This window comes from Flavobacterium bomense (assembly GCF_003970355.1).
The window spans coordinates 1-57,671 of the sequence record NZ_RYDJ01000017.1 but is presented as its reverse complement, the minus strand read 5'-3'; the positions used below and the strand labels follow the sequence as shown (position 1 = coordinate 57,671).

Genomic DNA, 57,671 nt, shown 5'->3' with positions numbered 1-57,671 from the left:
TGGCCTAAAATTCCTGATGTAGTTGTTTTACCATGTGTTCCGGCAACCGCAAAACAAAAGGTGTCTTTTGTAATTAACCCTAAAACTTCGGCTCTTTTTTTGATTTGGTAATTTCTTTCTACAAAAAAATTCCACTCAGAATGCGTCTTAGGAACAGCCGGAGTAATAATTACCAGTGTATTGTCTAGATAAAAATCTTTTGGAATCAAATCAATACTGTCTTCGAAATGAATTGAAATTCCACTTTCAATTAACTCCGTAGTAAGAATAGAAGGCGTTTTATCATAACCCGAAACTTGCTTTCCCAAATTGCGAAAATAACGAGCCAGATTACTCATCCCGATTCCTCCAATCCCTATAAAATAGACGTTATGTATTTGATTTAAGTTCATTTTTTTATGTCTTAAAGTCTTAAAGCCTTAAAGTTTTAAAGTCATTTGACTTTATGCCTTTCGGATTTGGACTAATTTAATTATTTCATCTACAATTTGTTTTGTTGCTTCTGGCAGAGCCAACTGTTTTATGTTTTCACTAAGTTCTTTCTGTTTTTCCGGATCATTGACCAAGGACTCAAAAACAACACTAAATTGTGTGTCCAGTTGATTTTCTTTAAGCAGAATTGCTCCATTTTTATCTACTACAGCTTGCGCATTTTTAGTTTGATGGTCCTCTGCAACATTAGGCGAAGGGATAAAAATCACCGGTTTACCAACAATGCATAATTCCGAAACAGAAGATGCTCCTGCCCGGGAAATCACAAAATCTGCTGCTGCATATACTAAATCCATCCGGTCAATAAAAGAATGAATTTGTATGTTTTCATTTTCTTGACAATATTTATACTCCTCAAAATACAATTTCCCACATTGCCAGATCACTTGTACATTATGGGCTGAAAAAGTTAGAATTTCTTTAGCAATCAACTGATTTACTCTTCTTGCACCTAGACTTCCTCCTAATACCAAAAGCGTTTTTTTATTGGGATCTAAATCAAAATAGCGAACTGCCTCCGCTCTTTTACTGTCAATATCAATTAAATCCTGACGCACAGGATTTCCAGTCAAAATCATTTTTTCTTTCGGAAAAAATCGCTGTAAATTCTCGTAAGCCACACAAATCTTGTTGGCTCTTTTGCTTAACAATTTATTGGTAATTCCTGGAAAGGAATTTTGTTCCTGAATCAGTGTTGGAATTCCGCAAAGCGCTGCTATCTGTAACAACGGTCCACTGGCAAAACCACCTGTTCCTATTACTACATCTGGTTTAAATTGTTTGATTATAGTACGTGATTTCAATAAACTACTAATCAGTTTTATCGGAAAAAGAGTGTTATCAAAGGTGAATCGCCTTTGTAATCCTGCAATCCATAACCCTATTATTTTGTAGCCTGCCTGAGGTACTTTTTGCATTTCCATTTTATCTTTGGCCCCTACAAAAAGGAAATCAGCGTCCGGAAAACGAGTTTTCAATTCATTAGCAATAGCAATTGCCGGATAGATATGCCCACCCGTTCCACCTCCACTTAATATGAATTTATACTGTTCCATTTTCAATCAATTACTGCGTTATTGTGTTTTTATAAAACAACTTATTTATTTAAAACTGCCTGCAATGGATTTTTCGCTTTATCTTCAATAGAATAGGATTCCTCAACCACTGTTTCTTCTTCTAGTTCCCTATCGATTAATTTCTGAAGTGCTTCTTCCCTTTTGGCTGCTTCTTTCAATTCTTGTACGATCTCTTCTTCTTTTTTGGTCACACTAATAATGATTCCAAGGGCAAAACACGTCATCCAGATAGAACTTCCTCCGCTGCTAATCAAGGGTAATGTTTGTCCAGTGACCGGCAATAATTCTACAGCAACAGCCATGTTGACCATGGCCTGGAATATCATTGGAAAACCCAAACCTATGACGACTAATTTCCCAAAGAGCGTGGTGGCTTTGTGTGAGGCAATAACAAATCGGAACAACAACAATAAGTATAGTGTAAGCACGCCTAAACCTCCAATGAGCCCATATTCTTCTACAATAATTGCAAAAATAAAATCAGAAGAAGATTGTGGCAAAAAGTTCTTTTGAATGCTTTTCCCCGGACCTAATCCGTATATTTTTCCGGATGCAATTGCAATTTTCGCTTTTTCAATTTGGTAATCGTCTTCCTCTGGTTTATCTGTGGTAAAACTTTCAATTCTGTTTCCCCAAGTTCCTACCCTACTAAAAAATTTCGAATCAGGGAACGCTTTTGAAAGCAGAATAAAAAAGGCCAGAAATACAATTCCTGAACCCAGAATGACTGCAATGTATTTGATAGGATATTTTCCAATAAAAACCAACATCAATACCATCGAAAAAATCAATGCCGTTGTTGAGAAATTAGCTGGCAAAATAAACATTAAGGTAATGAATACCGGCGTCCAAAGCTCCCAAATAGAAGACTTAAAAGTAATAGGGACTTCTCTGGTTTTAGACAAGTACCGCGCTACAAAAATAAACAACACTATTGATGCCAATGTTGACGTTTGGAACGTGACCCCAATAAACGGAACCTGAATCCATCGACTGGCATTAGCGCCGGCAATAACTGTTCCTTTGATCAAGGTGTAGGCCAATAAAACCCAAACAACGGGCAATCCTACTTTAGAAATAGCCCGAAAATAATGATACGGTACTTTATGAACCCAGTAAATAATTAAAAAACCAATACAAATATGAGCCAAATGTTTGACTAAATAGCCCAATGTATTTCCGGTTCCCCGACCAAGATAGGCCAAGTTACTACTCGCACTAAAAACAGGCATAAAGGAAAACAAAGCCAATAAAGCCACGAATGACCAAATTACTCTATCTCCTTTCAAATTGTTTATTAGTTGCTTCATTTTTGGTTTTGGCTTTTTTTGGTTTTGGATTTTGGCGCTAAAACCTAGCACCTAGAACCTAAAACCTTTTTTCTATAAATTTCTAACGGCTAGTTTAAACTGATTTCCTCTGTCCTCATAATTTTCAAATAAATCAAAACTGGCACATGCCGGGGACAATAACACTACGTCTCCTTTTTCTGATACTCGTTGTGCCATTCTCACCGCATCATCCATACTGGACACTTCAATCATCATGTCAACCACATTCCCAAAAACATCAATTATCTTTTTATTATCCACACCAAGGCAGATAATCGCTTTAACTTTTTCACGCACTAAGGACATCAATTCATTGTAATCATTTCCTTTATCAACCCCGCCCACAATCCATACCGTAGGAGCATTCATACTGTCTAATGCAAAAAAAGTAGCGTTCACATTCGTTGCTTTAGAATCATTAATATACTGCACGTTTTGGATTTTAAAAACTTTTTCTAAACGGTGTTCTACTCCTTGAAAATTAGAAAGACTCTCCCGAATTGTAGCTTTTCTTATTTGCATTAATTTTGCCACAGAAGTTGCTGCCATTGCGTTTTTCATGTTATGTTTCCCTTCTAAAGCAATGTGTTCGGTGTCCATTGTAAACTCTTCCTGATTAATCTTTATTTCCATTTTGTTGTTTTGTATATAAGCTCCTTCGTTGAATGTTTTAGTCAATGAAAAAGGAATTAATTTCGCCTTTGTTGTGTGTGTTTTGAACCATTCATTGATGGCTTCGTCATCCGCATCATAAATGAGGTAATCCTCCTGAGTCTGATTCATCGTAATCCTGAATTTTGCGTCAATATAATTTTCATATTTATAATTATATCGATCCAGATGATCCGGGCTTATATTGGTAATTATGGCAATATGCGGTTTGAAATTTTCAATCCCGTCCAGCTGAAAACTACTCAATTCAAGCACATACAAATCATATTTATTATCAGCAACTTGCCAGGCAAAACTCTTTCCTATATTGCCCCCCAATCCTACATTTAGCCCTGCTGCTTTTAGCAAATGATGTGTCAGCATTGTAGTGGTGGTCTTTCCGTTACTCCCAGTTATCCCTATAATGGTAGCCTCAGTGTAAGGAGCAGCAAACTCAATTTCAGAAATTACCGAGATTCCTTTCTCCTTTAATTTTTTTACAATTGGAGAATTATCCGAAATTCCGGGACTTTTCATCACCACATCAGCATTCAAAATCAATTCTTCCGTATGCAGCTGCTCTTCCCAGGTTATTTCATTAATAAGAAGAACCTCTTTGTAATTCTCTTTTATCTTTCCAAAATCAGACACAAAAACATCATATCCTTTTTTCTTACCCAGAATAGCAGTGCCAACACCGCTTTCGCCTCCACCTAAAATTACTAGCCTCATGTTATCTTAATTTTAAAGTAACGATTGACAAAATGGCCAGCATGATGGCAACAATCCAAAACCGGGTCACAATTTTACTTTCGTGATAGCCCTTTTTCTGATAATGGTGATGCAAAGGCGACATTAAAAATATTCTTCGGCCTTCGCCAAAGCGTTTCTTGGTATACTTGAAATAACTGACCTGAAGAATCACAGATAAATTTTCGACAAGAAAAATTCCGCACAATAAAGGAATCAGCATTTCTTTACGGACTGCAATTGCCAGAACTGCAATAATTCCGCCTATTGTTAAACTTCCTGTATCACCCATAAAAACAGATGCCGGATACGAATTGTACCAAAGAAACCCGATTAACGATCCAACAAAAGCCGCAATAAAGACTGTCATTTCCCCTGAATTAGGGATATACATGATGTTCAGATAATTAGAGAAAATAATGTTTCCCGAAACAAACGTAAATATTCCCAGTGCTAATACTGAAATCGCGGATGTTCCTGCTGCCAAACCATCTATTCCATCAGTCAAATTAGCTCCATTAGAAACAGCGGTGATAATAAAAATAACAACCGGAATAAAAATCAACCAAGCCCATTTTTCATATCCTTCCCCAGTCCATGCTAATAGTTCCGCATAATCGAATTCATTATTTTTAAAAAAAGGAATCGTTGTTGCAGTTGATTTTTCTTCGAGCGGCGCTTGAAAAACTACATTTTCAGTAGAAGCCTTGAAAACATTGGCTTTACCAATATCCGTTCTCACTGTAACCCCGGCATGAAAATACAAGACGGTTCCCACAATGAGACCTAAACCCACTTGACCAACAACCTTAAATATTCCTTTTAATCCTTGTTTGTCTCTTTTAAAAATTTTAATATAATCATCTATAAAACCAATAGTCCCCATCCAAAGCGTGGTAACAATCAATAACACAATGTAGATATTATGCAATTTTGCAAATAATAATACCGGTACCAGCGTAGCAAAAATAATGATTAATCCACCCATGGTCGGCGTCCCCGCTTTTTCGTTCTGACCAGCTAAACCAAGCTCTCGCACGGTTTCACCCACTTGCTGTCTTTGCAAAAAGCGAATTATAATTTTTCCGTAAATTGTTGATAACAACAACGAAAGCATCAATGCTAATGCAGATCTAAAAGTGATGTACTGAAAAACACCGGTTCCCGGAACGTCAAGTGTTTTGTCTAAATATTCAAATAAATAGTATAGCATATCTCTTTGTTTATTTGGTTTATCTTTTTTTGGTTATTTGGTTAATCGGTTATTTGGATATTCCCATAAACAAATAAACAGTTACTCCGGTTAAACTTTTATTTTCCCAGTTGGCCTAGTGTTTTTTTAACTATTTCCATGTCATCAAAATCAAGGCGAATTCCATTTATTTCCTGATACGTCTCATGCCCTTTTCCAGCAATTAAAATAATATCGTTGGGCTGTGCCAATTGACATGCGGTTTTTATGGCTTGCTTTCTATCGGTTATTGACAGCACTTTTTTATAGTTTTGAGCGGCTACACCGTGTTCCATTTCGGTGATAATCACTTCCGGATTTTCATTTCTTGGATTATCCGAAGTGAAAATTGCTGTATCACTCCATTCAGCGGCAATTCCGGCCATAATAGGGCGCTTGCTTTTGTCTCTATTACCACCGCACCCCACAACGGTGATCAACTGTTCATTTTTGGTGCGAATGTCATTGATGGTTTTTAGTACATTTTCTAAAGCATCCGGCGTATGGGCATAATCTACAATAGCGGTAATATTTGAAGCAGAAACAATAAATTGGAAACGTCCCGAAACACTTTCTAAATCCGACAATAAACGAAGTACTTCCAGACTTTCCATTCCTAATTCGACTGCCGCTCCATAAATAGCTACTAAATTATACGCATTAAATGTTCCTATCAGCTTAACCCAAACTTCATTTCCGTTTATTTTCAACAACAAACCGGACAATTGATTTTCCAGGATTTGCGCTTTATAATCCGCATACGATTTTAAGGCATACGTACATTTTTTGGCTGTTGTATTTTGTAACATTACTTGCCCATTTTTATCATCAATATTCGATAATGCGAAGGCAGTTTTAGGCAAATTATCAAAGAAGGCCTTTTTTACATCTCTATATTCTGCAAACGTTGGATGATAATCCAAATGATCATGAGACAAATTAGTAAAAATACCCCCTACAAAATGCAAGGCTTCGGTTCTTTTTTGGTGAATACCATGAGAACTGACTTCCATAAAACAATAGTCGACTCCATTTTTGACCATTTCATTCAAATAGTAATTTATAGTAATCGAATCCGGAGTCGTGTGTGTGGCTTTATATTCAATATCATCAACTAAAATTTTAACTGTTGAGAGCAATCCCACTTTAAACCCTGCCTTTTTAAACAATTGATACAACAAAGAAGCAATTGTGGTTTTCCCGTTTGTTCCTGTAATTCCAACCAATTTCAGGTTCTTAGAAGGATCCCCAAAATAATTAGAGGCCATAAATGCCAAGGCTGAATTCGTATCTTTTACCTGAACGTACGTAATTCCTTTTTCAATAATTTCCGGAAATGTGTCACAAATCACCGCAACTGCTCCTAATGCGATTGCTTTTCCTATAAAATCATGACCGTCTGATATTGACCCACGAATTGCTACAAAAACATCGTTAGACTCAATTTTTCTAGAATCGAAATCTATTTTGCTTACAGCAATATCCGTCGAACCCATTACGGCTTCAATGGCTACTTTGTATAATATGTCTTTTAGTATACTCATGATAATTCCAATAGTATCGTTGTGTTTTTTAGAATATTTTGACCTGCTTCAAGCGACTGTTTTTTCACTTTTCCAACTCCTACGACCTTTACTTTGACTCCCAAATTTCCTAATAAAGCAACAGCATCCATTCCTGGCATTCCTTTTACATTGGGTATAAACTGTTGTTTGTTCTGAGATTTCACAAAATAAGAATCATAATTATTTTCTTGTTTTGGTATCTTTCTATCTAAATTTTTAATTTCATTTGTCGAAGGGGCATCGGTAAATATTTTTTGTGCGATTCTCTTAAAAACGGGCCCAGCCACATCCGCACCGTAATAATTATTTAGCGCTGTACTTGGTTTATGCACCACAACTATACAAGAATACATTGGTTTGTCTGCCGGGAAGTAGCCCACAAAAGACGACGCATAATATTTTCCAGTTCCTCCAGCCTTTCCGTAATTCACCGCCGCTGTTCCTGTTTTTCCTGCCATCGAAAAATCTTTTGAATATAATTTAGAAGCCGTTCCTTTTTTGACAACATTTGCCAGAACTGCCCTTAATTTGGAAATAGTTTGTGGGGAACAAATTCTTGGATTCAAAACTTCTTTCTCATATTTTTTGATGGTTCTGTTCCATTCTTTTATTTCAGAAACAAATTGAGGCTTTACCATTTCCCCATCATTGGCAACCGCATTATAAAATGCCAGTGTCTGCATGGGAGTTATGTGGACTCCATATCCAAAAGCCATCCAAGGAAGCGAAATGTTTGACCAGTTTTTATCGCCTGGCTGAGGGATATAAGGCACGCCCTCCCCTTTGATGGAGAGTCCTAAAGTTTTGTTTAATCCAAAATCATTAAGATGATTGACAAATTGCGACGGGTTATTTTTGTACGCTTCATACACCGCCTGAACCATGATGGTATTAGACGAAAGTTCAAAACCTCTTGCTAAAGAAATTTTTCCATAACCGCCTTTGTGGGAATCACGCACTTTTTTACCTGAATATACAACGACGCCTCCTTTGCTATCATAAACAGAACTGGTATCCGCTTTTTTATCTTCCAGAAGTGCCATCAAATCCGCTAATTTATAGGTAGAACCCGGTTCATGAGACTCCGCTACTGCGTAATTAGTGGTTTCGTAGTACGTTCCGTCTTTTGCTCTTCCTAAATTAGAAATTGCTTTCACATGACCCGTTTTAGTTTCCATAACCACTACAGAACCATGATCTGCCTGATACAATTCCAACTGTTTAAGCAAAGCATGATGTGCGATATCCTGAATATAAACATCAATTGTTGATATAACATCATAGCCGTCCTGAGGGTCTACTTCATTAACATCACGTATGGGTTTCCACTGTCCCTTGGCTATTTTCTGTTTTAATATTTTACCGTCTTTACCATTTAGATAGTTCCTAAAAGCCCATTCGATTCCTTTTCCATCCAGCGATTGCCCGTTTGATGTTCGCTCATACCCTACAGTACGTTCTGCAATTTTTCCAATAGGATGCTCTCTTATGGTTTCCTGTTCTACAATAATTCCTCCTTTATAAGCACCAAGATTAAATAAAGGAAACCCTTTGATTCTAACATATTCTGTATAACTTAAATCTCGGGCCACTAAATAATATCTGTTTTTATTGCCCCGGGCTTTTCTTAATTCATTTTCAAAATAATTTGCTGATTTCCCTAACAATAGAGCCAAAGAGTCTGATAATGGTTTCACATTCTTCTCAAATAATTCTGTTTTTGAAGCAAGTGCATCAAAGCGTATTTCATAATTTGGAATTGATGTAGCCAAAAGACTTCCATCAGCAGAATAAATATTCCCCTTATTGGCCGGAATAATAAAATTTTTAACGGTTCTTTGTTTGGCTAATTTTCTATAATAATCACCCTCTACCCATTGAATATTTGTTAATTTTACGGCTATCGCGATCGCCATCAGGAAAATTCCAAATGCGACCAGATAAATTCTGTAGGATATGTATTTATCTTCTACTGCCATAATTTTTTAAAGAAGCTTTTATCTTCTTCTTTTTTAACTTTTATTTTAATTGGCGGAACTGTTGAAGGAAAGATTTCTTTTTCTATCATTTTTTCAGAAACCGTTGATTCCATTTTTAATTTCATTAACTCAGACCGCCGATCTACAAATTCGGAACGCAACTCTTTAACCCGTCCGGTGAGCTCCGTAATTTTAAATACTTTTTGCTCAAATCGCTGAGTATTTGCAATCATAACAATAGCTAACAAAAGGATAAAAACAATGAACCGCCAGTTTTTGACAGCATCATCATCAATAAGAAACTTCGCTTTCAATATGCTATACACTCCGTTTTTCATTTGTCCTCTCCCCGACCCCCTCCAAAGGAGAGGGAGCCGAGATATTAAAAGTTAATATTTATTTTTCCTGTTTGGCTCCTCCCTTTTGGGGAGGCCGGGTGGGGATTATATTTTTTCAGCAATTCTTAATTTTGCGCTTCGCGCTCTGTTATTTGCTTTTATTTCTTCGGCATTCGGAACTGTTAGTTTACCAATGGTTTTAAAAGGAACAGAAAAGTTACCAAAAAAATCTCTTTCCGGCTCTCCTTCGAACATTCCGTTTTTGATAAATCTTTTTACCAATCTGTCTTCTAAGGAATGATAGGATATTACACTTAATCTCCCTGCTGGATTTAATATTTCCAGAGATTGCTCTAAAAACTCTTTCAAAACATCCATTTCCTGATTTACCTCAATTCGAATGGCCTGATATATTTGGGCTAATATTTTATTTCGAACTCTTTCCGGTAAATATCGCGCCAAAACGGCTTTCAACTCATCTGTTGTTTTGATTGGTTGCAGCTCTCTTGCCTCTACAATTGTTCTTGCCAAAACAGGAGCATTTTTCAATTCGCCATAATCCAAAAACACTCTTTTTAGATTTGCTTCATCATATTCATTGACCACTTTATAGGCATTCAAATCATTTTTTTGACTCATTCGCATATCCAGATCGGCATCAAAACGAGTCGAAAACCCTCTTTCCGGAACATCAAACTGATGCGATGAAACACCTAAATCTGCTAAGATACCATCCACACTTTTCACACCGTAAAAACGCAAGAACCGCTTTACAAAACGAAAATTCTCGTTAATCAGCGTAAATCTTTCGTCCGGCAAAGCATTTGCTAATGCATCTTCGTCCTGATCAAAAGCAAACAACTTTCCATCCGGCCCTAGCCTTTTCAAAATTTCTTTTGAATGACCGCCACCCCCAAAAGTGACATCAACATAAATGCCATCTGGCTTAATATTTAAACCATCTACTGATGCCTGAAGCAAAACCGGATTATGATATTCCATCGTCGTTGTCATTTATATTTCCCATTACTTCCTCTGCTAAATCTGCAAAATCAACATCTTCCCCATTTATTGATTTTTCATACCATTCTTTATCCCAAATTTCCACAATGTTTACGGCTGACGAAAACACTACCTCTTTTGTAATACTGGCAAAAACTACTAAATCTTTAGGTACCAATAATCGTCCTAATGCATCGATCTCAACCACTTTTACGCCTGCAGTAAACCTGCGGATGAAGTCATTGTTTTTCTTTACAAATCGATTGAGTTTATTGATTTTTTGCATCATTACATTCCACTCCTCCATGGGATATAACTCCAGACAGGGCTGAAAAACGGAACGCTTCAAAACAAATCCGTTTTGAAGTGAAGGTGCCAATTGCTTTTTCAAAGGCGCCGGCAACAGCACCCTTCCTTTAGCATCAACTTTACATTCATATGTTCCAATAATTGTATCCAAGAAAAAATATTAAATGATGTTGAGCAAAAATATAAAAAATATTACCACTATCTACCACTATACCCCACTTTGTTAATAAGTTTAACCACTTTCAAACAAAAACCCTTACTTTTTGGACAATCAGGCCATTAACCCATTCTGCTTAATTTGTAAGAAAGAGATCGTTATAGAAAAAAGACTGCCAAAACCAATGAAATTTAATTTTTTTGATGTAAAAATAAAAGGCATTTACATAGAAATTTGTTGCTAAATCCTAAAAAAAAATAACTAAATTTTATCTAAAGTGGGATAATTTTACAATTAAAAATTGTTCTAAAAATCCATTTTTATTTATTAAATCCTATATTTGTCAAAATTGAAAATCCGCATTTACAAAAAATGGAAAAACACTACAAAAAAGAAGGCAGATACAGCTATTATGAAGCTGGTGAAGGAACTCCAATCGTAATCTTACACGGACTTATGGGGGGACTTAGCAACTTTGATACCGTTGCCAGCTACTTTTCTACAAGAGGATATAAAATAATTATTCCAGATTTACCGATATATACTCAAAATATTTTAAAAACTAACGTGAAAAGTTTTGCAAAATATGTCAAGGATTTCATCACTTTTAAAGGATTAGATCGTGTTATCCTTTTAGGAAATTCACTTGGTGGCCATATTGCATTGTACCACACTAAAATGTATCCTGAAAAAGTAGCCGGTCTTGTAATAACCGGAAGTTCAGGTCTTTATGAAAGTGCCATGGGCGATAGCTACCCAAAAAGGGGGGACTATGAATACATTAAGAAAAAAGCAGAAGATGTATTTTATGATCCAAAAGTTGCGACTAAAGAACTTATAGACGAAGTCTACGAGTCTGTTAACGACCGCATGAAATTGATCAAAACACTGACTATTGCAAAAAGTGCCATTCGCCATAATATGGCAAAAGATTTACCTAAAATGCATGTTCAAACCTGTCTTATTTGGGGGAAAAATGACAAAGTCACCCCTCCAGATGTAGCAGAAGAGTTCAATAAATTATTACCTAATTCTACTTTATATTGGATCGATAACTGCGGTCATGCGGCCATGATGGAACATCCGGAGGAATTCAATCGCTTACTTGAGGAGTGGCTTACAAACACTCATTTATCCGTACACAAATCGTAAAAGGAGAATTTTATACCTAGCAAAAATGAAAATTAATACCGCCGAATTTGTTATTAGCAACTCTGATGTGGCAAAATGTCCAAAAGACTTTTTACCGGAATATGCTTTTATAGGTCGATCAAATGTAGGAAAATCCTCTTTGATAAATATGCTGACCAACCAAAAAAAATTAGCTAAAACATCCGGCAGACCAGGGAAAACCCAATTGATTAATCATTTTTTAATTAACAGCAATTGGTTTCTTGTCGATCTACCCGGTTATGGATATGCTAAAGTTTCTAAAAAAACAAAATCTATTTTTCAAGAATTCATCACTGATTATTTTGAGACCAGAGAGCAACTTGTTTGTGCTTTTGTTTTGATTGATATTCGTCACGAAGCACAAACTATCGACATTGAATTCATGTCGTATATGGGTGAAAGCGAAATTCCTTTTTGTATAGTTTTCACGAAAGCGGACAAAATCAGCAAGGTAAAAATAGACTCTCACGTAGCCGCTTATAAAAAGAAAATGTTTGCGAATAACTGGGCCGAAATGCCGCATTACTTTGTCACATCAGCGACTGAATCTACCGGAAAAGAGGACGTATTAAATTACATTGAAGAAGTAAATCAGGAAGTTTTTAAAAACAACAGCCAGTTTTAGAAAACAATCTAAGAGCATTGCAATAAAATCCCAAAACTACACTTTAGTCTTGGGATTTTTTTTTGCAAAACAACACAAAAATTTACTTTGTGAGTTCCAATTTTTCAGCAAAATAATCGCAAAAATCTTTCATCGTATCCGCCATTTTTTCATCATCAGTAGCACGCTTGAAAGTTTCAGACATTGCTACTAAAGTCTGGTGAAAGAAAATTTTCATTTCATCTACCGGCATTTCCTTCGTCCACAAATCAATGCGCATACTTTCTTTTGCTTTGCTATCCCAAATAGACAACATTATTGCTTTGGCTTCCTCCAGCTCAACTCCGCCATCTTTAGCGGTCCACATTAATTTTTCCGGAACCTTATTTTCATCTAATTCGATTAGAAACTTAATTTCTGAGGTGTGTGTATTTGACATTACTTTTTAGGTTTGTATTTTGATTGTTTAAATATTTCTTTCGCATCTTTTTTTAACAGATCTGCAATACCTGCGTCCTTATTATTCATATAGGATCGCACTATTTGCCAACCGATCCAGGCACCAACCCGGCCTGGAGATTCATTGTCTATTTCCAGATAAAACTTAGAAAATGGTGCTGGATTTATAAATCGTGGAATTAACTTTTGATCGTTACTGTAAAGTAATTCTTTCTCAATAAAATAACGCCACATGTAACTTTCATTTTCTTGACACCATAATAATTGCTCTGGCGTATACCCTATTTTTTCGGCTTCTGTATACTTTGGCAAAAGCAAGTCTTTTAAATACAATTGTTTTCCACAATAAATCATCTGACTCAGCAAATCCTTATCTAAAACAGGAGGAATTTTACGTGTTGAAAAACTCGAAACTACATCTGGTGCAATCTGTCTTTGTTCAAAATTTTGTTTTAAATAATTGGGAAACTGATAAAATTTATGGTCTTTCCCTAAATACAATTCAAGTGAGATAATAACCAGACTGTCTGCATAAATGGCTTTATTATTATAGTCCATCTCAGCAATTACGGTAATCACTTTTGGTATTTTTGTTTCAGGAAAATAGTATTTAATATGCTTAAGCACACCTTCTAATTCTTCTTTTACCGGTTCAATATCAGCATATTTTTTTTGTACTTCCGTATATAATTCTCTCCAGATTGGATCCTGCATTTTATTCAGCCAAACGCTGTTGTCATTTCCTGGAGGAAAAAAGAAAGGAAACTCTTTTTTTATTTTCTCTAAGTCTTTTGGTGGCGTTTCAAAAAATATTATATCAAATCGTTCTAATTTTACTTGTACAGGAATTGCAGCAATAGTATTCTCTACTTTACTTTTCTTATCACATGACAAAAAAAAGAGGCAAAAGACGAGGGACAACAGATCTATTTTCATAATTATTAATTAAATTTGTTACCACAGAATTTAAGGAAACCCATCTGCAACTAATTTAGTGTGCAAATATACATTCCTACTTTTTAAAACGTAAACTATTATGACTAAAAAAAGGGCACTACCCGTCGAAAAAATAAATACTCTTATTGTAAATTGGTTAAAAACATATGCTGAAAATGCTAAAGTGAACGGATTTGTTATTGGGATTTCAGGGGGAGTTGATTCAGCGGTAACCTCTACACTATGCGCCCAGACCGGACTGCAGGTTTTATGTATTGAAATGCCCATCCATCAAGCGCAAAGCCATGTAACAAGAGGCCGGGAACATATCGAACAATTAAAAAAAAGATTCCCTAACGTAACTAGCGTGGAAGCTGATTTGACATCTGTTTTTGAGAGTTTCAAAAAAATAGTGCCCGGTAATCATTCAGATATTTCTAAAGTAAACCTATCCCTGGCTAACACCCGAGCTCGCTTAAGAATGACCACATTGTATTATTTTGCAGGCATTCATTGTTTATTAGTTGCCGGAACGGGAAATAAAGTAGAGGATTTTGGCGTTGGTTTTTATACTAAATATGGCGATGGAGGTGTTGATTTAAGCCCTATTGCCGACTTAATGAAGTCAGAAGTCTATCTTTTAGGCAACTATTTAAAAATTCCAGATTCTATTTTGAAAGCACCGCCCACCGACGGATTATTTGGAGATGAAAGAACCGATGAAGATCAATTAGGCGCCAGCTATAATGAGCTAGAGTGGGCAATGGCAGAAGATCACGCTGGAAAATCAATCGAAAATTTTACCGGAAGAGACAAAATTGTTTTTGAAATCTACAAACGATTAAACACTAATAATCAACATAAAATGACCGCAATACCAGTTTGTTTTATCCCAAAAGATTAAAGAAATGATATTTTATATTGATTTACAATTAATTACAGAATTTATTTATTAATTTTACATTTCCAATAATAAATAATTCTAAAAAACTAAAATCATGATTAAAGTATGTATAGCCGACAATTACCCCGTTGTGCATTTTGGAGTAAAATCTTACTTTAAAGACAATGCCGAGATATCAATAGTAGCCAATGTTGGTAACTTTTTGATGGTACGGGATATACTTTTAACAAAAGACATTGATGTATTGATATTAGACTTGGAACTGGAAGGTCTTTCCAGTATTTTTGAAGTGAAAGCACTTTTGAAAAATTTTCCAAAAACTAAAATCATTATCTTCAGTGGTCTTTCAGAACAGATTTATGCGCCAAATGCCATTAAAGCCGGAGTATCTGGCTTTGTGCACAAATCTGAAAAACTAGAAACCTTAGGTCAGTCGATTGTTAAAGTCCACCAAGGAAAAATAATCATGAATGAGACTGTAAAGAAAAATTTAGCCTTAATTGCAAAACAAAGCAAGAGTGAAAGATTGTATCGTAAGCTTTCCAACCGGGAAGTGGAGGTTTTGCGTTATCTAAGTGATGGAAAGAAAAACCACGAGATCGCGACTATTCTTAAACTAAATGAAAAAACGATTAGTACGTACAAACTGCGATTGTTAACAAAACTAAATGTTACTAATCTAGTAGATTTAGTAAACAAAGCAAAAACGTTAGAAATCGTTTAATACCATTGAGGCCTAACCACGTCTAGGCAATTTAAAAAAAAGAATGGATTACATGTTGATTCATTACAATTAATAAAAGCGCTGTATCTCTGTATCAAATTTCAGAGATACAGCGCTTTTTGATTTATAGATTGTGTAGCCTTTAATGGTATCGTACCACAACTCGCCCTAATTTTTTTGAAAACTTACCTCGCAACTCTATATAACTCATTGCTAAAGACAATGACTCCATATTATCTGATTCCGGATCGTTAGAAACGGAGTTTTTCAACTCTTCAATAATCTCACTAAGCAGAAACCATCTTAAAGTAAGCAATGTGTCCGAAACATCCTGATTTAACATTTCTTCTTTACTTTTAGGGAAAATATTTTGACCAGTCCAATTGTGCAAAACATTTTTTTCCTCTTCCATTATAATATTAGTTACTTCATCAGGAACACCTGACTGGTAGTGATTTATATATTTATCAAGCCCAGAGTTCTCATTTTGCAAATAATAATCGATTAAATTTTTGTATATATCTCTAAATATAGGACTTGCAAATTCTACTTCATCATCTTGCAAACTCAAATATATTTTCTGAAAAACTTTTAATTCTTTTATTTCGGTAACGTCCACAATTTCTCCGTCGCTATTTGACTTTAATAAAACTTCTTCAAATTTTTCCGTCTTGTTACCATAAAGCAATAGGATTTCAATTATTTTACGTTCAAATCGATACAGTGAATCTACTTTGTCAGTCTGGACAGTATCGTCATTTTTAACATAGTCAAAGGCATTCTGCAATTGCTTTTGTTTGTGTTTTTTTTCAATTTCGATACCGTCTTTTTGGACTAATTGCGCCAAAGTGCTTAGTAAAACCTGCTCTGAAATATCCATTATTCTGGAACATTCCTGGATATAAATTTCTCGTTGAATCCTGTCCGGAATTTTCGAAATGCTGACGACCATGTCCCGTATAAGATCTGCTTTTTTGACGGGATCATTCTTCGCTTCATTCATCAAAAGAGAGGCTTTGAACTGAATAAAATCTTTTGCGTTATTCTCTAAGTATAAAACTAACGCTTCATAAGATGTTTTTTTTGCAAAACTGTCCGGATCTTCCCCATCAGGAAACGTACACACTTTTACATTCATTCCTTCCTCTAAAATTAGATCAATTCCACGCACAGAAGCCCGTAAACCTGCGGCATCTCCATCAAAAAGCACTGTGATATTTTTTGTCAATCTGTTTATTAAACGGATTTGATCCGGTGTAAGCGCCGTGCCTGAGGAAGCAACCACATTTTCAATTCCGGATTGGTTGAACTGAATTACATCAGTATATCCTTCGACTAAATAACAATTATTTAATTTGGCTATTGATTGTTTGGCCTGAAAAATACCATACAGCACTTTACTTTTATGGTAAATTTCACTTTCCGGTGAATTCAAGTATTTTGCCGCTTTTTTATCGTTGGTAAGAATTCTGCCTCCAAAACCAAGTACTCGACCTGACATACTTTCTATAGGAAACATAACGCGACCTTTGAACCTGTCAAAAGGCCTGTCATCCCTTGGAATTGTGAGTCCGGTATTTTCTAGAAACTCTAATTTATAACCTTTCCCTAAGGCTTCTTTGGTAAAGGCATCCCAACTTTCAGGGGAATATCCCAAACTAAATTTCTTAATTGTATCCGCAGTAAATCCTCTTTCTTTAAAATAAGAATACCCTATTGCTTTGCCTTCTTCAGAATTGAAAAGGGTGTTATGAAAATAACTTTTTGCAAACTCCGATACCAAATACATACTTTCCCGTACATCCGTAATGGCTTTTTCTTGATCCGTTTGCTCGGTTTCCTCAATTTCTATATTGTATTTTTTGGCTAAATACCGTATGGCTTCCGGGTAAGTGAAATGGGAGTGTTCCATTAAGAAAGCAACTGAATTCCCTCCTTTTCCAGAACTAAAATCTTTCCAGATTCCCTTTGCTGGGGAAACCATAAACGATGGAGAACGCTCTTCCGAAAAAGGACTAAGCCCTTTGAAGTTACTCCCTGCGCGTTTTAATTGCACAAAATCACCGATAACCTCCTCTACCCGAGCAGTTTCGAAAACAGTATCTATAGTAGCTTTTGTGATCAAATCTATTATTTTTTGAAATCCAAAGTTACAAAGTTTAACCTGAAAAATTATTGTTAGTACAAATAAAATCAACTCCTAGTTAAACTCATAAATCATTCCATTTGATAATTTAAGAAGTTATTAATGTTTTACAAATCAAAGAAACGCGCTAAATCATCATTTTAAATCAGTTAAAAAAGTTATTAGTTTTTAACATTCTTTTATATTTAATAAATTAGACGTTATTTTGTAATTGATTCCCCCCAATCTACATTACAACTTATTGATAAAGAAACAATTACTTTAAAAAACCTATATCTATGACGCAAAATAATTGTTAATTAATCAATTACACCAAGAACCTATGCCTGTATTTGACAAGAAAAAAATAAGCGAATTATTTGAAAACAGAACTATTCAAGAGGAATTCAATACGGTTTTATTATTTGCATCCGAGGTATGCGAGATGCCTCTTGCATTTATTTCATTAACAGACTCTATTAGTCCCATAATAGTTACAAAAATAGGTTTTGATTATATTCCCATCTCTCCTACTATTATTGCACTTAATGAGAATACCATCCAGCAAAATAAAATTAAAATTATCTCAGACATTAATAAAGACATTGATGCTCCTCCCGAAAATTTAAATTTAATAGCTTTTTTTGCGGGTTTCCCTATATGTTTTAATGAAAATCTAGTCATTGGAACTCTTTGTATTATGGATACTAGCCCTAGAGAGCTTTCTGTAATGCAGTTAAAACATCTAAAATATACTGTGCTACAAATCCAATCTTTATTAAAATTACATATTGAAAACCAGAGCTTACAAAAAACAATCAAAGAACAGGACACTCAATTTCAATTATTTATTGACAATTCAAAAGAAATTACTTACGAGCTTAACCTAGAAGGAATAATCACCTATGCTTCAGACAACTGGACTAAATACCTAGGCTATGAGAATAAAGATATTTTAGACAAAAGCAATACTTTTTTTTTACATCCTGACGATTTAGAAAATTGCAAAACTTATTTAAGTGAAGCAATTGAAACCGGAAAAAATGAAGGTGAATTTACCTATAGAATTCTTCATCAGGAAGGTTATTATGTTTGGCATTCCACACGTTTAAAATTATCTCAAAAAAATGGTCTGCCAATTTTTATAGGAAACTGTAGAGACATTACGGAGTATATTGAAATTCAACAAAAGCTAGTATTACAAAAAGAATTTTATGAAAAAATATTGGACAGGCTCCCAACGGATGTCGCCGTTTTTGACAGCAGTCATACCTACACGTATTTAAATCCAGCCGCTATAAAAAAAGAGGAGCTACGAAAATTCATTATAGGAAAAAACGATTTTGAATATGCAAAACATACTGGCAGAGATGATGCCTTTGCAAAAACAAGACGCATCCATTTTCTAGAAGCCATAGAATCCAGGAATACAATTGAGTGGGAGGATACTATAGAACATCTTGATGGCACAAAAACCTATCATACCCGAAAACTAACTCCTGTTTTTCATGAAGATGAAACCCTAGAAATGATGATAGGATTTGGTGTAGATATCACTGAAAGTAAAAAAACCCAGCAAGAAATTATTAAAAGCAGACAGCTTACTAAAAGTATAATCTACAATATAGCTGTGGGAATTATAGTCCAAGGCCCTGACTCAGAAATATTAGAAAACAACAAAGCAGCCTGCGAAATGCTAGGACTCACAGAAGACCAATTACTTGGAAAAACATCCTACGACGAGCACTGGAAGACAATTCATCTTGACGGTACTTTATTTAAAGCGGAGGATCATGCAGTCCCTCAAGCAATCCAGACACTAAAACCAATAAACAATGTCATTATGGGAGTCTATAATCCCACACTTAAAAATTTAGTATGGTTGTTGGTTGATGCCGTACCCGTACTTGGAAAACACAATGAATTACTTTTCGTAATATGTTCCTTTATTGACATATCGGCACAGAAAAAAGCAGAAGATGCTTTAAAAGAAAGTAACGAGCGCTTTTCTTATTTTAGCAAGGCTACTTTTGATGCCATTTGGGATTGGGATTTGACCACTGACAAAATTTATGTCGGAGATGGCTTTAAAACGCTTTTTGGTTATACATTTAAGAAAAATGTACTAGCAGCTAGTTTCCTTAATAATTTTTTACATCCGGATGAGAAAAAAGCTGTTTTTGAAAGTCTAGATGTGGCTGTTAAAAGTCAAAATAATGTGTGGTCCCATGAGTATCGTTATAAAAAAACAGATACTTCCTATGGATTCGTAAATGACAAGGCCATAATCATTCGAAACAATGAAGGTAAAGCCATACGGATGATTGGTGCAATGCAAGAGATCACTAAGGAGAAGATACTCAAAGATGAATTACAACAAAGCCAAGAACAGTTTAAAGATGCTTTTGAATATTCGGCAGCAGGAATGGCGTTAATAGACATTGATGATAATTTTGTAGAAGTCAATGAAAAACTTTGTGAAATATTAGGCTATTCTAAAAAGGAATTTGCGTCCTTAACCTCTCAAGAAATAACTTATCCAAAAGATTTAAAAAATGATTTTATTTTGAAAGAGCAATTAAATTCCGGAAAAATCTCTAATTTCAATTTAGAAAAAAGATTTATTCATAAAAATAAATCTGTCATTTGGATGTATATATCTGCTTCAATAATTAAAAGCAGTCGAAACAAAACGAAACGTCATATTTTCCAGATGATCAATATAACAGATCGGAAAAGGATTGAAAAACAAAACAAAATATTATCCGAAGAAAATAACAGGATCAAAACCATTCAGCTCAACAAAGCTAAAAATTTATACCGTCTTTTAGCTGATAACACCGTTGATTTAGTTTGCTTGCATAATACAGACACCTCTTTCAAATACGTTTCTCCTTCTATTGAAAAACTATTAGGATACACCCCACAATCTTTAATAGGGAAATTTCCTGTAGATTATGCCCATCCTGACGATATTGAGGAACTTCAAAGTCACATCATAGGCTTTCTAACAGAAATGGAAGACATAGCAATTCAGATCCGGTTTAGAAACATAAGCGGCGATTATATTTGGTTTGAAATTAAGGCCAATTTAGTTAAAGAAAATGGTGTTACAATTAGCTTTCATTCCTCAAACAGAGAAATTACCACCCAAAAAGAAGCCGAAGAAAAAATTGAAAAAGCATTACTGAAAGAACGCGATTTAAATGATCTTCGCACGAATTTAGTATCCACAATTTCACATGAGTTCAGAACGCCTATGACAACCATCAGAACTAGTGCTGAACTAATAAGTCTTTACTTAGAACATGAAAAAATAGAAAATGCTCCCCGTTTGCAAAAAAGAATTGATTGTATTATTGAAGAAATTGATCGCATTGTTCAATTGATGAATGCCGTGCTAACGATCTCAAAAGAGGACTCCGGAAAAACGAATTTCGATCCTACCGAATTTGATTTAAAACAAATTTGCCTAGATGTGATCGAAATAAGTTATCCCGATCAATTAATTGGAAGAAAAGTTCAAACCTCCATCAAAGGCGATAATTTTCGAGTTATGGCAGATCAAAAACTGATGGAATATACTATTTTCAACTTATTAAACAATGCCTTTAAATATTCAGAAGGCTTTGGTGATATTGAGCTAAATTTATGTGTCATCGAAAAAACTATTTGTTTAGAGATTATTGATTTAGGTATTGGAATTCCAGCCGAAGATCAACCAAAATTATTCAATACTTTTTTTAGGGCCAGTAATACCGATGGAATCCAAGGAACTGGATTAGGCCTCTATATCGTAAAAACATTTACAGAAAAAAACTCAGGAACAATTCAACTTGAAAGTAAATTAGGAAAAGGAACTAAGGTAACCCTTGAATTTCCAGTACACAATTAGAAGGAATCTCAACCAGCAGAGATTCCTATTTCCTGAAAAAAAGCCGTTTGAGACAAAATTATTCTATGTTTCTAAACCACAAACTTCAACGGCACGTGGATTACTTTCTTTGTTTCAAAGAATTCATCTTCAAAAAAATCAGCTAAATTATATTCCGTCGCTTTAGGGAAACCCTTTAATTCTTCAGTTAAATCGCCTCCTTTTAAGTACAAAATTCCGTTTTTCAATTCGTGTTTGTTGTTCTTTTTGATTTTGGTTTTCACCCAAGAAACAAAATCCGGCATATTGGTCACGGCACGACTCACAATAAAATCAAAATCTCCTTTTACATTCTCTGCTCGCATTTGCTCAGCTTTAACATTTTTTAATTCCAATCCCTCGGCAACAGCCTGAACCACTTTTATTTTTTTTGCAATAATATCTATCAAATAAAAACGCGTTTCCGGAAAAAGAATCGCCAATGGAATTCCAGGGAATCCACCTCCTGTTCCCACATCAAGGACATACGTTCCCGGTTCAAATTGTATGATTTTGGCAATCCCCAACGAATGCAAGATATGTTTGGTGTATAAGGCATCAATATCTTTTCTGGAAATAACATTTATTTTTTCGTTCCAATCATGGTATAAAAAATCCAATTTTTCAAACTGTTCTTTTTGAATATCCATTAAATTAGGAAAATGCTTCAGAATCTCATTCATCTTTTAATTTTTTAACAAAAGTAATACTTTAGAGTTAAAATATTTATCTCAATTTTGTATATCCAAAAATTTATAATAATTACCTTTGACCTTTATTGATTTTTTTATGACAGATACGCTACCAACATTTGCAAAACAAGATAGCCTGAAATTTTTCAGAACACTTAACTCACGGGTAAATACTTACTTTAAAGAAAACAACATCCAAAAGACTGGAAACTGGAAACTTTATTTAAAAACTATCATTTTGATTACGGTTTTCCTGGCGCCTTATTTTTTAATTCTGACATTAGGTATGCCTTTTTGGGCACATCTTCTATTAACAATTGTTATGGGAATTGGAATGGCTGGAGTGGGAATGAATGTCATGCATGATGGAAATCATGGCTCCTATTCCAATAAACACTGGGTCAATAAATTTATGGGAGGAACTATTTATGTTCTGGCAGGAAATGTCTACAACTGGCAAGTTCAACATAATGTTTTGCACCATACGTACACAAACATTCCAGGTCACGATGAGGATTTAGATGCCGGACGTGTGATTCGTTTTACAAAAGAAGCAACATGGTATAATTTTCACCGTTTTCAGCAATATTATTCGGTATTTTTATATGGATTATTAACGTTCAACTGGGCTATTACAACTGATTTCAAGCAGATGAAAAGCTATTTAAAGCGAAAATTATCTTACGGAGAAGCAAAAAGCCCAAAAATACTTTGGACCACTTTAATTATCACTAAAATAATTTACGTTTCTATTTGGATCGTGTTACCAATCGTTATTGGAATCACATGGTGGAAAGTTCTTATTGGATTCTTCCTCATGCATTATACCGCAGGACTCATATTAAGTGTTGTATTCCAATTAGCACACGTTGTCGAAGAAACGACCAATCCTTCTCCTAATGAATTAGGAGAAATGGATAACACTTGGGCGATTCACCAATTGTTTACCACCACCAATTTTGCACCAAAAAATGCCATTGTCAACTGGTACACCGGTGGATTAAACCACCAAATAGAGCACCATATTTTCCCAAATATCAGTCACGTGCATTATGGGAAAATTGCGAGTATCGTAAAGCAAACCGCCCAAGAATGCAACTTGCCGTATTACGAATACAAAACGATGCGAAGTGCTGTTATTGCTCATTTTAAGCATTTGAAAGAATTGGGAATGAAACCAGAACTTACATAATCATTCAAAATCACAACATCTAGAGATGCTCTGCAGTGCATCTCTAGATTGCATCTTTACAGTGTATATATACTAATAAACTAACTACAACCTATTACAATGAATCCATTATCCGATAGAATAAACAATTTATCTACATCTCAAACATTAGCAATGGCAGCTTTGGCCAGAGAATTAAAAGCACAAGGAAGAGACATTATCAGTTTAAGCTTAGGCGAACCAGATTTCAATACGCCAGACTTCATCAAAGAAGCGGCAAAAAAAGCGATTGACGAAAATTACAGCACCTACTCTCCAGTAGAAGGATATGCTGAATTAAAAGAAGCCATTTGCAGAAAATTCAAAAGAGACAATAATTTAGAGTACAAACCCTCTCAAATTGTAGTGTCAACCGGAGCAAAACAATCGTTATACAACATTGCTCAAGTAATGCTAAACGACGGTGACGAAGTAATTTTACCGGCTCCTTACTGGGTTTCGTATTTCGAAATCGTAAAATTATCAGGCGGAGTTCCTGTAGAAGTACCCACTTCTGTAGATACGGATTTCAAAATCACACCAGAACAATTAGAAGCAGCAATTACACCAAAAACAAAAATGATGTGGTTTAGTTCCCCTTGTAACCCAAGCGGATCGGTGTACAACAGAGACGAATTAACGGCTCTTGCCAAAGTGTTGGAAAAACACCCACATGTATATGTTGTTGCTGACGAAATCTACGAGCACATTAATTTCTCCGGAACTTTTTGCAGCATCGCATCCATCCCGGGAATGTTAGAACGAACAATTACCGTAAATGGAGTAGCCAAAGCTTTCGCTATGACAGGTTGGAGAATTGGATATATTGGCGCACCAGAATTCATTGCAAAAGCGTGTACAAAAATTCAAGGTCAAGTAACAAGCGGTGCGAATAGTATTGCACAACGTGCTACTATTACCGCAGTAGATGCTGATCCAAGTGTTCTAAAACACATGGTGGACGCTTTCCATAGCCGTAGAGATTTAGTCGTTGGATTATTAAAAGACATTCCAGGAGTAAAAATCAACGTTCCCGAAGGTGCTTTTTATGTATTCCCAGACGTTTCTTCTTTTTTCGGAAAAACATTAAAAGGAACGTTTATCAAAGACGCCAATGATTTCTCTATGTATCTTTTGGGCGAAGCCAATGTAGCAACCGTAACCGGTGACGCTTTTGGAAACCCAAACTGTATCCGTTTTTCTTACGCAACAAGCGAAGAATTGCTAATTGAAGCCTTACGCCGAATCAAAGAAGCTGTAGCTCTTACTGAGGTTCCTGCATAATATAAAATTTGTTTCAAGTTTAAAATAGTTTAAGGTTTAAAGTTTTAACGCTTTAAATTTTAAACTATTTTTTTTGGGGCATGCCCCGCAGAAAAGGCGGGTCGGGCTATCCGTTGCAATCTTTTTTATTACCTTCGCTATCGCTGCGGAAATACAAAGGATTTCCACTACTATCCCTCATGCAGTAAGGACAGCTCGCGAGATGTCCCTAGCTATACCTAACACAATAAAAACATGAAAATACTACTTCTCGGCTCAGGCGAATTAGGAAAAGAATTTACAATCGCTGCACAACGCATAGGGCAAATCGTAATTGCGGTGGACAGTTACGAAAATGCACCCGCCATGCAAGTTGCCCATGATTTTGAAGTCATCAATATGCTCGACGGAGAAGCCCTAGACCGCGTCGTCGCCAAACATAAACCTGATTTTATTGTTCCAGAAATAGAAGCTATCAGAACCGAGCGTTTTTATGACTATGAAAACCAAGGAATTACCGTAGTTCCTTCTGCGAAAGCGGCAAACTTCACGATGAACCGTAAAGCGATTCGAGATTTAGCATCTAAAGAATTAGGATTAAAAACCGCAAACTACCGCTACGCCACTACTGCCGAGGAATTACAAAAAGGCGTTGAAGCCGTTGGAATGCCGTGTGTCGTCAAACCATTAATGTCTTCGTCCGGAAAAGGACAATCCACTATAAAAACCGAAGCCGATATCGAAAAAGCATGGAAGTATGCCGTGGAGGGTTCCCGTGGTGATGTCGTAGAAGTGATTGTAGAAGCATTTGTCAAATTTAATTCGGAGATTACTTTATTAACGGTGGTACAAAACAATAATCCAACATTATTTTGTGCGCCAATTGGTCACCGCCAAGAGCGAGGCGATTATCAGGAAAGCTGGCAACCCGCCATAATTTCCGACAAGGATTTGTACGAAGCGCAAGACATGGCCGAAAAAGTAACCGAAGCTTTGGGCGGCGCAGGACTTTTTGGAGTCGAATTTTTCTTGACTGATGACGGCGTTTATTTCTCAGAATTATCGCCTCGTCCGCATGATACCGGAATGGTAACATTAGCTGGAACACAAAACTTCAATGAATTTGAATTGCATTTACGCGCTATTTTAAGTTTGCCTATTTTTGAAATCACATTAGAAAAAGCGGGAGCCAGTGCAGTCATTTTAGCTTCGGAAAACTCTACAAACCCAACGTACTCCGGTATCGAAAAAATTGCGGCTTTACCTAAAACGGATTTCAGAATATTTGGTAAACCAACTTCAAGACCCTACCGCAGAATGGCAGTGGCTTTAGTAAGTGATACCGTAGAAACTCCAATTGAAGAAGTGGTAGAAAAAGCAAAAAATGCAGCAAGGTTGATTACCGTGCATTCGTAATTACATTTAATAAACTTCCAATATTATACCGAAAACAAGATGAAAAAAAAATTCGCTAAATCAGTGTTATCAGCGTTCCTTTTTATCATCTTGTGAATTATCACCTAACCATTCGAAAGTTCTTCTGGAACCTTTAAATACCTTTGATAAAAAAATACCGATGTCTAATTCTATCGTAGACATCCTGAATAATGATTACCCACACTGCCTTCAAGGGAAAGTTTTCAAAGAAAAAAAATATTTGCTTACGCATAGGATTTCCAAAAATGAATAAATATTGCCTCCATGGTCACAATAAATTCGAGAAAGAACCGGGTTATTTTCATGGTGCAATGTATGTTAATTATGGTCTGACGGTAGCACAAGGTATTGCCACATTTGGCCTTGCTCAATTCTTTTTTGCCGAAAGTTTTGATTGACGAATCATTCCAATTATTGCAGTTGTCATTATTGAAATGGCTTCTATTAACATTCCTCTTTCCAGATTAATATGAATTTACATGTTTAAAAATTATTCGATGTAAAAAACGAGTATCTTAGCTAAAGCAAAAAATAATCAATTATGAAAAAGTTATTATACTTAACCCTTTTGTTCGTTGTAACATTAGCAAGTGCTCAGGATAAAGATAAAAAAGAAGAACCAAAACCACAAATTGTTGAGGCTGCTTGTGGTCAATGCCAGTTTGGAATGGAAGGACACGGTTGTGAATTAGCCGTTCGTGTGGATGGGAAATCTTATTTTGTTGACGGTAGTTCAATCGATTCGCACGGAGATGCACACGCCAATGACGGTTTTTGTACAACAATACGAAAAGCCGAAATTGTTGGTAAAATTGTAGATAATCGGTTCAAAGTAACTTCTTTTAAATTACTGCCAAAAAAATAAAAAAAGGGCTAAAAGAAAATTCTTTAGCCCTTTTTTTATTACTTCGATTTCATACTCGCTTCCAAATTGATATTCTCAAAACTTGAAACATCAATAACTTCTTCCATGTCTACATCAAAAGAAATTTTCACACTGTCACCCACAATTGTTACTGGCAATTGATTGGATATTTGTGACGAACCCACAAAAATATTAGGGTAATCTTTCACCTTAAAATAATAAAAGCTATTCCCGTTTTTCACATCATTCTGAATTCTCGTTACTACTGATTTTACTGATTTTTTATTAGAAACACTATTTGGGTTTATTTTATTATCAGACATATTGTAGACATTTTTAAACGAAGTCAAGGTTTCCCGCATTGTATTGCCGACGCCCACAATCGTATAATCTGAAATGGCCACCATCGCAAACATTTTAACTAATCCGCCGTTATCTTTGAGCGTCATCGCATACGTGGGAATGTTATTGATATTATACGGAATAGGCAACGACGCTTTATATCCTTTCTCCTGAACTTTCCCTTGTGCCGAACTTTGAGCCGCATATTCCGTCGCGCCACTTTGTTTGTAAAAAGTAGTTTCTTTGGTTCTGGTATCTACCAATACAAAACCTACAGCAGATTCTTCTTTCCCGACCGAAGTTAATCCGGTGTACCAATAGGATTTATTGTCTTTTCCGTACACCAATGTCATTCCTTCTGTAATTTGCAGTTTATCCTGATTAGAAAAATTCCAATAGCCGTGAACATATTCACCCCAATCATTCAACTGATTTTCTATAAAATCCAAAGGCTGAATTCGATCCACCCATTTTGGCGTTTTAGCAATTGAATATTCATTTATAACTCCAGATTGTGCATCAACCACAATAACTCCCGTAGCTTCTTTTCCTGAAAAACCAATTTTTTTCACATATTTAGTGACAATCCAAAACGGATTTCCAGCATCGTCAATTTCAAAACTAAAATCAGCCAGACCAACAGTAGCATTTCCATTAAAATAAACGTGTCTGTGAATGTCACTTTGGAAGTAAGCGCCTTGCTGGTATTTAATCTTAATATTCTTCCCTCCTACACTCTGAACTAATTTCACATCACGTTCATTGGTTGCAGAAACCATAACATATCCCGCAGTTCCCTCTTGGTTGTTAAACCATTTCAAAAAACCAGAATGTAATAATGGAGCAACCCAGTACAAGTTATTGTTCACCTTTTGGATACAAAAATCCCCCAATTCTACCTGACTTCCCAAAGCGGGTTGAGAACCTAAAATTTTCTCTCCCAAAAGATGGGCTAGTTCCTCATCGACCACACGGATTTTATCAATTGAAATTGGAGCAATATGATTCGTAATTTTTTGTCCGTTTTTAACCTCGCCTATTAATTTTTGATACGAATCGCTTCGGAACATTTTTAGGCTGGTTATAAAAGGAAGTGCAACACAATACGCTAAAAGCAATCCTACCAAAACAAACAAAATCTTGTTAGGTTTGGAAACAATCTTGACTTGCTTTGTTTGCTGAGAAATAGTCAAACCAACAGAAAATAAGATCCCTATTACTAACAACAGTAATAAAATAAAAGCAAAACCAGTAAATCCATAATTGATTACCGGAAGGTTGCCATAAAACAATAAAAAACTAAAAAGGAGTAAGAAAGCTATTGATAAAATCTTTTTCATAAAACTAAGTTTTAAATATTAGTCTTTAATACTCCTAAATGTTACACTAATAAAAGTGTCAATTTTAAAGAAAACAATAACCCTATTTACAATACCGCAAAAAACAGTATTTTTGCATTCTGATTGGAATTCATTTTTCAGTCTTTAATTTTTTTCAATCTTTAAAATAAAAACATGAAAGCATACGTATTTCCAGGTCAAGGCGCGCAATTCACAGGAATGGGTAAAGACTTGTATGAAAATTCTGCTCTCGCAAAAGAATTATTCGAAAAAGCCAATGCAATTTTAGGTTTCCGCATCACAGACATCATGTTTGAAGGAACAGCCGAGGAATTGAAAGAAACCAAAGTGACACAACCAGCCGTTTTCCTCCATTCGGTGATTTTAGCAAAAACATTAGGGGAGGATTTCAAACCAGAAATGGTAGCGGGACATTCATTGGGTGAGTTTTCAGCTTTAGTAGCTAATGGTACTTTATCTTTTGAAGACGGCTTGAAACTGGTTTCTCAAAGAGCTTTAGCTATGCAAAAAGCCTGCGAAATAAAACCATCGACTATGGCGGCCGTTTTAGGATTGGCTGACAACATTGTAGAAGAAGTTTGTGCTTCGATTGACGGAATTGTAGTCCCTGCAAATTACAACTGCCCAGGACAATTAGTGATTTCAGGAGAAACATCAGCAGTGGAAAAAGCGTGTGAAGCGATGAAAGGCGCTGGTGCAAAACGTGCATTATTGTTGCCTGTTGGAGGTGCTTTTCACTCTCCAATGATGGAACCGGCTCGTGAAGAACTGGCCGCAGCTATTGAAGCAACAACGTTCTCAACTCCTATTTGTCCGGTATATCAAAATACAACAGCCAGTGCAGTATCAGACCCCGCAGAAATTAAGAAAAACCTAATCATTCAATTGACAGCTCCCGTAAAGTGGACACAATCAGTACAGCAAATGATCCAAGACGGAGCAACCTCATTTACTGAGGTAGGCCCTGGAAAAGTATTAGCAGGATTGATCGGGAAAATTGACAGAGACGCTGTTACCGCTAATGTATAAAATAGTGGTAATTGGTGTCCAATAAACGAAATTTCCCCAAACTTATGTTTGTAGCGATTTTGTTTATCTTTATACGATGAATGTACTCAATTATCAATTTTTTAAAATGAAAATATAATGAAAAAAGCACTTTTAGGATTAGTATTTGTTGCCACTTTAATGACTTCTTGTAAAGAAGAAACAAAAGAGGAAGTGAAAGAAGCTAGAGAGGCCATTAGTAATGAAATGGAAGGAGCTATCGATACTGCAGCGGTAAAAGTTGATGCTGCCGCTGATTCTACCAGAATAAAAGCAGGAGAAATTCTTAAAAAAGGAGCTGACAAGATAAATCAGGCTGCTGAAAAACTGAAGGAATCCGGAAAAGAATAATTCAAAAACAAGGCTGCCCGGAAAGTAATTCCCAGACAGCCTTGTTTCTAAATTGAGTATACAACCCGTCATCGAGTGGCATACTGTAAATTAATAAAGAGGTACAACGTTAAATCTTGGAAAACCGGGTTAAATTTCAAGAATTAATTTCAAATAAAAATAAGCTCAAATGGTTCATAACATTACGATTCTACCCGAAGTTATCGGGAGTTCAAATCCTCTATCGCGCACAAAATTCAAATAACCAAGTCATTTAATTTTAGAGGTTAGTTTGGTTATACAATTGATAACCCCTAAATTTATTAAGATTATTGATTCGAATATCCTAAAGTCATATTAAAGAGACTGATATTCATCTGTTTTATCTTTTTTTGTATCTAAAGATATATTGTCGAAATAATCAATCTCTAATCTTAGCTCTTGAACTGTTGATTTGTAAATATTTTTTTGAAACCTAGATAAATAAATGTAGATTAGCTTACTATTGAAGGAGCAAAATTTCCTTTATATTATTTCAAATGAAATGGATTACTAGAGAACGCCCTAAAATTGATAGAATAGCCAGTCCTTGGTTGATCAAAACTTTTATAGACAAAAACGCTGAATTTATTTATGTCCCATTCAGTGATGTTTTGAATAAAGCAAAAGAATTTGATGCCATTCCTTTTGATATTCCTAATGTAGAATACACACATTATGAAGAAAAAAGCACCTTTGATTATATTGTAAAAAAATATAAAATTAAAGACCCAGCTATTTTAATTATAGCTGATATTGTACGAGGAGCAGACACAGATAGACACGATATTGCAAAAGAATCAGCGGGACTTTTGGCAATTTCAGCGGGACTTTCTTATAATATTACAGATGATTATAAGTTATTAGAAACAGGAATGGTTATTTATGATGGGCTATACAGTTGGGGGCAACACATTTGTACAAACAGAATCATTTGCAGAATAGTCCTTTTGAAAACCTGCTGCACGAAGTGTACAATAAATTTTTAAAGGAAAAGAAAAAAAACAAAAAGAAAGCTCCAGCTTGGGTCAAAGATTTGAAAAAAATTATTCAGGATCAAATAGACAATCAATTTACTTTTGACCTAAAAAAAATTTCTAGTGACTTGGAGATTAACCCTTCTTATTTATCAAGAGAATTTTCAAAATATTTTGGAGACCTCAATTTTGGAGACTATGTTAGAAAATTACGAATTGAAAAAGCAATCTTCCTTATTCAGAATTCAACGTACTCTCTTACTGAAATAGCTTATATGACCGGCTTTTCAGACCAAAGTCATTTTACGAGGATATTCAAAATACATACAGGGAAAAACCCTTCTTCCTACCGAAAAAAAAAGCAAAAAAGTAATTCAAATACAAAAAGTAAATAGCATTCTATTTATTCCTATTTCTCCTCTGTAGTTTTGTAAAAAATACAAACTATTATGATTTTTTTCAAATATTTTCTTCTTGTTGCTATATTAGTATTTTCTATACCTGCAATTGGGCAAACAACTTATCCGAAAATTACGGGATATTTTGGGATATTACATCCCATTGTAACGGTAAGTCCGGATGGAACTAATATCAATTTTAGAGATTATTATGCTCTGGGTTTCCCAACTGGAATCAATATTTGGAAAAGTCCAAAAATTGGGTTCTCATTTGAAATTGTACCCAATATAAGAGCAGAAAACGGAATTAGTAAAGTGAATAGTTTATTATTTCATCCTGGCGTATTAGTAGCACTAGGAAACGGATACACCTTTGCAGGCAGAGCAGCATTTGAGACTAGTGGTAGGTATGGCATAACTCCAGTATTCAACAAAACGATAATAAAAAACACCAATAGCAGTTATTATATTGCCATTCCATTGCCAGTGCGGTTTGGTAATGATCACCCTACCACTTTTACTGTAGGTTTCCAATTTGGCATCGCCTTTTAAAGCTACTTAATTTATGAAAGAAAACACAATATATATGTTAAAAGTGTTAACTGTTTGTTTTCTAAAAATTAAGTCATTCAGGTTTCGCTAGTCCAGTGCTACTAGTCAATTAAGTACCCCCGAGATTTAGTCAAAGAAAATAGGCTTTCGAAAAAATAAATTTAGAGTCATTTAAAAAAAAGGCACAGCATAATATAACGAACATAACGACGACAATACATGCCGTTTTATCAATATTTGCAAGATCTACATTAAGGAAACACAAGAACGAACCTCATTTTGATTTCCGCAATAATAGGACTAATTTTAAAAATAATTTAAACGCTAAAAAAATGAACAGAAAAGATTTCTTAAAATCGAGTAGCTTGTTTGGAGCAGCAGCATTAGTGCTTCCGACTACAAACACGTTTGCTAAAAATTTAGCAGACAATTCCATTGATAAATTGGTAGATGCCAATGGTAATTATATTCAACAAACGTTGCCTTACAGCGAAAGTTTTTTGGAACCCTACATGGATGCCGAAACCTTGCACCTGCATTATACTTTTCATCACGGTGGCGCAGTAAAGGGTGCTAACAAAGATTTACAAATGATAAAGAAAGCATTGGATGAAAACAATTTGGAAACTGTTGATTTTTGGACAAAAAAGCTCTCCCATCATTTTTCATCTCACATTTTACATTCTATATTTTGGACTAATCTTACCAATAAAAACACATCACCCCAAGGTAATTTGCTAAAACGAATAGAAAAAAGTTTTGGTAGTTTCGATAGATTGAAAGTTCTAATTGCTGCCACCTCAAAAAATGTTGACGGCAACGGTTGGGGAATTCTTGCGTATCAACCTTACAGCGATAGCCTGGTAATTTTACAATGCGAAAACCACGAAAAACTTACGCAGTGGGGAGCCATTCCGATATTGGTTATTGATGTTTGGGAACACGCCTATTATTTAAAATACAAAAATAAACGAACCGATTTCGTAGATGCTTTATTCAATATAATCAATTGGGACAATGTGGCGATGAGATTGAACGATGCAGAAAATCTGATGAAATAAAATAGTAATAAAAACCAACTAAGTAACAACCATTGTATAATATCGTATTTTAAAATTAGATGAAATAACCCAACAGATTGATTTTAAACTACTGTTTACTACTTTTGACTTTATGACGTTTAAACTTTCGACTTACTTATTCTATACGTTTGGCTACTCGGTTTAAAATAAGTAGAAGTCTTTTAGAAAGATGAAAAAAATATTTTCCTGCCAGTAACCCTTCAAAAAAGAATGGTTAATTAAAATCGAATTAAATTATAAATTGTTATTTCTTCAAATCCTGCATAAAATGGTTAGAAAACAGTTCCTAATCGCCCACAAAAAACTTCATTATTTCTAATGAAGTTTTTTTATGCCTTTTCTTTAATTTACCACCCCTGCGTCAACCCGTTTTTAACAACCTCTTCGTATTTTTCTTTATCAAAACGGTATAAATTAGGGGCTTTGTGGGCTACATTACTTTTCTTCTCGTCCAGCTTATTTAATATCCCAATTGCCATTATCTTACGTAAAAAATTTCTACGGTCGAGTTTTCTGCCTAAGATGGTTTCATATAATTTCTGCAACTCAGGAATCGTGAATTTTTCGGGTAATAAATTATAGCCTACCGGCATTAAATTCAATTCCATGCGGAGTGTTTCTAATGCTTTATCTAAAATTTCCTTGTGATCTAAAACTAATTCCGGCACCGCATTATGGTCAATCCATTCCACCGTTTCATTGTTACCCTCGGGTTGCGGAATCGTTTTTAAAAAATCAACCAAGGCATAATACCCAACGGTTACAAAACGACTGGCAAACCATTTGCCTTCCGCTAAAGGTATTCCGTAAAAATCTAAAACAGTATTACTGACATCAACATTGCACCTTCTGGCTGCTCCAAAAGTTGAAAATTGTCTTAGAAAAATCCCCCTTAGTCCCGTTCTACCATTCAAAACAGTGACAGCAGCCTGATCAATATCCTCATTTATAGGCACAAAACCACCGGGCAAAGCCCATTTATCACTGTACTTTGTTTTTATCAATAACACTTTTAGCTGATTGTCATGAAATCCAAAAATCACACAATCTATTGATAAACCGGGCTGATAGTTTTCCTTATTGTCTAAAATATTTTTTAACATGTACTTATTTTCTGATAATTAAAGTATAATTTATTAGTGTTGCAATTTAGCTCATTTTTATAAGAAAATTAAAGAACATCACTTTTTCAAAACTCTCAATGCAGTGTTTTTCTATTGAAAAGAAAAAACACTGCAATAATAGTACAAATCGATTGTGTAAAAACACATCTGTACTAAAAATAGTCTAAAAAAATTATGCAAAATGCATTACGAATCAAATAAACATGCACAATGCTTCAAAATAACACATTTAATTAACGAACCCAATAATTCAAAAACAACCCAGTAAAAGACGAAAAAAAATGTTTTTATTACTTTTTGGACTGATATCAATCTCCCAATCGCATGCTCAAGATGTAGATTATCGCGCTAAGGCAAAAAAACTAGTAGCTAAAATGAGTTTAGAAGAAAAGCTTTTTTATGTTCCGGCGAAACCGATTAGTCCACAAAAGCTGTTCAATACTGGATATTCCTACTATTTTTATGACGGATGGACCGCTTGGTTTGCATAAAGCAGAAGGTTTCGACTTTACTAATAGTGTTCCTTCCATTGTTTTCCGACTGCATCGGCACTTGCTTCGTCCTGGAATCCAGCATTGGTACAAAAAATGGGTGAAACCCTAGAAATCGAATCTCAGACTAACGATCTTCAAATAGTATTAGGACCCGGAGTAAATATGAAGCGATCGCCTCTTCTCGGAAGAAACTTCGAATATTTTTCTGAAGATCCAGTTTTAGCCGGAGAAGTTGCTGTTAGCTTTATCAATGGTCTTCAAAGTCACGGTGTGAGAACTTCCATGAAAAATGCCATCATAACTTAAATATGATGGCATTTTTATTAAAAAAAATATTTTTTAATTACAAAAAATCTAACGTTCGTTCCAGTGCCATTCCTCTCGATCCTTTTATCAAAATAGTACTATTGTTGAATGTTATCATTGGTAAATCATTAGAAAATTCCTCAAATGTACTATAGAACCAAAAGTTGTTGTTTTCAAGTTTATTGGTATAAAATGCTGCACCTATAAAATAACATTTCACTTTATCTTCGTTCAAAAGAAGGTCAACTATTGCTTTATGTTCTTGCTGACTTTCCTGTCCCAACTCAAACATATCTCCCAAAATCATAACCTTATTTAAATCCTCTAACTGTAGAAAATTCTCAATAGCTACAGCCATACTACTCGGATTTGCATTATAGGCATCTAGAATTACTTGATTAGTTCCTTTTGTCAACAACTGTGACCTGTTGTTTTCAGGCACATAGCTTTCTAAAGCTTCTTTTATTGCGATATCATCGATACTAAAATACTTACCAATAGTGAGCGCTGCATTGATGTTATTGGCATTATACAACCCAATTAGGTGGGATTTTATTTCCAATCCGAAATAACATATTTCTACAAAAGGATTTGCCTTAATCGAAGTAATATTAACATCCGCATTTGTTTTATTTATACCAAAAGTAAATGAGTGTAACCTTTTTGATTTTTCAACTTGAATTGTATCTTCCAAATTAACAAAAGCAAGCTTGTCTTTTTTTGAAAGGTATTGATACATTTCGCTTTTGCCTTCAATAACGCCCTCTACACCACCAAAACCTTCTAAATGGGCTTTGCCAAAATTAGTGATATACCCATAATCCGGTGTTGCTAATTCACATAGAAATTCAATTTCTTTTTTGTGATTTGCTCCCATTTCAACTATTCCTATTTCAGTTTCTGAAGTAAAAGAAAGCAGTGTCAATGGAACCCCAATATGGTTGTTTAAATTGCCAACGGTTGCTTTGGTTTTAAATTTTTTCGAAAGTACAACCTGAATAAGTTCCTTAGTGGTTGTTTTTCCATTACTTCCCGTAAGCGCAATTATAGGTAATTTTAAATATTCACGATGGTATTTTGCTAATTCCTGCAGCGCGACCAGACTATCTTCAACTAAGATAGTCCTTTGATCAATAAAATAAGATTCATCATCAATTATAACATACGCAGCTGCTTTTTCTAATGCTTCTTTTGCAAAAGTGTTAGCATCAAAACGCTCTCCTTTTATGGCAACAAATAAGGAGTTTGGCTCAATCTTGCGGGTGTCAATTGAAACTGAGTTGCATTGCAAAAACAAACTATGAATGTAATTAATATCCATTTGAAACGATTTAAAAAAACAAAAGCCCTAATCAAAGGGCTTTTGTTTGTATTTATATAAAAATTAATTTCTGGCTGATCTTTTTTTATCTGCTTTTGCTCCTACTCGAGACATCGCACATCTAAAGCCAATGTAATCTGTGGCCATGTCCTGCGGAAAATACCTTCTTTGAGCCGGATCTAACCAATAGGCTCTATCCCTCCAGGATCCTCCTTTGTAAACTCTGACATTGTCATTTATCAAAGTTGTTCTTTTGCTTGATTTATCATATTTCCTAACCATGTTCCCTAAACTGTCCGTAGTCACATTGTGTATTGGGGAGTTATACATGTTTTTTTCTTCTTTCGTTTTCTCGTCATCTGATTCTGAATCTCCAAAATTATAATATCTAGTAGATTGTTTATCTCCATCTCTGTAGTTAATATTATCACTTTTATTAAAATTTTGTCTCAGATAAGTCTCTTGTTCGTCAACGGGTACCTGAGCGATTTGACCTGGAAAGTTTCTGGCAATGATTCTTCCGTTGCTTAAAGTGTCAAATTTCATATTGTCTTTAGTGACAATTTCTACTTTGCCATCTTCACCAATTTTATTTTTAGTGTATTGATTCCCTCTGAAATAATTAAAGTCATTTGCTTCATTATCGATAATAGGTCGGTAAACATCTTGAACCCACTCAGCTACGTTTCCGGCCATATCGTACAATCCAAAATCATTTGCAGGATACTTTTTTACTTCATTTGTAATATCAGCCCCATCATCAGACCAACCTGCAATTCCGCCGTAATCACCATTTCCTTGCTTAAAATTAGCCAATTGATCCCCTTTGCTTTGTCTTTTGCCTGAACGCGTGTACCCGCCTGACCAAGGATATTTTTTTTGCCCTTTGTATATGTTATATTCTCTTTGTCCCACATCGGCTGCAGCTGCATATTCCCATTCCGCCTCTGTAGGAAGCCTGTATTCCGGAAGAAGAATTCCGGAAGAACGCTGCGCATAAACATTCTTTGGTTCCACAACCGTCCCGTTTTTTCCAGCTTTAGGAGTTTTTCTGGCTCCTTTTCTTCCTTTTAATACAATATCTTCATTTCCTCCATAAGCCAAGGTCGGTGAATTTAAATAGGTTTCAGTATCAAAATTGCTGTCTGCAGTCACATCTAGTGTTTTTGCATTCTTTTTAAGGTATCCGTTTTTTTCCAGAAGCGCTTCATTTACACGTTGGGTTCTCCAATTGCTAAATTCGACTGCTTGAATCCAATTTACACCTACTACAGGATATTCTGCATAAGAAGGGTGTCTTAAGTAATTATTGGTCATTGTTTCATTATAGCCCAATCGATTTCTCCAAACTAAAGTGTCTGGCGAGGCACCTTCATATATATTTTTATAATTTTCTTCCGTTGGTGGATACACATTTTTCAACCAGTCTAAATAATCCAAATACATTGAATTCGTTACCTCCGTTTCATCCATATAAAAAGATTGAACATGTTGTTGTGTTGGGGTGTTATTCCAGTCATGCATAACATCATCCTGCACTTTACCCATGGTAAATGTACCTCCTTCAACAAAAACCAATCCCGGACCTGCTACTTGTTTCTTATTATTTGAACCTGCCTTTTTACTGTCCATATTCCAACCAGTCGCTCTTGAAGTATTCTTTGAGCTAGATTTTTTACTGCAACTGGAAAAACCAATAATAAACAGGATTGATATTAACAATCGTAAGCTCATAATTCTGTTTGCTTTCATACTCTTTAGTGGGTAATAATTTTAGTGGCGCAATATAATAATTATCAATTAATCAACATCGATCTTTCTTACTATTTTCAAAAAACCAATTTTAACAACAAATTATATATACGAACGCAAATTTATAATATTTATTATTTACTATAACATGAAATGATTTATTTTTACTGATTAATAATAACTGTCTATTAATCCCGTTAAAAAAATAATGAGAAAAATTATTTTGGCTTATTTAGTCCTATTTCCGTTCATTTCTTTTGCCCAAATCAAAGGCGATGCAACCATCGATTGGTTAGAAAAAAAAGAAATGTCCTATGGTAATTTCAAAGTTACGATCCCTTTTTTTTTAGGAAATAGTTTCCATTATAATGCTACTGCCAAAACGCTCCTTTTTACTTTAAAAATAAATGAACCAGTCTCTTTTGACGAAGGGAAAATTCAAGTTACAAATATAATTTACGAATCGATTACTGCTGCTGAACTCGGAGATTTAGATATTGCAAACCTTCCTAAAACAGTAAGTTCGTCTTTGCAAATACGTAATTCCAGAGAGCTAAAGAATGCCTTTATTGAGCTTACACCAATAATTAAAGATAATTTCGGATTCAAACGAATCAAATCCTTTTCGTATGAAATAGAGCGTAACGCTTCTAGAATTTCACCCTCCGAAAAAACGTTTAATGGCATTTCTAATTCGGTTTTATCGAGCGGTACTTGGTTTCGATTTTATATTGAAAAATCGGGCGTGTATAAAATCTCTAAAAGCTTTCTGCAACAACTCGGACTTGATGTTACCGCTGACCCCAGAAAAATAAAAATATACGGCAATGGTGGACGAATGGCACCACTGTCCAACAACATTTACTATCCAAATGACTTGATCGAAAATGCAATTCAAATAAATGGCGAGGGGGACGGCATTTTCAACAATGAAGATTACATCCTTTTTTATGGTGAAGGCGTTGATACTTGGAATGAGGAAAGCAAAACACACCTTAACTTATATGACACAAAATCGTATTACTACATTACAACGCAAGGTGCTGACGGGAAAAGAATGGCTCCTTTAAGTCAACCTGCCGGAAACAGCACGTTGACTTTAACCTCCTTTGATGATCACCAACACCATGAAGTAGATCTGGCAAACATTGCCCGATTGGGCCGTCAATGGCTTGGCGAATCATTTGAGGTTAAAAACGAACAGGAGTTTGACTTTACCTTTCCTAATTTTGACGCCACATCACCCGTTAAAATCATGCTGACAGCAGCCTCAGCCGCCTTTACACCTACTTCATTTACTGTGACTGCAAACGGAATTTCAGTTGGAAACATCTCGTTTCCTGCGCTGAATAAAAATTCAGAAACTGAATTTGTTTTGGGGTATTTACCCATTAACGCCTCATTCAATGGGGCCGAAACGGTCAAAATAAAGCTCAAATACAACAACAATGGCGTTCCGGGCTCTAAAGGCTTTCTGGATAATATTAGGCTAATTGCCAAGAGAAAACTTCAAGGATACGGAAAACAGTTTCATTTTCAATACGATCAATCCGGCGCAAAGACCGGAATTGTCAATTATCTTATTTCAAATGCAGCGGGAATCTCTCAAATATGGGATGTTACGGATAGCTACAACACAACTAAAATCGAAAATGTAGATCAAAATACAGTCAATTTCAAAGCAGGTTTGGGAGAACTCAGAAAGTACATTGCAGTAGAGGCCTTGGATTATTATACTCCTTTAAAAGAAAGCAGATCAACGGTCCAGAATCAAAACCTAAAAGGAACCTTATTCAAAAATAGTCTGGGTCAATTTCAAGATATCGATTATGTAATTATTTCGCCTTCATTTTTAGTTTCTCAAGCTGAAAAACTAGCCGGTTTTCACCGCAATTATTCTAATTTGAATGTAAAAGTAATCCCTTTAGAATCGATATATCAAGAATTTTCTTCGGGCAAACAGGATGTCGCTGCTATAAGAAACTGCATTAAATACATCTATAAAAATGCTTCAACACCACAAAAAAGAATACAATTCATTAACCTTTTTGGCGATGCTTCCTACGATTTCAAAAACAGAATCATCAACAATACCAATGTTGTCCCTATTTATCACTCTTTAAATAGCAATACATCGGGAGAATCCTCTTTTGCCTCTGATGATTTTTTTGGACTAATGGATCCTTCAGAAGGAAATGTTATTTCCTATTTTGGGGGAATCGATATTGCAGTAGGCCGAATGCTGGTGAACGACTCCAAACAGGCGGATGAAATGGTGAATAAAGTAATTGAATATCACGACATAAAATCTTACGGAAGCTGGAGAAATAATTTTGTTTTAATTTCTGATGATTCAGATATTGCCTCCGATGCCACTTTGCAAAAAAGACAAAATACGCTTGCAAATACCATTGCTACCGAAAAACCTTTTTTGAATGTCAATAAAATCCTCTTGGATTCCTACATTCAGGAAGCCGCTGCAGGAGGATCCAGATACCCTAAAGCACGAGCCGATTTCTTTAATGCTTTCGAAAAAGGCGCTTTAGTATTTAATTATTTAGGTCATGGTGGCGAAGACGGTTTATCAAGCGAGCGGATTTGGGAAAAATCAGACGGACAAAATTTAAGCAATCAATTCAAATATCCATTATTCATCACTATTACCTGTGAATTTTCCCGCTTTGACAATCCCTTTAGACCTACAGCTGGGGAATATACGTACTGGAACCCAAAAGGCGGGGCAATAGCCATGATTACAACGATTCGTTCCATTGGTCAGTTTAGTGCCGAAAACTTTAATGATGTTTTTACTAAAAATTTATTATCATACGGCTCAAACCAATATTTATCTATTGCAGAAGCACTGAGAATTTCGAAAAACAGCAATCCCAATTCAGCGACCAATGTCGTCTTTTACATTGGCGACCCTGCATTAATGCTCGCTGTCCCCAGACCAAAAATTAGATTAACAAAAGTGAATGACATAGCCGTTACCCAAAGTATTGAGGACTTCAAATCACTCTCTAAAATCAAGTTGACCGGCGAAGTTACGGATGAGAACAACAATCCTTTGACCAACTATAATGGTGAAGTTTCCACTACTATTTTTGACAAAACCATTTCAAGAGCAACCTATAATAATGACGGAAATAGTCCAGTCATGAATTTTAATGTTTTAGGAGAAACCATATTCCGGGGAAATGCATCGGTTACAAACGGTGAATTTGAATTTAGCTTTGTTGTACCCCGAGACATCAGAATCCCTTTGGCAAACGGAAGAATTAGCTTTTATGCCAAAAAAAATGAAGTATTACAAAACGAAACCGGATATGATGCTACCATAAAAATAGGCGGAATAAACGAAAATGCCGCAACAGACAATATTAGCCCAACAGTGAAGTTATACATGAATGACGAGACTTTTGTTTCTGGCGGAATAACAAATGAATCCCCGTTTCTTGTTGCGTTACTTGAAGATGAAAACGGCATAAATACAGCCAGCGGAATAGGCCATGATATTGTTGCCATTTTAGATGGAGATGTAAGCAATCCCTTTGTATTAAATGACTATTATCAAACAAAACTGGATGATTTCACCAGTGGAACGCTTCGGTTTCCGTTGCGCAATTTAGCTCCCGGGTTGCATACAATCGCATTCAAAGCTTGGGATGTGTACAACAATCCCGTAACCACAGAAATTCAGTTTATTGTAGTGGGTGATGATGCCATAACATTGACACATGTGCTAAATTACCCCAATCCATTTGTCAGCTATACGGAGTTTTGGTTTACGCACAACAGACCATTTGAACCATTAGACGTTCAGGTTCAAGTAATGACAATAACAGGGAAAATAGTTTGGACAAGGAATCAAATCGTCACGACAGACGGTTTTTTATCCAAAGAAATCACTTGGGACGGCAAAGATGATTTTGGAGACCGAATAGGGAAGGGAGTCTATATCTATAAACTCACTGTAAAATCAAGCCTAACCAACAAGAAATCCGAAAAATATGAGAAACTTGTAATCCTTTAATTAAATACTATATTTGTTTAACAAACCTTCTGAAATAATGAAAAAAACAATACTGATTTTTACCCTTTTATTTATGGTTTCCTTTGCAAAAGCTCAGGATAATAGGGTCATAAACCCTGGAGTTCCATTTTTATTAGTCGCTGCCGATGCAAGAGCTGCAGGTATGGGAGATATAGGGGTTGCCACATCAGCCGATGCTTTTTCTCAGCAATGGAATCCGGCAAAATATGCATTTGCCACAGATGCGCAAGGGTTTTCAATAAGTTACACGCCATACCTTACTGATCTGGTAAATGATATCGCATTAGCACAACTGACCTATTATCAAAAACTGAATGACCGAAGTGCTTTTGCAGGAAGCATTCGTTATTTTGGATGGGGCGATATTGAATTACGCAGAACTGGCGAACCTACAGAAACCTTTCCAACCGTATCGCCTAATGAATTTGCTATTGACGGCTCCTACTCCTTAAAACTAAGCGAGAAATTCTCGATGGCGATTGCAGGACGATTTATAAATTCTAATTTAAAAATTGCTTCCGAAAATAACGACGCCACATCTGCCAGTTCATTTGCTGTTGATGTAGCCGGTTTTTACCAATCCGAAGAACTGGCGTACAATGAATTCAACGGGAGATGGAGAGCGGGATTTAATATTCAGAATTTAGGACCAAAAATTAGTTACGACAACGATGATTTCAATAATAATTTCATTCCTGCAAATCTAAAAATAGGAACTGGTTTTGATTTTATATTAGACGATTATAATAAGGTTGCTTTAAATGTTGAATTTAATAAATTATTAGTTCCAACTCCTCAAAATCCAGATTTGAATGGAGATGGCACAGTGGCTCCCGAAGAACGCAATCAAAACAATGACAATTACCGTTCAATAGGCTGGGCATCTGGTGTTTTTAAATCATTTGGTGATGCGCCTGATGGATTTGGAGAAGAGGTAAAAGAAGTAACTTATGCGGTAGGTGCTGAATATTTGTACCAAGATTCCTTTGCCATGCGCTTGGGATATTTTCATGAAAGTCCGTTGAAAGGGGCTAGACAATTTTTATCCCTTGGAGCAGGTTTTAAATACAATGTTGTCAAAGTAGATGTTTCGTATTTATTCTCGGCATCAAAAGTAAAAAACCCTTTAGAAAACACCCTTCGTTTTTCACTTACCTTCAATTTTGGAGATAAATACGAAGAATATTAAACATAAATAAAATTTACCAATAATAATCCAAATTTCAGCCCGAACGCTTCGGAATGAAGTTTGGATTTTTTTTCCTCAAATTAGTATGAAAGAAATAATAATTACTACACAATTCAAAGCATTTGATGCCATTGAAGATTTGCCAAATGACATTCAGAATTTAATGGGACAAGCTGTTGAAATTAGAAAAAAAGCGTATGCCCCGTATTCAAAATTCAGAGTTGGCGCAGCCCTTCTTTTAGATAACGGCAAGATCGTTTTAGGTTCAAACCAAGAAAATGCGGCTTATCCATCCGGGCTTTGTGCGGAGCGGGTGGCTATTTTTCATGCAGGCGCAGTCTATCCAGAGGCTAAAATTTTGAAAATGGCTATCACAGCTGCTTCAGATACTAATACGACTTCGACCCCAATACCGCCTTGTGGTTCTTGCAGACAATCCATAGCCGAATATGAAATTCGGCAAGAGACTCCTATTGAAATCTATTTCATGGGAGAGATTGGTACAATTTACAAATCCGAATCCCTAAAAAACCTGCTCCCTTTTATGTTTGACAAAAAATACTTGTAAAAAATCCAAAAACTACCTATTAAATTTTAGTTCTAAGTTGGAATGTCTTATTTTTGCATCCCGACCCTTCGGGGCGCAAATTTGTGGGAGGAAACTATTTTGCGTTATAGGTACACATTGATAATACAATAACACTTTAGCAAAAGAAAAATTCAGATGAAAGAAGTTACAAAAGAAGTATATTTAAAGTGGTATGAAGACATGCTGCTTTGGCGAAAGTTTGAGGACAAACTTGCCGCATTATACATCCAACAAAAAGTTAGAGGTTTTCTACATTTATACAACGGTCAAGAAGCAGTACTAGCCGGTGCATTGCACGCCATGGACTTGACAAAAGACAAAATGATTACCGCGTACAGAAATCACGTTCAGCCAATAGGAATGGGAGTTGATCCCAGACGTGTGATGGCGGAACTTTTAGGAAAAGTTACCGGAACTTCAAAAGGAATGGGTGGTTCTATGCATATTTTTTCAAAAGAACACCGTTTTTATGGTGGACACGGAATTGTGGGCGGACAAATACCTGTAGGTGCAGGATTGGCTTTTGCAGACAAGTATTTTGAAACTGGGGGTGTTACTATGACCTATTTTGGTGATGGCGCCGCACGTCAAGGATCCTTACACGAAGCCTTCAACATGGCAATGTTATGGAAACTTCCTGTCGTATTTATTGTTGAAAACAATGGATATGCCATGGGAACATCTGTAGAAAGAACAGCGAATCATACTGATATCTGGAAACTAGGTCTAGGATATGAAATGCCTTGCGGACCAGTAGATGGAATGAATCCTGTAAAAGTTGCTGAAGCTATGACAGAAGCAATTGACAGAGCACGTCGTGGTGACGGACCTACTTTTCTTGAAATGAAAACGTACCGTTACAGAGGACACTCAATGTCAGACGCGCAATTGTATCGTTCGAAAGAAGAAGTTGAAGAGTACAAAAAAATCGATCCAATTACACAGGTTTTAGATATAATTAAAGAAAAAGAATATGCTACCGATGAAGAAATTGGAGCAATCGATAAGAGAGTGAAAAGTTTAGTTGAAGAATGTGTGAAATTTGCTGAAGAATCTGAATACCCACCTATTCAACAACTTTACGATGTAGTATACGAACAAGAGAACTATCCATTTTTACCTCATAAACTATAAATCAATTATGGCAACAATAATTACAATGCCTCGTTTGAGCGATACGATGACGGAAGGAACGGTAGCGACTTGGCTAAAAAAAGTAGGGGACAAAATCAGCGAAGGCGATATCCTTGCCGAAATTGAAACAGACAAAGCAACAATGGAATTCGAATCCTTCAATGAAGGAACTCTTTTATATATAGGTATTCCGGAAGGAGAAACCGCAGCTGTAGATTCTTTGTTAGCAATTATTGGAGATGAAGGCGAAGATGTTTCTGACTTAATCGCTGGAAAAACAGCTGATGTGGCTCCAGTTAAAGAAGAAGCAAAAGCTACTACAGAAGCAACTCCCGATGCTATAAAAGAAGAAACAAAACCTACTACCACTGCTTTACCAGAGGGAGTTATAGTTATTACTATGCCTCGTTTAAGTGACACCATGACCGAAGGAACTGTTGCGACTTGGTTAAAAAAAGTAGGCGATACAGTTGCCGAAGGAGACATTCTTGCTGAAATCGAGACAGACAAAGCAACAATGGAATTCGAATCCTTCAACGAAGGATCTTTATTGTATATTGGAATTGAAGAAGGAAATTCAGCGCCAGTAGACAGCCTTTTAGCAATCATTGGACCAGCAGGAACGGATATTTCCGGAATTGCAGAAAATCATAAAACTGGCGGAGCACCACAAGCAGCGCCCGTAGCTGAAAAAGAGATAGAAAAAGAAGTTGCTTCGACAGAAAAAACTTCAGAGCCAGTGACTCAAGAACCACTTGCTCAAGAAGTATCAACTGACGGGCAACGAATTTTAGCATCCCCATTAGCAAAGAAAATTGCAAGTGATAAAGGAATTCAATTGACACAAGTAAAAGGTTCTGGTGAAAACGGACGTATTGTAAAAAGCGATATTGAAAACTTCACGCCACAAACTGCCGCTCCAGCCCAGACAAATGTAGCGGCTGCACCAGCCAAAACAGAAACTGCAGCTGCGCCTAAAGTATTTGTTCCAGCAGGAGAAATTTTTACAGAAGAAATCAAAAATTCGCAAATGCGAAAAATCATTGCGAAACGTTTAGCAGAATCTTTATTCACCGCGCCACATTACAACTTAGTGATAGAGGTAGCAATGGATGAAGCAATGCAATCAAGAGTAATCATTAACAGTGTTCCGGACACAAAAGTATCGTTTAACGATATGGTGATAAAAGCGTGTGCAATGGCTTTAAAAAAACACCCAAAAGTGAATTCACAATGGAGAGAAGATTCAATTCTTATAAACCATCACGTGAATATAGGAGTTGCTGTAGCGGTTGAAGACGGATTAGTAGTTCCTGTATTGCGTTTTACAGATGCTATGAGTTTATCTCAAATTGGCGGAAGCGTAAGAGATCTTGCAGGAAGAGCTAAAAACAAAAAATTATTACCTACAGAAATGGAAGGAAGTACTTTTACCGTTTCTAATCTTGGAATGTTTGGTATTACTGAGTTCAACTCAATCATTAACCAACCCAATTCTGCTATTCTATCCGTAGGAGCTATTGTAGAAAAACCAGTAGTGAAAAATGGTCAGATTGTGGTAGGAAACACAATGATGTTATCTTTAGCTTGCGACCACAGAACAATTGATGGCGCAACTGGAGCTCAATTTTTACAAACATTGAAACAATTTATAGAAAACCCAGTAACGATGCTTGCGTAATAACTCCGTTTTTAAAATACAAATCCCGTCTTGTTTCAAAAACTTGACGGGATTTTTTATTTATTCTTCTCTTCAATCCAGCGAGACATATATTTTGTGCTTTTTAAAGTATGGTGTTGCAACATGGCTCCCATAAAATTACGCAGACGATGTTCCTTCAAATTAGCACATAAAAATTCTATTTTAGTTCTAAAGTTATTTTCGAACAAATATTTTACATAGCGCTGATTAATAATTTTTAGTCCATTTTGTTGGGCTTGAAGCCAAATTGTTTTGTCTTGATATAATTGTACTGCCACATCCGCAAAATCAACAACATCATCCGTGATGTTACCGTTCCAAGACAAATCACCATGCATGGATTCTGAACCAATAGTAGTTGTTACGCTTGGCGTTCCGCATTGCATGGCTTCTAATAATTTCCCTTTAATACCCGCCCCAAAACGCAAAGGAGCCAAAACCACTCGTGCTTCCTTCACAACTTCTTTCGCATCAATGGTACGTCCCATGATTAAGAAGCCTTCTTTCTTATTATGCAATTGCAGTACTTTTTGAGAAGGATAAGCACCATAAATATTCAAAACTGTTTCTGGCAAACGCATCTTAATTAAGGGCCAAATCGTTTCTTTTAAATACTGAACCGCATTCCAATTGGGCTCATGAAGAAAATTCCCGATAAAAACAAAGTCTTTTCGTTTTTCAAAGAAAGGTAGCTTGTCTATTTCGGCAACAACAATTGGTTCCAATAAAAAAGGCAAATAATACAATAAGGCTTTCTCAATTTTAAATGTAGATTCCAAAAGTTCCACTTCAAATTCAGAAATCATCAAAGACAAATCACAACGTAAAATACTGGCTATTTCACGTTTGGCTACCTCTTCAACAAATAAATCAGTAGTCTTAAAGGAACGATTTTCTTTGAATGCTTTCTGACGAGCCAATCTTAGGCAATGTAAATCTTCGGTATCTAGCAACCGTAACGCATCCGGACAATTTTCGGCAACACGCCAACCAAATTGCTCTTCCATCATAAAACGATCAAACAAAACCACACCAGGATTCAGTTCTTTTATAATAACATCAAAACTGGAATTATTAAGTTCTATTGCTATTTTCTCCACTTCGTACTCTTGTAAATCAACCATGTAATCACTGTTTTGTGCAGGACTGGCAAACGTAATGCTAAAACCTTGCGCTTTAAAGAGTGAAATCAATTCCATCATCCTTCCTCCCGCTGCAGACGAATTGGGTTCCGGCCAAACAAAACCAATAATTAAAAGCTTTTGAACTTGATTCATAGTATTATAAAATTTCAATTGCAAAATAATGCTATTTTGAGTTCAATCTGGTCATTTGAATCAAAAATAGATTATAAAACACTAATTTTGCACAAATAAATTTCATCAGTATGTTAGGATTAAAATTAGCCACAGACCCGCGTTGGGTAAATATAGTTGAATCAAATATAGAAGAAATTCTAACGGATCATGCGTGGTGCGAGCAAAAGGCTGCTTCAAATGCCATCAGTATTGTTACCTACAACTCGGAAATAGAAGAACTAGTAACCGAAATGTTAATAATTGCAAGAGAAGAGTTAGAACATCTGCAAATGGTACATGACTTAATAAAAAGCAAAGGATTGACTTTAGGCAGAGAAAGAAAAGACCATTATGTAAATGAACTTTTCAAATTCATGAAAAAAGATGGCAGCCGAAAAGATGCATTGTGTGACCGATTATTATTTTCAGCAATGATTGAAGCAAGAAGCTGTGAACGATTTAAAGTTTTATCAGAAAACATAAAAGATGTTGAACTGGCTACTTTTTACAGAGATTTAATGATTAGTGAAGCGGGACATTACACCACATTTTTGAGATTTGCACGGAAATATGCTGATAATGTAGATGTTGACAAAAGATGGGCAGCATGGATAGAATTTGAAGGATCAATTATCACTAATTACGGAAAACAGGAAACGATTCATGGATAATTAAACAGACAATCTAATAGTAAATAAAAACAGGATGCTTTACGGTATCCTGTTTTTGTTTACTTAAAATTCTAGTCTATTATTTAACGATCATAAACTCCGAACTTCTGTTTAAGGCATGCTCCTCATCGGTACAATTCTCTTGACAATCCACTTTAAATTCTGATTCGCCAAACCCTTCTCCTGTTATTTTATCAACACTAATTCCTTTTGAAACAATGTAAGCTACCGCAGCATTTGCTCTTCTCTCAGAAAGATCCAAGTTAAATTCCTCTGTTCCTCTGGAATCCGTATGTGCCTTTACATTAATTTTTAATTGATCATTTTGAGCCATCACATAAACCAATTTATCAAGTTCTGTCGCGCCTTTTTTTGTTATATTACTTTTGTTGTAATCGAAATAAATAGGATTCAAAATATAGAAAATACTATAGTAAAAATAAGGACTAGAAATAGGATTTAATCTAATAAAAAAAAGCTCCCAATCTATAAAATTGGAAGCTTTTTTGTTTTTTAAAAATCATTTTTTTTGATAATATATTTTTGTGGAGAAATTCCAGTAACATTTTTAAAACTGGTAAAAAAGGGATTATATGAGGCAAATCCCACTTCTTTTGCTAGTGAATCCATTGTATTTGTTTTTAAATAATTCGATTCAATCAATAGAATTGAACGATAAATTCGGATTTTCTTTTTATAATCTAAAAACGAGATTTTAGAATGATACTTAAAAAGATAATTTAAATGGCTATTGGGAATATTTAATTTTATTGCTAAGTCAACTATTGAAAATTTTGAATCTTGAAACAATTCAAATTTTCTAGAAATTTCCTCAATTTCATTAATATACCGTATAATATATTTATCAATTTTTTCTTGTAATTTACTATCTTGATCTTTTTTTTGCTCTTTGTTAAATTCAACAATCCAATCTGTATCCAATAACAGATTGACCTTTTTTGTTTCCTTCATGATATCAAAAATTGGGTAGCCATAAAGTAATTCTGGAGATATTAATACTCTAAAAAAAGTTATTATCCAAATTATTGCACCTATCCACTGAAAACGATCGGCTACAACAAAACCACTGCGATAATCGTTAACTAAAAAGAGCGTCGCAAAAAGTTTAAGCGAAATAATTAATACTATGATGAACAAAAAAAGGTTCCATTTTTTAATCAATATACTATGTTTACTATTACTTTCTCCATTTTTTTTTGCCCAAACATTCTTGTTTAATATCTGGTAAGCCAAAAAAAAGTATGTTATGGTGTACAATATTAAGACTAAAAAGAAGGAAAAATAAAAAGAGGGTGGCAAGAAATAATTTGTACTTACGACAGATAAATTTATCGCCAAAAATGCAAGAGGGAAAATATAATGGACAAGATCAGCCTTCATAAATAGCTTCTGATCGGCAATTAAATTTTTAAAATACAAATATAAACTAGGAATGATTAGTATTAAAAATTTACAGTAATTAATATAATGTTCTTTTAAATAAACTAAATAACCAAAAGAGAAAAATCCGCTTAATAGAAAACGAATAGAAATTAGAGTAAAAATCAATATTAAATAAAAATTGATCGTTTTATTTCTTCTAAAGCTTGCTAGGATTATTATTAAGGTTAAAAAGCCTAAAAAACCAGTGATAATGAAAAGTAAATTTATAATCAAAATTTATATATTTTAAATAAAACTAAAAATTTGTTTTTACTGAAATAGACGCTGCGACACAAAGACAAATATATATTATTAATTCAATTTTTCGGTAGCAAAAAAATTCAAAAACAAGTAATATGTTTTTAAATTAACATTGAAACAATTCTTTTTTGATTTCAGAATTACTTTTTATTGTATCATTTTTTGAATTTATTATTTACTAAAAACTCAAAAACTCTTACTATTTTGATTAATTTGTGTAGTTCGTCGGATTTATGATGTTTGATAGCTTTTTTTTTGTCTTATCATTACATCAAAATCCGTTTATATGAAATATTTACTTTTACTTTTCAGTACAGCTTTTTATGCACAGGTACTACACCATGAAATGCTTTCTTCTCAAGGGATATCAACAAAAACATATAATGGTTTGATAGTAGTACAAACTATTGGTCAGCAAAGTATGACAGGAACTTCCACGAATAAAGATTATACCGTAATGCAAGGATTTCAGCAAAGCCTTTGGGGGAAATATATTACTTCCAATAAAATAGATGTGATTGAAGGTATTAAAACCATAACCTATCCCAATCCATTTACTGAAACTGTCAATTTTCAATTCTCAGAATCGATTACTGATCTAATTACCATTTCTATTTTTGATATTTTGGGACGTTTGATATTTGAACAAAAAAAAGTATCCGTCAACACAATTTTGACTATTAATTTGGCACAGTTGCCAAGTTCAGAATACCTAGTACGACTAAATTCCACCAACCTCAATTATTATACTAAAATTATAAAACGATGATGAAAAATTACCTACTATTTGTTATTTTAATTACTTCCTGTCAATTATTTTCACAAGAAATTTTTTTAAATACAGGAAAGAATTTTACAAAGTATGATTATAAGAATGGCTTTGGGCAATCAGATCCAGATCTTCAAAGCGGAACGGGTAATTTTTATGAAATTGGGTTTAATAAACCGATACTAAATAAGCATATACTTTATTCATATGGACTTTCTCTTAATGAATATAATGCCCTAGGCGGGAATGTTGCAAATTCCTATAGTTGGGAAACTAAATACCTGGGCATTAAAACAGGATTAGGATTTTCTTTGTTCCCTATGGACGATTTTCATAAATTAAATTTTTTACTGCAAGTGGGTATTTTAGGCGAAACCATCATTTATGGAAAACAAAAAATAGATGGCGCTTATTATGATTTAGTGCACCAAAAGGAATTTACGGGACTAGTAGTGGAATCATCCATCGGTTTTCAAGTCAAGTATCGTGTTCCTTCCCTGGGTTTTTTAAGTATTGGCTATAATTATGGTCAAACTTTAAACATATCCAATTCGACAACTGAAAAAATATCATTCATGACCCATCAACTACAATTAGGTGTTAATTTCCCAATTAAATAAATTAAATTATGAAAAAAATAATTCTACTTATTTTCCTTTTTATTGGCGCCAAAAATTTTGCGCAAACTAATGGGATAACCTATCAGGCCGTAATTTTGAATCCAAAAGGAGAAAAAATACCAGGAGTAAATAATTCAAATGCTTTTTTAGTAAGTAAAGACATTTGCATGAAGTTTGAATTTGTTGACGAATATTCTAATGTAGAATATCAGGAAGTGATTCAAACTAAAACAGATAAATTTGGAATTGTCAATCTGATCATTGGATCAGGATCACAAACAGGCGGGTATGCTTCCTCTTTTCAGGAAATCGTATGGAATTCTATCAGTAAAAAATTGATTGTGGCTATTAACACAAATGGCAGTTGCAACTCTTTTACTGAAATAAGCAATCAGCACTTTAATTCGGTTCCTTTTGCGTTTTTTACTAAAAATGCAGAAAATGTTACTGGTATGGTGGCTATTGAAAATGGAGGTACCGGAGCGATTACGATGAGTGGTTTAAAAACAAACTTCGGAATGGAGAATATGGATAATACGAGCGATTTGAATAAACCAATAAGTGCCGCTGCTCAATTAGTATTCAGTTTAAAAGAAAATGTAACAAACAAAAGCACTAGTATTGCAACTGATGCTGCATCAGATACTAAATATCCAACGGTAAAATCGGTTAAGACTTATGTAGATAGTCAAGTACCTACAACAGGACCCCAAGGAATTCAAGGGGATACTGGCGCAGCAGGAGTAGCCGGTGCAACAGGAGCAGCTGGTTTAACCACTTCAGTTAACGGAGTTACACAGGTAAACGGAGCAATAACACTAAATAAAACCGATATAGGTTTAGGCAATGTAAATAACACAGCAGATGCAGATAAACCTGTTTCCTCTGCCATACAAACCGCATTAGATGCAAAAGCGAGTTTAGTTGCGCTGGCAGTTAAAGCGGATCAAAGTGCGGTAGACCTGAAAGCACCATTAGCTTCTCCTACTTTTACCGGAACTGTATCTGGAGTAACAGCAACGATGGTCGGTTTAGGCAATGTAAATAATACAAGCGATGCAGCAAAGCCGATATCAACTGCCATACAAACCGCATTAGACTTAAAGGCGAGTCTAGCTGCGCTGGCAGCTAAATCAGATCAAAGTGCGGTAGACCTGAAAGCACCATTAGCTTCTCCCACTTTTACCGGAACGGTAGCAGGAATTACCTCAACAATGGTGGGCTTAGGTAATGTAGATAATACCAGCGATGTTAATAAACCTGTTTCAACATTAACCGCAACTGCATTAGGATCCAAAGTAGATAAAGTAACAGGAGAAAGACTTATCAACGCAACAGAAATCACAAAACTTGGCAATCAATCGGGCACTAACTCAGGGGATCAAGATTTGAGCGGCTTAACAACAATCGCCGCTACAAATACCGCATTAGCCTTAAAAGCTAATATAGCTTCTCCAACTTTTACCGGCGCACCTATATTGCCAACCGGAACTATTGGCGTAACTCAAGCGGTTGGAAATAATACGACCGCCTTAGCCACAACCGCATTTGTAAATGCGGCAACTTCTGCTGGAGGTTCTTTTGTAGATTTAACAACTGCGCAAACTGTTGCGGGCGTAAAAACTTTTAGCACTGATGCGAAATTCAATGAAATTACTGTAGGGCGTGGTACAGGCAATTCATTCTATAGTACAGCGGTAGGCTATGAGGCATTAAAGGTCAATACCACAGGTAGCGTTAACACCGCCAATGGAGCTCTAGCCCTTAGAAACAACACCACAGGTAGCGAAAATACTGCTATCGGTGTTAATGCTCTTCACATTAACGCAATCGGCAGTAACAATACTGGTATTGGTTCTAATGCCCTTTACTACACCTCAGGTCGCGGCAACACTGCTATAGGTAAGGATGCGATGTACGAAAACACAACAGGCAACAACAATACTGCTATCGGTTACAATACAGGTGTAAGTGCAGGTTCCGGTACAGGATCTGGCAACACCATACTAGGGGCTAATGTAACAGGTTTAGCCACAACGCTTACCAACAACATCATTTTAGCCAACGGTACAGGAGCCATTAAAGCACAAAATAATGGTACGAACTGGACATTAACTGGAGGTTTAACCGCTGGTGGTATTACTTATCCTGCTATAAATGGCACCAACGGGCAAGTACTTACAACAAATGGAAGTGGTGTGGCTACTTGGGCAGCAGCATCGGGTGGTTTTACACATTACCTTGGCGAACTCTTTAATGGTGGCATAATTTATTATCTCTACAAAGGTAGCGATGGTTTAGAACACGGGCTTATCGTTGCGCTTACCGAAAGCACATATGCATGGCAAACAGCACCCACACTTACAGGTGCCAACCGTACCGAAGATGGTGCATTTAACACCAATTTAATGACAGGAAGCCCAACGAAAACTTATATTAACGGATTAGGCCCTGAGTGGTATTTGCCAAGTATTGATGAATTAATATTATTGTATTCCAATCGTTATAGTGCACAAAAGGCTTTGCGAGCAGGTAACAACACACTGCTTTCAATATCAGCTAACTATTGGAGCAGTACCGAAAATACAAACTCTATGGCGTATAACTTCAGTTTCTTACTTGGTTACGTCATAATCGATCTTAAGACCACCGCGGTTTCCGTACGTGGAGTTAGGGCTTTTTAACTCCCGATAGCTATCGGGATTAACCATTTTTTCATTACCGCATAAGCGGTCTAATTTAAAAAATAGCACTTATTATGATTTATACCCTTGGATAAAGATTTTTTCAAAAAAATAAATGAATGTTTGTAATTATCCAAGGGGGGGGTAAAAGGGATGCATTGAAATTGGTAAGGAGTATATTCAGGGCTAAAGAAAGAATACCTCGATGGATAGCATAGACAAAGTTTTTGCTTTTTGTAACAAAGGATGGTTGTGGTAATATTTTAATAAGAGTAGATTTTGCGAAGTGATATTTCACGTAAAATTTAAAAATGACCTTGAGCCAATGATGCAAATTAGCGATAATTTTTATAGTTATTGTTATTTTAGATTTTTATATAAAAAAGGTTCAGCTTTACGGAGGGCACTGAAAAACTTCACTTATTTTGATTAGAGTCGTTTTTTAGACAATAAAAAAACGCTTATAACAGGATTTTAAAGATCCTTTATGAGCGTTTTAATTTTTACAACTGTTTTTTATTATAGGTTATATGAGTCGATTTTTGACTTTTATAGGCTCATTGAGTGTACTGCGCATGTAGCTTTGATTTTCCTACATTAATTTGAGTATTCTTTTTAAGTTGACTGCGAAAATTGCTATTGCACCTTGCATTTGCATATTGGTAATGCCATATGATATTGCTCTATCATAACCATGTACATTTTTCAACTCACTATTTTTCGCTTCTATTTTATATCGGTGTTTTGCTTTTTCTTTGTAATAGTCAGTTTCTTGAAAGCTGATTTGTTCTTGGTGTAAGTCCGATTTTATCGACACCGAATATGTTTTTGTCTTGGCTCCTTCTTTATAACAACCCTCTTTTAAAGAGCAGGTCTTACATTTTTCCACATCAAAATAGTAGGTTTGTATTTGATTGGTTCCAACATTTTTTTTGCCTTGGCAAGCCTTTCGTATAGCCATGTGACCAGCAGGACAAACAAATCTATCGGCATCTTTATTGTAATCAAATTTATCTTCGTCTTTTCTAGCCCCTTGTGCTATTGTAACATTTAGTCTTGCTACCACTTTAATATTTTGCCCACTTGTGAGTTTGAGATTTTTTTTTCCTGTATAGGCTCCATCGCCAATAATTATATCAACATCGATTCCGTTTTCCTGACTAATTTCTAAAAGTTTAGGTAACTCCGGGCCATCTCCTTTTTCGCCTGATGTGACTACAGCTGCTGTAATGATACGCTCTTCGGTCATCGCTAAATGAGTCTTATAGCCGAAGAAGGAACTATCAGCGGATTTATGCCCCATTTTAGCATCTGGATCTTTTGATAACGTAAAATTTTCCTGAGTGTCTTCTATCGTTTCTTTAAGCAAGTTTAATTTTTCTTTCACCGCAAGTATAGAACTTAAAGATTGTTCTTTTTCTAGCCGTCTCTCCAACTCTTTACAATAGGCCAATTCCTTTTCTAATTCATTGGTATTGTTCTTCTCTGACATACGTTCTTTCCATTGGTCATCAAATAAATAAACCGTTTTTCGCAGTAGTTTTGAACGCTCATGCAATACTGCAATTGCCGAAAATGGATTTGATCTCGATAAAGTATGTGTGGCATCAACTATAATAGACTTAGGACGGATAATGCCCTTTTCAAGGGCTATAGTCACCGTTTTACTAATCAATAGATTTAATAAGTCGGTGTCCTTCAAACGTAGTTTTCTATATTTTGTTAACGTACTAGAATTGATAACATCTTCTTCTGGTGCCATTTCCAAAAAATACTTAAAGGACATATCAAAACGGGAACGCTCCACTACATCAATATCTGAAACGGTATAAATTGTTTTCAGAAGTAAATACTTGAACATACGCACAGGACTTTCTGCTGTGCGACCATTATTTGTACAGTATTTATTTAGCAACTCATCATAGATAAATGAAAAACCTATCAACTCATTGATTTTTCTTAGCATATTGTCCTTGGGAACGATTAAATCATATAACGAAGAGTACAGACTGAATTGAATTTTTTGTTGTTGAACTAACATCTAAAAGCCTTTTGGCTACCATTAAAAATACGAAAAAAGGAGCAAAAAACTATAGTTTTCTACTCCTTTTTATTAACAATTAATTCTTAAAAAGACTTTTTCAGTGCCCTCGCTTTACGGTTGAACCTTTTTTGTTAGTAATTAAGAAGAAGTACTATTTACACTTTTCCTAACGTATATAATTGTTCCATTGTAAGGGTTCAACTTCCTTCCTTAGGTTCTAAGGTTATCCCAAAAGCTTCTGCATCAATTGCGTTAGCTACAGCAAACATTTTTTGATCATTAACCTTGAAATTATCTAATAATCCAATGCTTGTAGGAGTTAATGGATTCAAATTTAATGCCCCTACTTGATATACAATTCTTCTGGAGGTTCCGGTAATACTGTAGCATCTACATAAACCATTCTATAAATCAATCCTCCCTAGTGTATCTGAATTCCTTCGTTTGTCCAACATTTTGAACATCAATGGAAATGCTACGTTTTTATAACTTACTCCCAACATCAGAATGTTACTGTTTTTAGTTCCGAACTTCCAATTGGTTCTATCTAGCACCAATACCAAATCGGATTTAGCTGATAATAAAATGAATATCAATGAAGAAACTATTTTCATGCGAAAATAAAATTCCTTCATGAATCTTTGCATTCTTCTATAAGAGCTGTTTTTAGTAGCAGTTATTTTGTTGAATTTCAATAATATATGTTTTTGTCATGTACTAATAAAATTAGTTTAAAACTTTGTCCAAATTTAAGTAAAAAAACATAATTTTTTAAAACAAAAACCCCTATTCCTATCGGAATAGGGGTTTTCAAAGAAAGGTGACGAACCGAGCCCGCATGGCGAACACGTGGTATCTATAAACAAAAGAACCCCAGTCTTTTCAGACTGGGGTTCAAA

General features: G+C 35.3%; 49 protein-coding genes and 2 pseudogenes (1 of these 51 running past the window's edge). 27 read left to right on the top strand and 24 right to left on the bottom strand.

Features of this window, described 5'->3' with window-relative positions:
• The 10 genes from murC to mraZ all read right to left on the bottom strand — a co-directional run.
• On the bottom strand, window positions 1-392 hold the beginning of the coding sequence (gene murC, locus EKL98_RS13180) for a UDP-N-acetylmuramate--L-alanine ligase (RefSeq protein WP_126562848.1). It extends 958 nt beyond the left edge of the window; 392 of the gene's 1,350 nt are visible here — the first part of the coding sequence; it begins with the start codon at window positions 390-392; the stop codon falls past the left edge of the window.
• Window positions 393-443: 51 nt separating this feature from the next.
• Entirely contained in the window at window positions 444-1,547 is a 1,104-nt protein-coding gene (gene murG / locus EKL98_RS13175) for an undecaprenyldiphospho-muramoylpentapeptide beta-N-acetylglucosaminyltransferase (protein ID WP_126562847.1), read from the bottom strand.
• Between the two features lie 41 nt (window positions 1,548-1,588).
• Window positions 1,589-2,878, bottom strand: coding sequence for an FtsW/RodA/SpoVE family cell cycle protein (locus EKL98_RS13170; RefSeq protein WP_126461726.1), 1,290 nt, complete (start codon window positions 2,876-2,878; stop codon window positions 1,589-1,591).
• A gap of 72 nt (window positions 2,879-2,950) precedes the next feature.
• A complete protein-coding gene (gene murD / locus EKL98_RS13165; protein WP_126461723.1) occupies window positions 2,951-4,282 on the bottom strand; it encodes a UDP-N-acetylmuramoyl-L-alanine--D-glutamate ligase in 1,332 nt (443 codons plus the stop codon).
• A 1-nt stretch (window position 4,283) separates the two neighbouring features.
• Window positions 4,284-5,513, bottom strand: coding sequence for a phospho-N-acetylmuramoyl-pentapeptide-transferase (mraY, locus tag EKL98_RS13160; protein ID WP_126461720.1), 1,230 nt, complete (start codon window positions 5,511-5,513; stop codon window positions 4,284-4,286).
• Window positions 5,514-5,611: 98 nt separating this feature from the next.
• Window positions 5,612-7,075 (bottom strand): UDP-N-acetylmuramoyl-L-alanyl-D-glutamate--2,6-diaminopimelate ligase, encoded by a 1,464-nt coding sequence (locus EKL98_RS13155; RefSeq protein ID WP_126562846.1) that lies wholly within the window; start codon window positions 7,073-7,075, stop codon window positions 5,612-5,614.
• Window positions 7,072-9,075 carry a peptidoglycan D,D-transpeptidase FtsI family protein gene (locus tag EKL98_RS13150; RefSeq protein ID WP_126461714.1) on the bottom strand — a complete coding sequence of 668 codons (2,004 nt, stop codon included), beginning with the start codon at window positions 9,073-9,075 and terminating at the stop codon, window positions 7,072-7,074. Before EKL98_RS13150 ends, EKL98_RS13155 begins: the two co-directional genes overlap by 4 nt.
• The gene (locus tag EKL98_RS13145; RefSeq protein ID WP_126452681.1) at window positions 9,066-9,413 is read right to left on the bottom strand and encodes an FtsL-like putative cell division protein; all 348 of its coding nucleotides are present in this window, start codon (window positions 9,411-9,413) and stop codon (window positions 9,066-9,068) included. Before EKL98_RS13145 ends, EKL98_RS13150 begins: the two co-directional genes overlap by 10 nt.
• Window positions 9,414-9,518: 105 nt before the next feature.
• Window positions 9,519-10,427: a 16S rRNA (cytosine(1402)-N(4))-methyltransferase RsmH gene (gene rsmH, locus EKL98_RS13140; protein WP_197037212.1), complete on the bottom strand. Its 909-nt coding sequence runs from the start codon at window positions 10,425-10,427 to the stop codon at window positions 9,519-9,521.
• Complete coding sequence (gene mraZ, locus EKL98_RS13135; protein ID WP_126562845.1) at window positions 10,402-10,875, bottom strand: division/cell wall cluster transcriptional repressor MraZ; 474 nt, start codon at window positions 10,873-10,875, stop codon at window positions 10,402-10,404. Before mraZ ends, rsmH begins: the two co-directional genes overlap by 26 nt.
• 378 nt (window positions 10,876-11,253) lie before the next feature.
• Here mraZ and EKL98_RS13130 point away from each other — a divergent pair, with 378 nt between their 5' ends.
• Complete coding sequence (locus EKL98_RS13130) at window positions 11,254-12,033, top strand: alpha/beta fold hydrolase (protein ID WP_126461705.1); 780 nt, start codon at window positions 11,254-11,256, stop codon at window positions 12,031-12,033.
• Window positions 12,034-12,058: 25 nt separating this feature from the next.
• Window positions 12,059-12,679 carry a ribosome biogenesis GTP-binding protein YihA/YsxC gene (yihA, locus tag EKL98_RS13125; RefSeq protein ID WP_126461702.1) on the top strand — a complete coding sequence of 207 codons (621 nt, stop codon included), beginning with the start codon at window positions 12,059-12,061 and terminating at the stop codon, window positions 12,677-12,679.
• A gap of 82 nt (window positions 12,680-12,761) precedes the next feature.
• Here yihA and gldC read toward each other — a convergent pair whose 3' ends face one another.
• The gene (gene gldC, locus EKL98_RS13120) at window positions 12,762-13,097 is read right to left on the bottom strand and encodes a gliding motility protein GldC (RefSeq protein WP_126452671.1); all 336 of its coding nucleotides are present in this window, start codon (window positions 13,095-13,097) and stop codon (window positions 12,762-12,764) included.
• Complete coding sequence (gldB, locus tag EKL98_RS13115) at window positions 13,097-14,053, bottom strand: gliding motility lipoprotein GldB (RefSeq protein ID WP_126461699.1); 957 nt, start codon at window positions 14,051-14,053, stop codon at window positions 13,097-13,099. Before gldB ends, gldC begins: the two co-directional genes overlap by 1 nt.
• Window positions 14,054-14,153: 100 nt before the next feature.
• Between gldB and nadE the strand changes: the two genes are divergently transcribed.
• Complete coding sequence (nadE, locus tag EKL98_RS13110; protein ID WP_126461696.1) at window positions 14,154-14,957, top strand: NAD(+) synthase; 804 nt, start codon at window positions 14,154-14,156, stop codon at window positions 14,955-14,957.
• Between the two features lie 94 nt (window positions 14,958-15,051).
• Window positions 15,052-15,681 (top strand): response regulator transcription factor, encoded by a 630-nt coding sequence (locus EKL98_RS13105; RefSeq protein ID WP_126461693.1) that lies wholly within the window; start codon window positions 15,052-15,054, stop codon window positions 15,679-15,681.
• 142 nt (window positions 15,682-15,823) lie between these two features.
• On the opposite strand, the gene dnaG is transcribed toward EKL98_RS13105, so the two are convergent.
• Complete coding sequence (gene dnaG / locus EKL98_RS13100) at window positions 15,824-17,806, bottom strand: DNA primase (protein ID WP_126554647.1); 1,983 nt, start codon at window positions 17,804-17,806, stop codon at window positions 15,824-15,826.
• A gap of 343 nt (window positions 17,807-18,149) precedes the next feature.
• Here dnaG and EKL98_RS13095 point away from each other — a divergent pair, with 343 nt between their 5' ends.
• Window positions 18,150-21,701 carry a sensor histidine kinase gene (locus EKL98_RS13095; RefSeq protein ID WP_126562844.1) on the top strand — a complete coding sequence of 1,184 codons (3,552 nt, stop codon included), beginning with the start codon at window positions 18,150-18,152 and terminating at the stop codon, window positions 21,699-21,701.
• A gap of 71 nt (window positions 21,702-21,772) precedes the next feature.
• On the opposite strand, the gene rsmG is transcribed toward EKL98_RS13095, so the two are convergent.
• Window positions 21,773-22,402, bottom strand: coding sequence for a 16S rRNA (guanine(527)-N(7))-methyltransferase RsmG (rsmG, locus tag EKL98_RS13090; RefSeq protein ID WP_126562843.1), 630 nt, complete (start codon window positions 22,400-22,402; stop codon window positions 21,773-21,775).
• A gap of 106 nt (window positions 22,403-22,508) precedes the next feature.
• On the opposite strand from rsmG, the gene EKL98_RS13085 reads away from it, so the two are divergent.
• From EKL98_RS13085 to EKL98_RS13065, 5 genes are all read left to right on the top strand, one after another.
• A complete protein-coding gene (locus tag EKL98_RS13085) occupies window positions 22,509-23,603 on the top strand; it encodes a fatty acid desaturase family protein (RefSeq protein ID WP_126461676.1) in 1,095 nt (364 codons plus the stop codon).
• Window positions 23,604-23,702: 99 nt separating this feature from the next.
• Window positions 23,703-24,905: a pyridoxal phosphate-dependent aminotransferase gene (locus EKL98_RS13080; protein WP_126562842.1), complete on the top strand. Its 1,203-nt coding sequence runs from the start codon at window positions 23,703-23,705 to the stop codon at window positions 24,903-24,905.
• 234 nt (window positions 24,906-25,139) lie between these two features.
• The gene (gene purT, locus EKL98_RS13075) at window positions 25,140-26,300 is read left to right on the top strand and encodes a formate-dependent phosphoribosylglycinamide formyltransferase (protein WP_126562841.1); all 1,161 of its coding nucleotides are present in this window, start codon (window positions 25,140-25,142) and stop codon (window positions 26,298-26,300) included.
• Between the two features lie 266 nt (window positions 26,301-26,566).
• Entirely contained in the window at window positions 26,567-26,719 is a 153-nt protein-coding gene (locus EKL98_RS18110; RefSeq protein WP_233589438.1) for a hypothetical protein, read from the top strand.
• 143 nt (window positions 26,720-26,862) lie between these two features.
• A complete protein-coding gene (locus tag EKL98_RS13065; protein WP_126461666.1) occupies window positions 26,863-27,186 on the top strand; it encodes a DUF6370 family protein in 324 nt (107 codons plus the stop codon).
• 38 nt (window positions 27,187-27,224) lie between these two features.
• Here EKL98_RS13065 and EKL98_RS13060 read toward each other — a convergent pair whose 3' ends face one another.
• Window positions 27,225-28,868 carry a hypothetical protein gene (locus tag EKL98_RS13060; protein ID WP_126562840.1) on the bottom strand — a complete coding sequence of 548 codons (1,644 nt, stop codon included), beginning with the start codon at window positions 28,866-28,868 and terminating at the stop codon, window positions 27,225-27,227.
• A gap of 174 nt (window positions 28,869-29,042) precedes the next feature.
• Between EKL98_RS13060 and fabD the strand changes: the two genes are divergently transcribed.
• The 6 genes from fabD (at window position 29,043) to EKL98_RS13035 (ending at window position 33,293) form a co-directional block, all read left to right on the top strand.
• Window positions 29,043-29,918, top strand: a complete 876-nt coding sequence (fabD, locus tag EKL98_RS13055; RefSeq protein ID WP_126456372.1) for an ACP S-malonyltransferase — start codon at window positions 29,043-29,045, stop codon at window positions 29,916-29,918.
• Between the two features lie 117 nt (window positions 29,919-30,035).
• On the top strand, window positions 30,036-30,287 hold the full coding sequence (locus EKL98_RS13050; RefSeq protein WP_197037213.1) for a hypothetical protein: 252 nt from the start codon (window positions 30,036-30,038) through the stop codon (window positions 30,285-30,287).
• 518 nt (window positions 30,288-30,805) lie between these two features.
• Window positions 30,806-31,294: a chromate resistance protein ChrB domain-containing protein gene (locus EKL98_RS18105; RefSeq protein ID WP_233589437.1), complete on the top strand. Its 489-nt coding sequence runs from the start codon at window positions 30,806-30,808 to the stop codon at window positions 31,292-31,294.
• Window positions 31,240-31,677 carry a helix-turn-helix domain-containing protein gene (locus EKL98_RS18100; protein WP_233589436.1) on the top strand — a complete coding sequence of 146 codons (438 nt, stop codon included), beginning with the start codon at window positions 31,240-31,242 and terminating at the stop codon, window positions 31,675-31,677. The genes EKL98_RS18105 and EKL98_RS18100 overlap by 55 nt, the downstream gene beginning before the upstream one ends.
• 54 nt (window positions 31,678-31,731) lie before the next feature.
• Window positions 31,732-32,232 carry a hypothetical protein gene (locus EKL98_RS13040; protein ID WP_126562839.1) on the top strand — a complete coding sequence of 167 codons (501 nt, stop codon included), beginning with the start codon at window positions 31,732-31,734 and terminating at the stop codon, window positions 32,230-32,232.
• 332 nt (window positions 32,233-32,564) lie between these two features.
• A complete protein-coding gene (locus tag EKL98_RS13035) occupies window positions 32,565-33,293 on the top strand; it encodes a superoxide dismutase (RefSeq protein WP_126452624.1) in 729 nt (242 codons plus the stop codon).
• Between the two features lie 368 nt (window positions 33,294-33,661).
• Here EKL98_RS13035 and EKL98_RS13030 read toward each other — a convergent pair whose 3' ends face one another.
• Window positions 33,662-34,417 carry an NUDIX hydrolase gene (locus tag EKL98_RS13030; protein WP_126554637.1) on the bottom strand — a complete coding sequence of 252 codons (756 nt, stop codon included), beginning with the start codon at window positions 34,415-34,417 and terminating at the stop codon, window positions 33,662-33,664.
• A gap of 302 nt (window positions 34,418-34,719) precedes the next feature.
• Here EKL98_RS13030 and EKL98_RS17880 point away from each other — a divergent pair, with 302 nt between their 5' ends.
• Both EKL98_RS17880 and EKL98_RS17875 read left to right on the top strand, forming a co-directional pair.
• Complete coding sequence (locus EKL98_RS17880) at window positions 34,720-34,929, top strand: hypothetical protein (protein WP_126569164.1); 210 nt, start codon at window positions 34,720-34,722, stop codon at window positions 34,927-34,929.
• A 51-nt stretch (window positions 34,930-34,980) separates the two neighbouring features.
• Window positions 34,981-35,238 (top strand): annotated as a pseudogene (locus tag EKL98_RS17875) (glycoside hydrolase family 3 N-terminal domain-containing protein); the annotation flags it as partial.
• Between the two features lie 37 nt (window positions 35,239-35,275).
• Here EKL98_RS17875 and EKL98_RS13020 read toward each other — a convergent pair.
• Complete coding sequence (locus EKL98_RS13020) at window positions 35,276-36,559, bottom strand: UDP-N-acetylmuramoyl-tripeptide--D-alanyl-D-alanine ligase (RefSeq protein ID WP_126562838.1); 1,284 nt, start codon at window positions 36,557-36,559, stop codon at window positions 35,276-35,278.
• Window positions 36,560-36,622: 63 nt separating this feature from the next.
• The gene (gene gldJ, locus EKL98_RS13015; RefSeq protein ID WP_126461647.1) at window positions 36,623-38,311 is read right to left on the bottom strand and encodes a gliding motility lipoprotein GldJ; all 1,689 of its coding nucleotides are present in this window, start codon (window positions 38,309-38,311) and stop codon (window positions 36,623-36,625) included.
• A gap of 208 nt (window positions 38,312-38,519) precedes the next feature.
• Here gldJ and porU point away from each other — a divergent pair, with 208 nt between their 5' ends.
• The 5 genes from porU to EKL98_RS12990 all read left to right on the top strand — a co-directional run bounded on the left by porU (window position 38,520) and on the right by EKL98_RS12990 (window position 46,961).
• Window positions 38,520-42,347, top strand: a complete 3,828-nt coding sequence (porU, locus tag EKL98_RS13010) for a type IX secretion system sortase PorU (RefSeq protein WP_126562837.1) — start codon at window positions 38,520-38,522, stop codon at window positions 42,345-42,347.
• A 37-nt stretch (window positions 42,348-42,384) separates the two neighbouring features.
• Entirely contained in the window at window positions 42,385-43,557 is a 1,173-nt protein-coding gene (gene porV / locus EKL98_RS13005; protein ID WP_126562836.1) for a type IX secretion system outer membrane channel protein PorV, read from the top strand.
• Window positions 43,558-43,642: 85 nt separating this feature from the next.
• Window positions 43,643-44,125: a cytidine deaminase gene (cdd, locus tag EKL98_RS13000; RefSeq protein ID WP_126461638.1), complete on the top strand. Its 483-nt coding sequence runs from the start codon at window positions 43,643-43,645 to the stop codon at window positions 44,123-44,125.
• A gap of 156 nt (window positions 44,126-44,281) precedes the next feature.
• Entirely contained in the window at window positions 44,282-45,280 is a 999-nt protein-coding gene (gene pdhA / locus EKL98_RS12995) for a pyruvate dehydrogenase (acetyl-transferring) E1 component subunit alpha (RefSeq protein ID WP_126554627.1), read from the top strand.
• A gap of 7 nt (window positions 45,281-45,287) precedes the next feature.
• Window positions 45,288-46,961, top strand: a complete 1,674-nt coding sequence (locus tag EKL98_RS12990) for a pyruvate dehydrogenase complex dihydrolipoamide acetyltransferase (protein WP_126562835.1) — start codon at window positions 45,288-45,290, stop codon at window positions 46,959-46,961.
• A 56-nt stretch (window positions 46,962-47,017) separates the two neighbouring features.
• On the opposite strand, the gene EKL98_RS12985 is transcribed toward EKL98_RS12990, so the two are convergent.
• Window positions 47,018-48,259: a glycosyltransferase gene (locus tag EKL98_RS12985; RefSeq protein WP_126461629.1), complete on the bottom strand. Its 1,242-nt coding sequence runs from the start codon at window positions 48,257-48,259 to the stop codon at window positions 47,018-47,020.
• Between the two features lie 110 nt (window positions 48,260-48,369).
• Between EKL98_RS12985 and miaE the strand changes: the two genes are divergently transcribed.
• Complete coding sequence (miaE, locus tag EKL98_RS12980) at window positions 48,370-48,951, top strand: tRNA-(ms[2]io[6]A)-hydroxylase (protein ID WP_126461626.1); 582 nt, start codon at window positions 48,370-48,372, stop codon at window positions 48,949-48,951.
• 79 nt (window positions 48,952-49,030) lie between these two features.
• Here the strand turns inward: miaE and EKL98_RS12975 are convergent, their stop codons facing one another.
• Complete coding sequence (locus tag EKL98_RS12975) at window positions 49,031-49,366, bottom strand: OmpA family protein (protein ID WP_233589434.1); 336 nt, start codon at window positions 49,364-49,366, stop codon at window positions 49,031-49,033.
• Window positions 49,367-49,464: 98 nt separating this feature from the next.
• Complete coding sequence (locus tag EKL98_RS12970; protein WP_126461623.1) at window positions 49,465-50,628, bottom strand: helix-turn-helix domain-containing protein; 1,164 nt, start codon at window positions 50,626-50,628, stop codon at window positions 49,465-49,467.
• Window positions 50,629-50,941: 313 nt separating this feature from the next.
• Here EKL98_RS12970 and EKL98_RS12965 point away from each other — a divergent pair, with 313 nt between their 5' ends.
• Genes EKL98_RS12965 through EKL98_RS12955 form a run of 3 tightly spaced genes read left to right on the top strand, consistent with a single transcriptional unit; the run spans window position 50,942 to window position 54,728 of the window.
• A complete protein-coding gene (locus EKL98_RS12965) occupies window positions 50,942-51,424 on the top strand; it encodes a T9SS type A sorting domain-containing protein (protein WP_126461620.1) in 483 nt (160 codons plus the stop codon).
• Window positions 51,421-52,044 (top strand): hypothetical protein, encoded by a 624-nt coding sequence (locus EKL98_RS12960; protein ID WP_126461617.1) that lies wholly within the window; start codon window positions 51,421-51,423, stop codon window positions 52,042-52,044. Before EKL98_RS12965 ends, EKL98_RS12960 begins: the two co-directional genes overlap by 4 nt.
• A gap of 8 nt (window positions 52,045-52,052) precedes the next feature.
• Window positions 52,053-54,728 carry a beta strand repeat-containing protein gene (locus tag EKL98_RS12955; RefSeq protein WP_126562833.1) on the top strand — a complete coding sequence of 892 codons (2,676 nt, stop codon included), beginning with the start codon at window positions 52,053-52,055 and terminating at the stop codon, window positions 54,726-54,728.
• A 592-nt stretch (window positions 54,729-55,320) separates the two neighbouring features.
• On the opposite strand, the gene EKL98_RS12950 is transcribed toward EKL98_RS12955, so the two are convergent.
• From EKL98_RS12950 to EKL98_RS12940, 3 genes and pseudogenes are all read right to left on the bottom strand, one after another.
• The gene (locus EKL98_RS12950; RefSeq protein WP_126562832.1) at window positions 55,321-56,769 is read right to left on the bottom strand and encodes an IS1182 family transposase; all 1,449 of its coding nucleotides are present in this window, start codon (window positions 56,767-56,769) and stop codon (window positions 55,321-55,323) included.
• Between the two features lie 200 nt (window positions 56,770-56,969).
• Window positions 56,970-57,178 (bottom strand): annotated as a pseudogene (locus EKL98_RS18600) (anti-sigma factor); the annotation flags it as partial.
• Entirely contained in the window at window positions 57,177-57,467 is a 291-nt protein-coding gene (locus tag EKL98_RS12940; RefSeq protein WP_126461608.1) for a hypothetical protein, read from the bottom strand. The pseudogene EKL98_RS18600 and the gene EKL98_RS12940, both read right to left, overlap by 2 nt.
• Window positions 57,468-57,671: the final 204 nt, after the last annotated feature.

Coding starts and splice junctions, on each gene's coding strand:
- murG (WP_126562847.1), bottom strand. CDS start 1,547: ATGGAACAGTATAAATTCATATTAAGTGGAGGTGGAACGGGTGGGCAT.
- EKL98_RS13170 (WP_126461726.1), bottom strand. CDS start 2,878: ATGAAGCAACTAATAAACAATTTGAAAGGAGATAGAGTAATTTGGTCA.
- murD (WP_126461723.1), bottom strand. CDS start 4,282: ATGAGGCTAGTAATTTTAGGTGGAGGCGAAAGCGGTGTTGGCACTGCT.
- mraY (WP_126461720.1), bottom strand. CDS start 5,513: ATGCTATACTATTTATTTGAATATTTAGACAAAACACTTGACGTTCCG.
- EKL98_RS13155 (WP_126562846.1), bottom strand. CDS start 7,075: ATGAGTATACTAAAAGACATATTATACAAAGTAGCCATTGAAGCCGTA.
- EKL98_RS13150 (WP_126461714.1), bottom strand. CDS start 9,075: ATGGCAGTAGAAGATAAATACATATCCTACAGAATTTATCTGGTCGCA.
- EKL98_RS13145 (WP_126452681.1), bottom strand. CDS start 9,413: ATGAAAAACGGAGTGTATAGCATATTGAAAGCGAAGTTTCTTATTGAT.
- rsmH (WP_197037212.1), bottom strand. CDS start 10,427: ATGACAACGACGATGGAATATCATAATCCGGTTTTGCTTCAGGCATCA.
- EKL98_RS13130 (WP_126461705.1), top strand. CDS start 11,254: ATGGAAAAACACTACAAAAAAGAAGGCAGATACAGCTATTATGAAGCT.
- yihA (WP_126461702.1), top strand. CDS start 12,059: ATGAAAATTAATACCGCCGAATTTGTTATTAGCAACTCTGATGTGGCA.
- gldC (WP_126452671.1), bottom strand. CDS start 13,097: ATGTCAAATACACACACCTCAGAAATTAAGTTTCTAATCGAATTAGAT.
- gldB (WP_126461699.1), bottom strand. CDS start 14,053: ATGAAAATAGATCTGTTGTCCCTCGTCTTTTGCCTCTTTTTTTTGTCA.
- nadE (WP_126461696.1), top strand. CDS start 14,154: ATGACTAAAAAAAGGGCACTACCCGTCGAAAAAATAAATACTCTTATT.
- EKL98_RS13105 (WP_126461693.1), top strand. CDS start 15,052: ATGATTAAAGTATGTATAGCCGACAATTACCCCGTTGTGCATTTTGGA.
- EKL98_RS13095 (WP_126562844.1), top strand. CDS start 18,150: ATGCCTGTATTTGACAAGAAAAAAATAAGCGAATTATTTGAAAACAGA.
- rsmG (WP_126562843.1), bottom strand. CDS start 22,402: ATGAATGAGATTCTGAAGCATTTTCCTAATTTAATGGATATTCAAAAA.
- EKL98_RS13085 (WP_126461676.1), top strand. CDS start 22,509: ATGACAGATACGCTACCAACATTTGCAAAACAAGATAGCCTGAAATTT.
- EKL98_RS13080 (WP_126562842.1), top strand. CDS start 23,703: ATGAATCCATTATCCGATAGAATAAACAATTTATCTACATCTCAAACA.
- purT (WP_126562841.1), top strand. CDS start 25,140: ATGAAAATACTACTTCTCGGCTCAGGCGAATTAGGAAAAGAATTTACA.
- EKL98_RS18110 (WP_233589438.1), top strand. CDS start 26,567: ATGAATAAATATTGCCTCCATGGTCACAATAAATTCGAGAAAGAACCG.
- EKL98_RS13065 (WP_126461666.1), top strand. CDS start 26,863: ATGAAAAAGTTATTATACTTAACCCTTTTGTTCGTTGTAACATTAGCA.
- EKL98_RS13060 (WP_126562840.1), bottom strand. CDS start 28,868: ATGAAAAAGATTTTATCAATAGCTTTCTTACTCCTTTTTAGTTTTTTA.
- fabD (WP_126456372.1), top strand. CDS start 29,043: ATGAAAGCATACGTATTTCCAGGTCAAGGCGCGCAATTCACAGGAATG.
- EKL98_RS13050 (WP_197037213.1), top strand. CDS start 30,036: ATGAAAAAAGCACTTTTAGGATTAGTATTTGTTGCCACTTTAATGACT.
- EKL98_RS18105 (WP_233589437.1), top strand. CDS start 30,806: ATGAAATGGATTACTAGAGAACGCCCTAAAATTGATAGAATAGCCAGT.
- EKL98_RS13040 (WP_126562839.1), top strand. CDS start 31,732: ATGATTTTTTTCAAATATTTTCTTCTTGTTGCTATATTAGTATTTTCT.
- EKL98_RS13035 (WP_126452624.1), top strand. CDS start 32,565: ATGAACAGAAAAGATTTCTTAAAATCGAGTAGCTTGTTTGGAGCAGCA.
- EKL98_RS13030 (WP_126554637.1), bottom strand. CDS start 34,417: ATGTTAAAAAATATTTTAGACAATAAGGAAAACTATCAGCCCGGTTTA.
- EKL98_RS17880 (WP_126569164.1), top strand. CDS start 34,720: ATGTTTTTATTACTTTTTGGACTGATATCAATCTCCCAATCGCATGCT.
- EKL98_RS13020 (WP_126562838.1), bottom strand. CDS start 36,559: ATGGATATTAATTACATTCATAGTTTGTTTTTGCAATGCAACTCAGTT.
- gldJ (WP_126461647.1), bottom strand. CDS start 38,311: ATGAAAGCAAACAGAATTATGAGCTTACGATTGTTAATATCAATCCTG.
- porU (WP_126562837.1), top strand. CDS start 38,520: ATGAGAAAAATTATTTTGGCTTATTTAGTCCTATTTCCGTTCATTTCT.
- porV (WP_126562836.1), top strand. CDS start 42,385: ATGAAAAAAACAATACTGATTTTTACCCTTTTATTTATGGTTTCCTTT.
- cdd (WP_126461638.1), top strand. CDS start 43,643: ATGAAAGAAATAATAATTACTACACAATTCAAAGCATTTGATGCCATT.
- pdhA (WP_126554627.1), top strand. CDS start 44,282: ATGAAAGAAGTTACAAAAGAAGTATATTTAAAGTGGTATGAAGACATG.
- EKL98_RS12990 (WP_126562835.1), top strand. CDS start 45,288: ATGGCAACAATAATTACAATGCCTCGTTTGAGCGATACGATGACGGAA.
- EKL98_RS12985 (WP_126461629.1), bottom strand. CDS start 48,259: ATGAATCAAGTTCAAAAGCTTTTAATTATTGGTTTTGTTTGGCCGGAA.
- miaE (WP_126461626.1), top strand. CDS start 48,370: ATGTTAGGATTAAAATTAGCCACAGACCCGCGTTGGGTAAATATAGTT.
- EKL98_RS12965 (WP_126461620.1), top strand. CDS start 50,942: ATGAAATATTTACTTTTACTTTTCAGTACAGCTTTTTATGCACAGGTA.
- EKL98_RS12960 (WP_126461617.1), top strand. CDS start 51,421: ATGATGAAAAATTACCTACTATTTGTTATTTTAATTACTTCCTGTCAA.
- EKL98_RS12955 (WP_126562833.1), top strand. CDS start 52,053: ATGAAAAAAATAATTCTACTTATTTTCCTTTTTATTGGCGCCAAAAAT.
- EKL98_RS12950 (WP_126562832.1), bottom strand. CDS start 56,769: ATGTTAGTTCAACAACAAAAAATTCAATTCAGTCTGTACTCTTCGTTA.